At 74.4% G+C, this 55,720-nt stretch carries 56 protein-coding genes; 38 read left to right on the forward strand and 18 right to left on the reverse strand.

The annotated features are described in order from the left end of the window. Positions 1-50 precede the first annotated feature (50 nt). Positions 51-818: an FAD binding domain-containing protein gene (locus ACH499_RS07315; RefSeq protein WP_399014324.1), complete on the reverse strand. Its 768-nt coding sequence runs from the start codon at positions 816-818 to the stop codon at positions 51-53. 376 nt (positions 819-1,194) lie between these two features. On the opposite strand from ACH499_RS07315, the gene ACH499_RS07320 reads away from it, so the two are divergent. After that, positions 1,195-1,998 (forward strand): thioesterase family protein, encoded by an 804-nt coding sequence (locus tag ACH499_RS07320; RefSeq protein ID WP_356206350.1) that lies wholly within the window; start codon positions 1,195-1,197, stop codon positions 1,996-1,998. Between the two features lie 85 nt (positions 1,999-2,083). Next, positions 2,084-2,665, forward strand: a complete 582-nt coding sequence (locus tag ACH499_RS07325) for a DNA starvation/stationary phase protection protein (RefSeq protein WP_356206347.1) — start codon at positions 2,084-2,086, stop codon at positions 2,663-2,665. 114 nt (positions 2,666-2,779) lie between these two features. On the opposite strand, the gene ACH499_RS07330 is transcribed toward ACH499_RS07325, so the two are convergent. Then, positions 2,780-3,136, reverse strand: a complete 357-nt coding sequence (locus ACH499_RS07330; RefSeq protein WP_356206344.1) for a PRC-barrel domain-containing protein — start codon at positions 3,134-3,136, stop codon at positions 2,780-2,782. A 232-nt stretch (positions 3,137-3,368) separates the two neighbouring features. Between ACH499_RS07330 and ACH499_RS07335 the strand changes: the two genes are divergently transcribed. The 3 genes from ACH499_RS07335 to ACH499_RS07345 all read left to right on the forward strand — a co-directional run bounded on the left by ACH499_RS07335 (position 3,369) and on the right by ACH499_RS07345 (position 5,618). Continuing rightward, positions 3,369-3,719, forward strand: coding sequence for an STAS domain-containing protein (locus ACH499_RS07335; RefSeq protein ID WP_356206341.1), 351 nt, complete (start codon positions 3,369-3,371; stop codon positions 3,717-3,719). After that, entirely contained in the window at positions 3,716-4,654 is a 939-nt protein-coding gene (locus tag ACH499_RS07340) for an anti-sigma factor RsbA family regulatory protein (protein WP_356206338.1), read from the forward strand. Before ACH499_RS07335 ends, ACH499_RS07340 begins: the two co-directional genes overlap by 4 nt. Before the next feature lie 118 nt (positions 4,655-4,772). Then, entirely contained in the window at positions 4,773-5,618 is an 846-nt protein-coding gene (locus ACH499_RS07345) for an RNA polymerase sigma factor SigF (protein WP_399014220.1), read from the forward strand. 7 nt (positions 5,619-5,625) lie between these two features. Here ACH499_RS07345 and ACH499_RS07350 read toward each other — a convergent pair whose 3' ends face one another. Next, positions 5,626-6,696, reverse strand: a complete 1,071-nt coding sequence (locus ACH499_RS07350) for a Ku protein (RefSeq protein ID WP_399014221.1) — start codon at positions 6,694-6,696, stop codon at positions 5,626-5,628. 247 nt (positions 6,697-6,943) lie between these two features. On the opposite strand from ACH499_RS07350, the gene ACH499_RS07355 reads away from it, so the two are divergent. Beyond that, positions 6,944-8,065 carry a lipid II:glycine glycyltransferase FemX gene (locus tag ACH499_RS07355; protein WP_399014222.1) on the forward strand — a complete coding sequence of 374 codons (1,122 nt, stop codon included), beginning with the start codon at positions 6,944-6,946 and terminating at the stop codon, positions 8,063-8,065. A 20-nt stretch (positions 8,066-8,085) separates the two neighbouring features. On the opposite strand, the gene ACH499_RS07360 is transcribed toward ACH499_RS07355, so the two are convergent. Together ACH499_RS07360 and ACH499_RS07365 are read right to left on the reverse strand one after the other, a co-directional pair. Next, entirely contained in the window at positions 8,086-8,826 is a 741-nt protein-coding gene (locus ACH499_RS07360) for a class I SAM-dependent DNA methyltransferase (protein ID WP_399014224.1), read from the reverse strand. 19 nt (positions 8,827-8,845) lie between these two features. Next, the gene (locus ACH499_RS07365; RefSeq protein ID WP_399014225.1) at positions 8,846-10,297 is read right to left on the reverse strand and encodes a purine-cytosine permease family protein; all 1,452 of its coding nucleotides are present in this window, start codon (positions 10,295-10,297) and stop codon (positions 8,846-8,848) included. 68 nt (positions 10,298-10,365) lie between these two features. Between ACH499_RS07365 and ACH499_RS07370 the strand changes: the two genes are divergently transcribed. From ACH499_RS07370 to ACH499_RS07400, 7 genes are all read left to right on the forward strand, one after another. Next, positions 10,366-11,007: a TetR/AcrR family transcriptional regulator gene (locus ACH499_RS07370; protein WP_399014226.1), complete on the forward strand. Its 642-nt coding sequence runs from the start codon at positions 10,366-10,368 to the stop codon at positions 11,005-11,007. A 20-nt stretch (positions 11,008-11,027) separates the two neighbouring features. Then, positions 11,028-12,653, forward strand: a complete 1,626-nt coding sequence (locus ACH499_RS07375) for an amidohydrolase (RefSeq protein ID WP_356206317.1) — start codon at positions 11,028-11,030, stop codon at positions 12,651-12,653. A 78-nt stretch (positions 12,654-12,731) separates the two neighbouring features. Beyond that, positions 12,732-13,430, forward strand: coding sequence for a type 1 glutamine amidotransferase (locus ACH499_RS07380; protein ID WP_399014325.1), 699 nt, complete (start codon positions 12,732-12,734; stop codon positions 13,428-13,430). A 133-nt stretch (positions 13,431-13,563) separates the two neighbouring features. Further along, positions 13,564-14,166: a DUF488 family protein gene (locus ACH499_RS07385; protein ID WP_399014227.1), complete on the forward strand. Its 603-nt coding sequence runs from the start codon at positions 13,564-13,566 to the stop codon at positions 14,164-14,166. A 21-nt stretch (positions 14,167-14,187) separates the two neighbouring features. Next, the gene (locus ACH499_RS07390) at positions 14,188-15,126 is read left to right on the forward strand and encodes a hypothetical protein (RefSeq protein WP_399014228.1); all 939 of its coding nucleotides are present in this window, start codon (positions 14,188-14,190) and stop codon (positions 15,124-15,126) included. 346 nt (positions 15,127-15,472) lie between these two features. Further along, complete coding sequence (locus ACH499_RS07395; protein ID WP_399014229.1) at positions 15,473-16,330, forward strand: hypothetical protein; 858 nt, start codon at positions 15,473-15,475, stop codon at positions 16,328-16,330. A 64-nt stretch (positions 16,331-16,394) separates the two neighbouring features. After that, positions 16,395-17,258 carry a DMT family transporter gene (locus tag ACH499_RS07400; protein WP_356206310.1) on the forward strand — a complete coding sequence of 288 codons (864 nt, stop codon included), beginning with the start codon at positions 16,395-16,397 and terminating at the stop codon, positions 17,256-17,258. A gap of 33 nt (positions 17,259-17,291) precedes the next feature. On the opposite strand, the gene ACH499_RS07405 is transcribed toward ACH499_RS07400, so the two are convergent. Further along, positions 17,292-17,612, reverse strand: coding sequence for a hypothetical protein (locus ACH499_RS07405; protein WP_399014326.1), 321 nt, complete (start codon positions 17,610-17,612; stop codon positions 17,292-17,294). 257 nt (positions 17,613-17,869) lie between these two features. On the opposite strand from ACH499_RS07405, the gene ACH499_RS07410 reads away from it, so the two are divergent. Next, the gene (locus ACH499_RS07410) at positions 17,870-18,322 is read left to right on the forward strand and encodes a hypothetical protein (protein ID WP_399014230.1); all 453 of its coding nucleotides are present in this window, start codon (positions 17,870-17,872) and stop codon (positions 18,320-18,322) included. Between the two features lie 35 nt (positions 18,323-18,357). Here the strand turns inward: ACH499_RS07410 and ACH499_RS07415 are convergent, their stop codons facing one another. The 3 genes from ACH499_RS07415 to ACH499_RS07425 all read right to left on the reverse strand — a co-directional run bounded on the left by ACH499_RS07415 (position 18,358) and on the right by ACH499_RS07425 (position 24,050). Beyond that, the gene (locus ACH499_RS07415; protein ID WP_399014232.1) at positions 18,358-20,733 is read right to left on the reverse strand and encodes a glycoside hydrolase family 65 protein; all 2,376 of its coding nucleotides are present in this window, start codon (positions 20,731-20,733) and stop codon (positions 18,358-18,360) included. A gap of 32 nt (positions 20,734-20,765) precedes the next feature. Continuing rightward, a complete protein-coding gene (locus ACH499_RS07420; RefSeq protein ID WP_399014233.1) occupies positions 20,766-23,150 on the reverse strand; it encodes a phosphoketolase in 2,385 nt (794 codons plus the stop codon). 621 nt (positions 23,151-23,771) lie between these two features. Continuing rightward, entirely contained in the window at positions 23,772-24,050 is a 279-nt protein-coding gene (locus ACH499_RS07425) for a metal-sensitive transcriptional regulator (RefSeq protein WP_365599543.1), read from the reverse strand. A 94-nt stretch (positions 24,051-24,144) separates the two neighbouring features. Between ACH499_RS07425 and ACH499_RS07430 the strand changes: the two genes are divergently transcribed. Both ACH499_RS07430 and ACH499_RS07435 read left to right on the forward strand, forming a co-directional pair. Further along, entirely contained in the window at positions 24,145-24,792 is a 648-nt protein-coding gene (locus ACH499_RS07430; protein ID WP_356206294.1) for a helix-turn-helix domain-containing protein, read from the forward strand. A gap of 114 nt (positions 24,793-24,906) precedes the next feature. Next, positions 24,907-26,469, forward strand: a complete 1,563-nt coding sequence (locus tag ACH499_RS07435; protein ID WP_399014327.1) for an MDR family MFS transporter — start codon at positions 24,907-24,909, stop codon at positions 26,467-26,469. A gap of 82 nt (positions 26,470-26,551) precedes the next feature. Here ACH499_RS07435 and ACH499_RS07440 read toward each other — a convergent pair whose 3' ends face one another. After that, complete coding sequence (locus tag ACH499_RS07440; RefSeq protein WP_356206289.1) at positions 26,552-27,064, reverse strand: N-acetyltransferase; 513 nt, start codon at positions 27,062-27,064, stop codon at positions 26,552-26,554. A gap of 414 nt (positions 27,065-27,478) precedes the next feature. On the opposite strand from ACH499_RS07440, the gene abc-f reads away from it, so the two are divergent. Beyond that, on the forward strand, positions 27,479-29,113 hold the full coding sequence (abc-f, locus tag ACH499_RS07445; protein ID WP_399014234.1) for a ribosomal protection-like ABC-F family protein: 1,635 nt from the start codon (positions 27,479-27,481) through the stop codon (positions 29,111-29,113). A gap of 55 nt (positions 29,114-29,168) precedes the next feature. Beyond that, the gene (locus ACH499_RS07450; RefSeq protein ID WP_399014235.1) at positions 29,169-29,621 is read left to right on the forward strand and encodes a flavodoxin family protein; all 453 of its coding nucleotides are present in this window, start codon (positions 29,169-29,171) and stop codon (positions 29,619-29,621) included. 49 nt (positions 29,622-29,670) lie between these two features. Here the strand turns inward: ACH499_RS07450 and ACH499_RS07455 are convergent, their stop codons facing one another. The 3 genes from ACH499_RS07455 to ACH499_RS07465 all read right to left on the reverse strand — a co-directional run bounded on the left by ACH499_RS07455 (position 29,671) and on the right by ACH499_RS07465 (position 32,171). After that, positions 29,671-30,603, reverse strand: coding sequence for a M56 family metallopeptidase (locus ACH499_RS07455; protein WP_356206281.1), 933 nt, complete (start codon positions 30,601-30,603; stop codon positions 29,671-29,673). Positions 30,604-30,609: 6 nt separating this feature from the next. Then, positions 30,610-30,993: a BlaI/MecI/CopY family transcriptional regulator gene (locus tag ACH499_RS07460; RefSeq protein WP_399014236.1), complete on the reverse strand. Its 384-nt coding sequence runs from the start codon at positions 30,991-30,993 to the stop codon at positions 30,610-30,612. 164 nt (positions 30,994-31,157) lie between these two features. Then, entirely contained in the window at positions 31,158-32,171 is a 1,014-nt protein-coding gene (locus ACH499_RS07465; protein WP_356203506.1) for a zinc-binding dehydrogenase, read from the reverse strand. 113 nt (positions 32,172-32,284) lie between these two features. Between ACH499_RS07465 and ACH499_RS07470 the strand changes: the two genes are divergently transcribed. The 14 genes from ACH499_RS07470 to ACH499_RS07535 all read left to right on the forward strand — a co-directional run bounded on the left by ACH499_RS07470 (position 32,285) and on the right by ACH499_RS07535 (position 42,593). Next, positions 32,285-32,872 (forward strand): TetR/AcrR family transcriptional regulator C-terminal ligand-binding domain-containing protein, encoded by a 588-nt coding sequence (locus tag ACH499_RS07470; protein WP_399014237.1) that lies wholly within the window; start codon positions 32,285-32,287, stop codon positions 32,870-32,872. Between the two features lie 250 nt (positions 32,873-33,122). Continuing rightward, positions 33,123-33,575: a hypothetical protein gene (locus ACH499_RS07475; RefSeq protein ID WP_399014238.1), complete on the forward strand. Its 453-nt coding sequence runs from the start codon at positions 33,123-33,125 to the stop codon at positions 33,573-33,575. Between the two features lie 97 nt (positions 33,576-33,672). Continuing rightward, positions 33,673-34,326 carry a class I SAM-dependent methyltransferase gene (locus ACH499_RS07480; RefSeq protein WP_399014239.1) on the forward strand — a complete coding sequence of 218 codons (654 nt, stop codon included), beginning with the start codon at positions 33,673-33,675 and terminating at the stop codon, positions 34,324-34,326. Between the two features lie 110 nt (positions 34,327-34,436). Further along, positions 34,437-34,754: a gas vesicle protein gene (locus ACH499_RS07485; protein ID WP_356203513.1), complete on the forward strand. Its 318-nt coding sequence runs from the start codon at positions 34,437-34,439 to the stop codon at positions 34,752-34,754. A gap of 36 nt (positions 34,755-34,790) precedes the next feature. Continuing rightward, positions 34,791-35,309 carry a gas vesicle protein GvpJ gene (gene gvpJ, locus ACH499_RS07490; RefSeq protein WP_399014240.1) on the forward strand — a complete coding sequence of 173 codons (519 nt, stop codon included), beginning with the start codon at positions 34,791-34,793 and terminating at the stop codon, positions 35,307-35,309. A gap of 2 nt (positions 35,310-35,311) precedes the next feature. Further along, complete coding sequence (locus ACH499_RS07495) at positions 35,312-36,064, forward strand: GvpL/GvpF family gas vesicle protein (RefSeq protein WP_399014241.1); 753 nt, start codon at positions 35,312-35,314, stop codon at positions 36,062-36,064. A 4-nt stretch (positions 36,065-36,068) separates the two neighbouring features. Further along, positions 36,069-36,347: a gas vesicle protein GvpG gene (locus ACH499_RS07500; protein WP_399014242.1), complete on the forward strand. Its 279-nt coding sequence runs from the start codon at positions 36,069-36,071 to the stop codon at positions 36,345-36,347. Beyond that, complete coding sequence (locus ACH499_RS07505) at positions 36,344-36,910, forward strand: hypothetical protein (protein ID WP_399014243.1); 567 nt, start codon at positions 36,344-36,346, stop codon at positions 36,908-36,910. The genes ACH499_RS07500 and ACH499_RS07505 overlap by 4 nt, the downstream gene beginning before the upstream one ends. After that, a complete protein-coding gene (locus ACH499_RS07510) occupies positions 36,907-37,734 on the forward strand; it encodes an SRPBCC family protein (RefSeq protein ID WP_399014244.1) in 828 nt (275 codons plus the stop codon). Before ACH499_RS07505 ends, ACH499_RS07510 begins: the two co-directional genes overlap by 4 nt. 18 nt (positions 37,735-37,752) lie before the next feature. After that, positions 37,753-38,094 (forward strand): gas vesicle protein, encoded by a 342-nt coding sequence (locus ACH499_RS07515; protein ID WP_356203523.1) that lies wholly within the window; start codon positions 37,753-37,755, stop codon positions 38,092-38,094. Then, on the forward strand, positions 38,091-38,954 hold the full coding sequence (locus ACH499_RS07520; protein WP_399014245.1) for a GvpL/GvpF family gas vesicle protein: 864 nt from the start codon (positions 38,091-38,093) through the stop codon (positions 38,952-38,954). Before ACH499_RS07515 ends, ACH499_RS07520 begins: the two co-directional genes overlap by 4 nt. Next, positions 38,951-39,199, forward strand: a complete 249-nt coding sequence (locus ACH499_RS07525) for a gas vesicle protein (protein ID WP_356203526.1) — start codon at positions 38,951-38,953, stop codon at positions 39,197-39,199. Before ACH499_RS07520 ends, ACH499_RS07525 begins: the two co-directional genes overlap by 4 nt. After that, entirely contained in the window at positions 39,196-39,489 is a 294-nt protein-coding gene (locus ACH499_RS07530; RefSeq protein WP_356203528.1) for a gas vesicle protein K, read from the forward strand. The genes ACH499_RS07525 and ACH499_RS07530 overlap by 4 nt, the downstream gene beginning before the upstream one ends. Positions 39,490-40,313: 824 nt before the next feature. Continuing rightward, positions 40,314-42,593, forward strand: coding sequence for a catalase (locus tag ACH499_RS07535; RefSeq protein ID WP_399014247.1), 2,280 nt, complete (start codon positions 40,314-40,316; stop codon positions 42,591-42,593). Between the two features lie 55 nt (positions 42,594-42,648). Here ACH499_RS07535 and ACH499_RS07540 read toward each other — a convergent pair whose 3' ends face one another. Continuing rightward, positions 42,649-43,530: a YegS/Rv2252/BmrU family lipid kinase gene (locus ACH499_RS07540; protein WP_399014248.1), complete on the reverse strand. Its 882-nt coding sequence runs from the start codon at positions 43,528-43,530 to the stop codon at positions 42,649-42,651. A 131-nt stretch (positions 43,531-43,661) separates the two neighbouring features. After that, positions 43,662-45,260, reverse strand: coding sequence for an FAD-binding oxidoreductase (locus ACH499_RS07545; protein ID WP_399014249.1), 1,599 nt, complete (start codon positions 45,258-45,260; stop codon positions 43,662-43,664). Between the two features lie 71 nt (positions 45,261-45,331). Between ACH499_RS07545 and ACH499_RS07550 the strand changes: the two genes are divergently transcribed. Next, a complete protein-coding gene (locus ACH499_RS07550; RefSeq protein WP_356203534.1) occupies positions 45,332-45,949 on the forward strand; it encodes a helix-turn-helix domain-containing protein in 618 nt (205 codons plus the stop codon). Beyond that, positions 45,946-47,529 carry a glycerol-3-phosphate dehydrogenase/oxidase gene (locus ACH499_RS07555; RefSeq protein WP_399014251.1) on the forward strand — a complete coding sequence of 528 codons (1,584 nt, stop codon included), beginning with the start codon at positions 45,946-45,948 and terminating at the stop codon, positions 47,527-47,529. Before ACH499_RS07550 ends, ACH499_RS07555 begins: the two co-directional genes overlap by 4 nt. Before the next feature lie 82 nt (positions 47,530-47,611). On the opposite strand, the gene ACH499_RS07560 is transcribed toward ACH499_RS07555, so the two are convergent. Next, entirely contained in the window at positions 47,612-47,878 is a 267-nt protein-coding gene (locus ACH499_RS07560; RefSeq protein WP_356203538.1) for a hypothetical protein, read from the reverse strand. A gap of 162 nt (positions 47,879-48,040) precedes the next feature. On the opposite strand from ACH499_RS07560, the gene ACH499_RS07565 reads away from it, so the two are divergent. After that, complete coding sequence (locus ACH499_RS07565; RefSeq protein WP_399014252.1) at positions 48,041-48,406, forward strand: STAS domain-containing protein; 366 nt, start codon at positions 48,041-48,043, stop codon at positions 48,404-48,406. 33 nt (positions 48,407-48,439) lie between these two features. Here ACH499_RS07565 and ACH499_RS07570 read toward each other — a convergent pair whose 3' ends face one another. After that, positions 48,440-48,868: an ATP-binding protein gene (locus ACH499_RS07570; protein ID WP_356203542.1), complete on the reverse strand. Its 429-nt coding sequence runs from the start codon at positions 48,866-48,868 to the stop codon at positions 48,440-48,442. 316 nt (positions 48,869-49,184) lie between these two features. Here ACH499_RS07570 and ACH499_RS07575 point away from each other — a divergent pair, with 316 nt between their 5' ends. From ACH499_RS07575 to ACH499_RS07585, 3 genes are all read left to right on the forward strand, one after another. Then, positions 49,185-51,722, forward strand: coding sequence for a SpoIIE family protein phosphatase (locus ACH499_RS07575; RefSeq protein ID WP_399014254.1), 2,538 nt, complete (start codon positions 49,185-49,187; stop codon positions 51,720-51,722). An 88-nt stretch (positions 51,723-51,810) separates the two neighbouring features. Next, the gene (locus ACH499_RS07580; RefSeq protein ID WP_399014255.1) at positions 51,811-54,558 is read left to right on the forward strand and encodes a SpoIIE family protein phosphatase; all 2,748 of its coding nucleotides are present in this window, start codon (positions 51,811-51,813) and stop codon (positions 54,556-54,558) included. Between the two features lie 38 nt (positions 54,559-54,596). After that, entirely contained in the window at positions 54,597-55,430 is an 834-nt protein-coding gene (locus tag ACH499_RS07585) for a chitosanase (protein WP_399014256.1), read from the forward strand. A gap of 85 nt (positions 55,431-55,515) precedes the next feature. Here the strand turns inward: ACH499_RS07585 and ACH499_RS07590 are convergent, their stop codons facing one another. Then, the gene (locus tag ACH499_RS07590; protein WP_356203549.1) at positions 55,516-55,689 is read right to left on the reverse strand and encodes a CsbD family protein; all 174 of its coding nucleotides are present in this window, start codon (positions 55,687-55,689) and stop codon (positions 55,516-55,518) included. Positions 55,690-55,720 lie beyond the last annotated feature (31 nt).

Genomic DNA, 55,720 nt, shown 5'->3' on the forward strand with positions numbered 1-55,720 from the left:
TGCGTGTCCCCCTAATCTAGCCCCGGGGCCGGCCGGGGGTCCCCCCGTACCTACCCCCGTCTCCCCCCCGCGGGGCCGGGGGTGGCCCCGCGGGGGCCCCCCCCCCCCGGACGCTCCAGCGTTGCGGTGACCTCCCGGCCGACCACGTTCCGCGCCCCGGCGGGGAGGGAGCCGATGTCCGTGCGGCGCAGGGCGTCGAGGGCCCGGCCGGGGCCCTCGTGGCACGGGACGTTCCCGACGAGCACGTCGTAGCCGTCGCGGACGGCGACCCGCAGCCGCCGCCGTCCTGCCTCGTCGGCGTGGACGGCGGTCGCCACGACCAGGGGCGGAGGTCCGCCGGCCTCGGCGGGCTGCTTGCGGTAGCCGCTGGCCAGGGGGGTGGGCCAGCGCAGATCCAGCAGCAGATGGCGCTTGGCGAGGACTTCGGCGAGGTCGGTCTCGTAGGCGCGGTCCGGGCCCAGCACGGTGGCGCGGGCGTCCAGGACGAGGGCCGCGGGCAGCAGGCAGCGCAGACTGCTGCCGACGAGGTTGCCGCCGACGGTGGCCGTGCGGCGCACCGCGCCGGTCCCCACGGAGCCGGCCGCCCGGCGCAGCACCTCCGGCACGCGGTCGTCGACCTGGTGCAGCAGTACGGCGCCGCCGAGCACCCCGGGACCGATCGCGGTGGCCTGCGGGAGCCTGCGCAGTGACATGGCCTGCTCGGGGAAACCGTCCCGTTGCCACAGGGCCCACACGAGCGTGGCCCCGCCGACGGGCACCGCGCCCTCGGCCATGCACTCCTGTGCCTCGGTCACGGACGTGGGCTGACGCAACAGCACGGCGATCGACCTGCCTTCCCGGAAGCCGGCGGTCGCACCGCGCGCCCCCGCCGCGTGATCAGGGTCACGTCGCATTCTCCGCACCGCCGAGGGGGCGCGTACAGGGCTCACACACCCACGGGATGCGCCCTTCGCGCGACAGAGCGGTACGGGGGCGTCCCGGCCGGGCCGGGGCGCGCCGGTGGAAGCGCGGCGCCCCGGGTCCGCCGCCCCGCTCCCGTGGGCGCCCGCGCCGGGCGAGGGCACCCCCGGCCGGGCACGCGGCCCCTGCCAGTACCGTCTTGGGGCAGTGGAGCCGGCACCGGCCGCGGGCACCGCACCCGCCCCCCGCCGGCCCACCGGAACGCAGAACCGCAGCCCGGAAGGTGAGTACCCCTTGAGCACCGGCAGTTACTTCGAGCCCATAGACGAGTACCGCTACAAGCCCACCGATCACGCGAGCGGTGCCTGGAGCACCGACGAACAGCACTTCAGCCCGCTCGGCGGTCTCGTCGTCCACGCCGTCGAACGCCATCTGGCCGCCCGGCCCGGCACCGGTCTGCTCATGTCCCGGATCAGCTTCGACATCCTCGGGCGCCTCGCCCTGGACGAGTGCGAGATCCAGGTGGAGACCCTCCGGCCCGGCCGGACCATCGAACTCGTGGAGGCCGTCGTCCGCATCGCCGGCCGTCCCGTGGTGCGGGCCCGCGCCTGGCTCCTCGCCGCCGGTGACACCACCGCGGTCGCCGGCGGTGGCGCCGCGCCGCTGCCCGCACCGGAGACGGTGGCCTCCTGGCCGATGGACTCCCGCTGGCCCGGCGGCTACATCGCCTCCATCGACGTCCGGCCGCTCGCGCCGCCGCAGCCGGGCCGCACCACCGCCTGGATCTCCACCGGCCTCGACCTGGTCGCCGGCCAGGACGCGAGCCCGCTCGCCTCCTACGTGGCGCTCGTCGACACGGCCAACGGCATCGCCGCACGCGAGGCCCCGACGGCCTGGATGTTCCCCAACGTCGACCTCACCATCCACCTCCACCGCCGTCCGGAGGGCCGCTGGACCGGTCTCGACACCAGCGTCGTCTTCGGCCCCACCGGACAGGGCATCACCAGCACCGTCCTGCACGACGTCAACGGCCCCGTCGGGCACGCCCAGCAGATACTCACCGTCCGCCCCCAGCCGGGGGCCGCCGACGGAACGTGACCGGCGCACATGTCTGCCGGGACCGAAACGGGGCATTCGTGCACGTGCAACGCCGTACACGACACATCAGGAGCTGAAGCACGCCATGACGCACGACCTGACCCCGAAGTACACGGTCCCCGGCATCGAGCGCGAGGCCGCCGGACGGCTGATCGGTGTGCTGCGGATGCGCCTGCACGCCCTCAACGACCTGCACCTCACCCTCAAGCACGTGCACTGGAACGTGGTCGGTCCGCAGTTCATCGCCGTGCACGAGATGATCGACCCGCAGGTCGACCAGGTGCGGGAGATGGCGGACGACGTCGCCGAGCGCATCGCCGCCCTCGGCGGGGTGGCACAGGGCACGCCCGGCGCCCTGGTGGCCGAGCGCGCCTGGGACGACTACTCCATAGGCCGGGCCGACGCCATCGCCCATCTGGGCGCACTCGACGTGGTCTACACCGGTGTCATCGAGGGCGTGCGCGCCGCGGTGAAGGAGGCCGGTGAGATCGACCCCGCCACGGAGGACCTGCTGATCGGGCAGCTCCGCGACCTGGAGCAGTTCCAGTGGTTCGTCCGGGCCCACCTGGAGAGCGCCGGGGGCACCCTGGCCACGGGCGGCGCCGAGTCCGAGGCGGAGGGCGCCGAGCGGGGCTCGGAGCTCGCGCACGACCGCGGCGGCCGGTGACACGCGTGAAGGGCGCGGCCGCGTCGGGGTGACGCGGCCGCGCCCCTCGCCGTCTCAGCGGACGCCGCGGCCCCGGCGCACCGGGCGCATCCCGGCCGGCGGCGTCCGGCGGGCTCAGCGCCTGCCGAGCCGGCGTTCGCCGCGGCTGCCCGGCTCGTAGGGCAGGTCGTAGTGGGCGAACAGCTCGCCCTCGGCCTCGGCCGCCAGCTCGCCGTCCGGGTCGATGCCCGGAGCGCCCTTGACCAGCGCCTTGTCGTAGGTCACCTTCAGGTAGTCCGGCCCGACGGTGGCCTTCTCCAGGGGAACGAACACCAGCCGGCGACGGGTCGGGAGACCGATCGTGACCGCCCCGAACGAGGGCCGGTCGGTGACCGTGTCGACGTAGACGGACTCCAGACTTCCGATCTTGTGGCCATCGGGGTCGACGACGTCCTTGCCCCGCCAGTCCCGGATGTTCTCAGCCTCGAACATGACTCGCCTTCCCTTCCCGGAACACACTCCACTGACCGTGTTCCCCGCTTCGCGTCCCACTCGCACGGGGTGTCCCCGCACCGGCGCAACGGCGGCGCGGGCCCGGGCCTTGGGCACGACCGGTCCGGCGCGGGCGCCGGGGGCGTTAGGCTGCCTGGTCGGAGGAGACCTCCCGCCCCTGATGAGCGGGAGCGGTGACCAGGTCCCGGCGGCCGTGCGGAGGAGATCGAGTGTGGATGCGCATCCCGTGGGCCGTCCCACCGGACAGGGGTACGGGACCCTGCTGGAGGTGGGACCGTTGTCCGGTCGTCCCGGGATCCGCGCCCGCGGGGAGATCAACATGATCACCCGCCCGTCCTGGGAGGAAGCCCTCGCCGAGCTGTCCCGGCGGCACGCGGACGTGTCCTACCTGGAGCTGTCGGGGGTGCGGTTCGTCGACGTGGCCGGGGTCGCCGCCCTCGCGGTCACCGCCATGAACCTGCCGACGGGCCGGATGGTGGTGGAGCAGCCCCCGCCCCAACTGCCGCGGGTGCTGGAGATGTTCTGGCCGTCGCTGCACGGGATCGAGGTGACCTCCCGATGAGCACGGGGACCACGGACGAGGCGTTCGCGCATCCGGCGCTCTTCTACCGCTCGGAGCGCGAGTACACCGACCGCACGGTGTCGTTCGTACAGCAGGGACTGGCTGCGGGCGAACCGGTCGCGGTGGCCGTCCCGGCCGCCAATCTGGAGCTGATCAGGACGGGTCTGGGGGCACGGGCTGCGGACGTGCTCTTCCTGGACATGACACGGGCCGGCCGCAACCCGGGGCGGATCATCCCCGGGGTGCTCAGGGCGTTCGCCGACGAGCACGCGCGGGAACGGGTGCGCATCATCGGCGAGCCGATCTGGGCCGGGCGCAGTGCGACCGAGTACCCGGCGTGTGCCCAGCACGAGGCACTGATCAACGCGGCCTTCGAGGGCCGCGACGCGACGATCCTGTGCCCGTACGACGTGTCCCGGCTGCACGCGGACGTCCTGGCCGACGCGTGGCGCACCCATCCGACGGTCATCTCCGACGGCCGCGAGGAGGCCAGCGCCTCCTACGACTGGCCCTCGGTCGTCGCCCGCTACAACGAGCCGCTGAGCACCCCGCCGGACGCCGCCGTGCTCGCCTTCGGGCCCGGGGAGCTGCCCGAGGCGCGCCGGTTCGCCGTCGAGCGGGCCGCCTCGCTCGGGCTCGACGGGCACCGGTTGCAGGACGTGGAGCTGGCCGTGGCGGAGCTGACCACCAACAGCGTGGTGCACGGCGGTGGCCATGGAACGCTCGCGGTCTGGGCCGAGGCCGGGAGTTTGATGTGTGAGGTACGCGACACCGGGCGGCTCACCGATCCGCTCGCCGGCCGCCGGCCGCCCGAGCGGGGCCAGATCGGCGGACGCGGGCTGCTGCTCGTCCACTACGTCTCGGACCTGGTGCGCACCCACACCTCGGACGAGGGGACGACGGTGCGCTTCCAGCTCGGTCCGGCAGGCTCGTAGAAAAGTCGCGGAAAACCGCACAGGTCGCAGGTGTGTGCGGCGTGGACCCGGGTAGGCGCCTCGTCGTCGGCCGATGAAGAAACGTGACAGGGCCGACCGACAGGGAGGGCAGCGCATCATGGCGACGACGACCGTGCAGACCACCGAGCAGCACACCACCGGTGTTCCGCAGATCGCGGACCCGTCCGCGGTGGCGCCCAAGGACGCGCGGGAGTTGTCGAAGCTCTTCTTCGACCAGCTCACGGTCCTCGAGGAGGGCACTCCCGAGTACCAGTACGCGCGCAACACGCTCATCGAGATGAACATGTCCCTCGTCCGCTTCGCGGCCGGCCGGTTCCGCAGCCGGGGCCCGGAGGAGATGGAGGACATCGTCCAGGTCGGCATGATCGGCCTGATCAAGGCCATCGACCGGTTCGAGCTGAGCCGTGAGGTGGAGTTCACCTCGTTCGCCGTCCCGTACATCGTGGGCGAGATCAAGCGGTTCTTCCGGGACACGTCGTGGGCCGTGCACGTGCCCCGGCGGCTCCAGGAGGCGCGCGTGCAGCTCGCCCGCGCCACCGAGGAGCTGCGCAGCCGGCTGGGCCGCAACCCCACCACCAAGGAACTCTCCGAGCTGATGAGCCTGCCGGAGAACGAGGTCGTCGAGGCCCGCCTGGCGGCCAACGGCTACAACTCGTCGTCCCTGGACGCGGCCATCGGCTCCAGCGAGGACGGCGAGTCCGTCCTCGCCGACTTCATCGGCACCGACGACGCGGCCCTGGCCCTGGTCGACGACTTCCACGCCCTGGCCCCGATGATCGCGGAGCTGCCGGAGCGCGACCGGCAGATCATCCACTGGCGGTTCGTCGAGGAGCTCACCCAGAAGGAGATCGGCGAACGCCTCGGCGTCTCGCAGATGCATGTCTCCCGGCTGATCTCGCGCCTGCTGGGCCGCCTGCGGGAAGGCATGCTGACCACCGAGTGAGCGGGCGTCAGGCGGCGGGGGTCTTCTTCCTCCGCCCCCGTCCCGTGCCCGCGAGGGCGTCGACGAGTTCACTGCGGGTCATCTTCGAGCGTCCCGGCACGTCCTGCTCGGTGGCCCGCCGGTACAGCTCCGCCTTGCTCAGCTCCCGCAGCTCCGCCCGCTTCGACGGGGTCCTCCCCTTCGACGGGGCCTTCTCCTTCGGCCGGGTCTCGGCCGGGGGCTTCTTCCCGCGCGGCCTCGCTGCCTCTCCCCCGCCCCCGCTGTCCGTGCGGGTCGCGGCGGGCCGCCGACCCGCCTCGTCCTTCGCCCGGTCCAGGCTGCCCTGCAGCACCTCCATCAGGTCGACGACGTTGGTGGCCGCGGGCGGCTCCTCGGCGAGGGCTACCTCCTGGCCCTCGGCCTTGGCCCGCACCAGCTCGCGCACCTTCTCCTGGTAGGTGTCGTGGTAGCGGGCCGGCTCCCAGGGCCCGCTGAGCGCCTCGACGAGCTGGAGCGCCATGTCCAGTTCCTTGCCCCGGCCGGCGTGGCCCGTGGGCAGCTCGGGCAGCTCCTTGACGGGGTCGCGGACCTCGTCGGCCCAGTGCAGCGTCTGCAGCACCAGGACGTCGTTGTCCGCCCGCAGCGCGGTCAGGTACTGCTTGTTGCGCATCACGAAGGTGGCGATCCCCGCCTTGTCGGCCTCGGCCAGGGCGGAGCGCAGCAACTGGTAGACCCTGAGGTACTCCTTGCCGCGCGGGGCGACGTAGTAGGTGCGGTCGAAGTACACCGGCTCGATCTCGTCCAGTTCGACGAAGTCGGTGATGTCGACGGTCTGGGAACGGCCCGGCGCGATCTCGTCCAGCTCCCCGGGCTCCACGACGACGTACTCGCCCTCGCCCAGCTCGTACCCCTTGACGATGTCGCCGGTGCCCACCTCCTCGCCGGTGCGCTCGTTGACCCGCCGGTTGCGGATCCGGTCGGAGGTGCCGCGCTGGAGCTGGTGGAAGTGGACCGTGTGGTCCGAGGTCGCCGTGAACAGCCCGACGGGCACCGTGACCAGCCCGAACGTGATCACGCCTGTCCAGATTGCCCGTGCCATGGCCGTCCGCTCCGTCCGCCGCCGTGCCCGTGCCCTCCACGCTGACACTCCTTGCGCGGTGCCGCGCGCCGGGCGCGGCGGGGGCGGCGGGATGCCGGCACCCGTGCGGGCCGTGCGGGGTGCCCGAACAGCCGGTAGGCCGCGCGGATTCACCCGCGCCGGTATTCCCTGGTGGGGGACGGCAGTCCGCGCGCCGCGGCGCCCTGCCGTCGACCGTCGAACGACGCCGAACGAAGGGTCACCGTCCATGAGCCACCGTCTGAAGGCGATCACCCGCGAGGAGCATCTGCGCTTCGTCGCGTCCCGGCCGTCCGTGAGCCCGCTGCAGCTCCCCGCCTGGGGTGAGGTGAAGCCGGACTGGCAGGCCGAGAGCCTGGGCTGGTTCGACGACGGCGGCCGCCTGGTGGGCGTCGGACTCGTGCTGCTGCGGCCGCTGCCGAAGCTGCGCCGCTTCCTCGCCTACCTCCCCGAGGGGCCGGTCATCGACTGGGACGCGGCGGATCCGGACCGGTGGCTGGACCCGATGCTCGCGTATCTCAGGAAGCGCGGGGCCTTCTCGGTGAAGATGGGTCCGCCCGTGGTGGTGCGGCGCTGGAGCGCGGAGGCGGTCAAGGCGGGGATCTCCGATCCCCGGGTCCGGCGGCTGGAGGACGTGCCGCCCACGGCCGAGGAGCCGGGCGCCCGCGCCCTCGCCGAGCGGCTGCGCCGTTCGGGCTGGCGCCGCGCCGAGCCCGGCGGCGAGGACGGTTTCGCCGCCGGGCAGCCGCGCCACGTGTGTCAGCTGCCGCTCGCCGGGCGGTCGCTGGAGCAAGTCCAGAACGGCCTGGGCCAGCAGTGGCGCCGCAACATCAGGAAGGCCGAGAAGGCCGGCGTCAAGGTCGTCCAGGGCGACTACGAGGACCTCGGCGCTTTCCACGAGCTCTACACGGAGACCGCCGAGCGGGACCGGTTCGCGCCCCGCCCGCTGCCCTACTTCCAGCGCATGTGGACCGCGCTGACGGCCGAGGACCCGGACCGGATGCGGCTCTACCTCGCCCATCACGACGGCGAGGTGCTCGCCGCGGCGACGATGCTGACGGTCGGCGACCACGTCTGGTACTCGTACGGCGCCTCCACCGCCCGCAAGCGCGAGGTGCAGCCCAGCACCGCCCTCCAGTGGCGCATGATCCGCGATTCCCACGAGCGGGGCGCGCGGGTCTACGACTTCCGGGGCATCGGCGACACCCTGGACGAGGACGACCCCCTGCTCGGTCTGCTCCGGTTCAAGACCGGGGCGGGCGGCGAGGCCGTGGAGTACCTCGGCGAATGGGACCGCCCGCTGAACAGGGTGCTGCACAAGGCGCTTCAGCTCTATCTGTCCCGGCGCTGACGGAGCGGCGCCGTGCCGGGTCAGCCGACCGGCTTCTCCCAGACCGACACGTGCCGGCGGCTCTCGTGGGTGAAGGGCGTGCGGTCCCAGTCCTCCCACCGTTCGCGCAGCCGCATCCCGGCGAGCCTCGCCATCAGGTCGAGCTCGGAGGGCCACACGTACCGGAACGGGACGGACTCGTGCTCGGCACGGCCGTCGACGAGGGTGACGTAGTTCGAACTCATCGCCTGGGTGACGGTGTCGTACGTGTCGAACGCCCATCCCGTGGGGCCGATCCGGAACGGCACAGCGGTCTGGCCCGGTGGCAGCAGCCGCAGTTCGGGCACGCCCACCTCGACGACGAAGGTGCCCCCGGGCGCGAGGTGGTCGGCGGCGTTGCGGAAGCAGTCGACCTGGGCGTCCTGGGTGGTCAGGTTGTTGATGGTGTTGTAGACGAGGTAGACCAACGTGAACGTGCCCGGCACCCGGGTCGTCGCGAAGTCGCCGATGGTCACCCCTACGGCGTCTCCGCCCGGCTTGGCGCGCAGCCGGGCGGTCATGGCCCGGGACATGTCGATGCCGTGGACCGGGACGCCCCGGCGGGTGAGCGGCAGGGCGATCCGGCCGGTGCCGACGCCGAGTTCGAGTGCCCGTCCCCCGCCGGCCAGCCCGGCCAGCAGGTCGGCCGCGGGGTCCACCGCGTCCGGTCCGAACATGTCCGCCGACGCCTCGTCGTACCGCGCGGCGACGCTTTCACCGAAGAAGCCGTCATCGTCGTCCATGCCGGGACCGTAGCGCCGTTCAGGCCGCGGGCGCCTGTGATTTTCCGCCGCGGGTCAGCAGGGCGTACAGCAGCGCCGCGACGACGAGGCCGACGGGGAGGGCGAGGTCGATGCCGTCGAGGGCCGCGGCGATCGGGCCGGTGTAGAGGGTGTCGACGCACAGGGCGGACACGGCGACGCCGCCGAGGAGGGACAGGGTCCCGGCGGGACTGACGCCGGCGCGGTACCAGAAGGGGCTCCGGGGCGACTCGTCCATCAGGGCGGGTCCGTCGTAGCGGTTGCGGCGCAGCAGGATGTCCGTGGCGTAGACGGCCATGGCCGGGCCGAGGAGGACGACCGTGAGCTGGAGGACGTTGCTGACGGTGTCGAGGAAGTCGGAGACGAGGAGCCCGTAGAGGGTGAGGGAGACGGCGGCCGTGCCGTCGGCGAGGACGCTGCGGGTGCGGCGGATGCGGAGGCCGACGGCCTGCAGGGCGAGGCCCGCGCTGTAGGCGGTGAGTGCGTTGATGGCGATGGTGCCGAGGACGAGGGCGAGCAGGAAGACGGGTTCGAACCAGTCGGGCAGGACGGTGGCGAGCCCCGCCTGCGGGTCGGTCATGTCGACGGCGGTGGCGGCGAAGGCGCCGAGGGAGCAGACGACGATGCTGGCGAGGAAGCCGCCGAGCGTGGTCCAGCCGATGATGGCCCTCGCGGACGTGGTGCGCGGCAGATAGCGGGAGAAGTCGGCGCTGGTGGTGTAGGAGAGCGGCCCGGAGCCGACGAGGGTGATCCCGGCGAACACCACCGCCCACAGGTCGTGTCCGGTGAGCGGTTCGGCCGGTGCGTAGGAGAAGTCGGTCTTCCCGAACACGTAGCAGGCGACGACGGCGAACACGGCCGTGAGCACCAGGGTGATCGGGAGGTACAGCTTCATGATCATGGCATGGCCGTAGACGCCGATGGCCAGGGTGAGCGCGGCGACGACGATGACGACGGCGGTCTTGACGCCGGTGCCCGCGGTGACGCCCGTCTTCTCGACGAGGGCGAAGGCGGCGGTCGCGGCGGCCGACAGGTTGAGGGCGAAGTAGCAGACGGAGATCAGCCAGCCGACGATCGCGTTGTTCACGCGGTTGCCGCGCACCCCGTACATGGCCCGGGTGATGACCTCGCTCGGGGCGCCGGCGGCCGGGCCGGATATCGACAGCAGTCCGGTGAGCAGCCAGAAGAGATTGCCCACGACGATGACCGCGAGGGCCTGCCACAGGGTGAGGCCCATCAGGACCAGGGCGCCGCCGATCACCAGGCTGAGGTAGTTCACGTTGGCCGCGGCCCAGACCGGGAACAACTGCCGGGGGTGGCCGTGGCGTTCCGTGTCGGGGATGTGATCGATGCCGTGCGCCTCGACGCGGACGGCCCGCTCCGAAGGGGGCCGGTCCTCCTTCTGCCCTGGCACGGGGGTGCCCGACTGCTGCTCGGGAATCGTGGACGCCATGCGGCTCCTCCGGGTGCTGGTAACCCACCTGCTTGCTTGTTGGTCGCACACTCAATAGCATCGATTCCATGCCGTCAAGCGTTCCGAACAAGCGAATCCGCAAAACTCCAGCCGCCAGACGTGCGGAAATCGTTGCCGCTGCCGCAGGCGTCGCACTCACCGAAGGACTGGAGTGCATCACCCTGCGGCGGATCGCCGAGGAGCTCGACGTCCGCCCCGGACTGATCAGCCACTACTTCCCCGCGGTCGAGGACCTGGTCGCGGAGGCCTACGGCGACGCAGTCGGCGCCGAGCTGGACGAACTCCTCCCGGCCGACCGGGGCGGCGCGACGCCGACGCAGCATCTGGCGCGGTTCTTCACCCGGACCGGTGGAGCGGCGTTCGACGACATCAGCCGGCTGTGGCTCAACGCCCGGCACCTGAGCCGCTACCGCCCCACGCTGCGGGAGCGGGTCGCCGTCCAGGAGGCCGCCTGGCGCGACCGGCTCGAGGCGCTCGTCCGCGACGGCGTCGAGCTGGGCGAGTTCCGCACCGAGGACCCGATGGCGGCCGCCATCCAGATCCTGGTCGTCCTCGACGGCCTCGGCATGCTCGTCAACAGCGCCGACACCGGCGACGACCCGCCGGTCGTGCGGCGCATGCCCGTCACCACCGCGGAACGCGAACTCGGCCTGCCCGTCGGCACGCTGGCCCCCGCCGACGTCATCTGAACCGCCACCAAGGAGCCTTCGTGCGCACCTCTCTCATCCTGCTCTCGGCCCGTCTGCTGGACCCGGCCACGGGCGGGTTCCTGCCGCAGACCGCCCTGGCCGCCGCCGGCGGACGCATCACCGCCCTCGGTGACGAGCAGGAGATCCGCGCCCTCGCGGACCCGTCGGCCACCGTGATCGACCTCAAGGGCGCCGTGGTCACCCCCGGCCTGGTCGACGGGCACATCCACCCCGTCACCGGCGCCGAACTGACCCACGGCCTCGACCTGTCGGGCTGCACCGACGTGGAACAGGTGCGCGATGCGCTGGCCGGGGCGGTCCGCGACCTCCCCCGCGGCGCCTGGCTCCAGGGCTGGGGCCTGGACCCCAACGTCTTCGCCGGCGGCCCGGTCTCCACGGCGCCCTTCGACACCGTGCTCGACGGGGTGCCCGCCTTCCTGCTGCTCTTCGACGCGCACTCCGCGCTGGCGAGCCGGCGCGCGCTGGAACGGGCGGGGGTGGACGGGCCGCGCTCCTTCGCACAGGCCACCGCCGAGGTGGTGTGCGACGCCGACGGCCGGCCCACCGGGCTGCTGCTGGAGGACGCCGCGTGCGAACTCGTGGAGCGCGTACTGCCCCGGCCGACGCGTGCCGAGCGCCGCGAACGGCTCGCCGCCGCGCTGAGCGCCATGGCCGCCACCGGACTGACCGGCGGGCACGTCATGGACGCCAACGGCGACAGCCTCGCCTTCTACTCCGAGCTCGACGCGGCCGGGCGGCTCCCGGTGCGGCTGCGGGTGGCGCCCTGGTGCCAGCCCGGCACCGACGCCGACGGGGTGCGCGCGCTCATCGAGGGGCAGGGCACGGGCGGCAGGCTGTGGCGGACCGCGGGCGTCAAGATCTTCATGGACGGGACGGTGGACAACGGCACCGCCTGGCTGGAGCAGCCGGACTGCCACGGCGAGTCCCGGCACGCCTTCTGGCCGGACCCCGAGGAGTACACCCGCGTCGTCGGCGAGCTGCACCGGGCCGGTGTGCCGACGGCCACCCACGCCATCGGTGACGCGGCGGTGCGGCACGTCCTCGACGCCGTCGAGAAGGCCCGCGCGGGCGGCGGCAGCGGGGTGCGGCACCGGGTCGAGCACATCGAGACCGTGCCGGACGACACCGTGCGCCGGTTCGCCGAGCTGGACGTGGTCGCCTCCATGCAGCCCACCCACTGCTGCGACTTCACGCGGGCCGACCACACCGACAACTGGTCGGTCCGGCTGGGCGAGGAGCGGGCCTCGCGCGCCTGGCGCTGCCGCGACCTGTACGACGCGGGCGCCGTGGTGGTCCTGGGCTCCGACTGGCCCATCGCCCCCTACCCGCCGCTGGGCGTGATGGCGGGCGCCCGCCACCGCCGGCCCACCCGCGACCTGGACGCGGCGCCGCACCTCCCGGAGCAGGCGCTCACGGCACTGGAAGCGCTGCGGGGCATGACCGTCAACGCGGCCCACGCGGCGGGCGAGGAGCACGAGGCCGGCCGGATCGCCGTCGGCCACCGGGCCGACCTGACCGTGCTGGCCGAGGATCCACTGGCCGTCGCGGCCACCGAACTGGCGGACGTGCCGGTGCTGTTGACCGTCCTCGACGGCGCCCCGACGCATCGCGCCGCGAGCCTGTGACGCCAAGGCGGGGTTGCGGCCCGGCACGGCGGGGGCAAAGGGCTGTTGTCGGGTGAGGTGAGCGGAAGGCGGTGCGCGGTGGCGCGGGTGCTGATGGTGCAGAACGGGCGCGGCGGCGGACCCGGCCGGTTCGGTGACTGGCTGGCCGCGGAGGGGCTGACGCCGGAGGTGGTGCCCGCGTACACCGGGGCGCCGCTCCCCCGCCGCCTCGCGCACGACGCCCTCGTCGTGCTCGGCGGCGGGTACCTGCCCGACGACGACGAGCGCGCCCCCTGGCTGGCCCCCACCCGAGCGCTGGTCGCCGAGGCACTCGAACGGGACGTCCCGGTGTTCGGGATCTGCCTCGGCGGGCAGATGCTCGCCCATGTCGCGGGCGGCGCGGTCCGGGGGCGGTACGGGGAGCCGGAGTTCGGCAGCACACCCCTGACGGTGCGCCCCGAGGCCGGGGCCGACGCGCTGTTCGGCGGACTGCCGGAACGGGTGAGCGCGGTCGAGCACCATGTCGACGCCGTCACCGCCCTGCCGCCGGGGGCCGCGTGGCTGGTGGAGAGCGAGCGGTGCCCCTACCAGGCGTTCCGGGTCGGCGACCGGGCGTGGGGCGTGCAGTTCCACCCGGAGGCGGACGCGGAGCGGGTGCGGTCCTGGGACCCGGAGCGGATGCGCTCACTCGGGCTGGACCCGGCGGAGCTGAACCGCCGGGCGGAACGCGACGAGCCGGCGGCCACCACGGTCTGGCACGAGGTCGCCCGCCGCTTCGCTGCGGTCGCCGGGGCGTGAGCCGAGACCGCCGGCCCGACGACACGGCGGGGCCGGCCGTGGCCGGCACGCCGGGTGGTCGGGCCGGGTGGCTTCCGTGCGTGTCCTGCGTGCCCGGGTCGCGGGTCGGCCCGGGCGGTCGTAGACAGGAGGCATGAGCGCAGGCGGCGGGGGCACCCCCGACGACATGGCCCGGCCTCACCTCGTCACCTTCGGGCACGGCACCGCGGGCCGGACGGCACTGGCCGAGCTGCTGCGGGGCGCCGGCGTCGCCTCCGTGGTCGACGTCAGGACGGCACCCGGCAGCCGCCGCGACCCCGACCTGCTGCGGGAGCGGCTCGCGACGTGGCTGCCCGAGGAGGGCCTCGCCTACCGGTGGGAGCCGGGCCTCGGCGGATTCCGCACCCCGGCACCCGACTCGCCGGACGTCGTGTGGCGCAACACCTCGTTCCGCGGCTACGCCGGCCACACGCGCACACCGCAGTTCGTGGCCGCGATGGACGAGCTGCTGGAACAGGCGGGGCGCGCACGCACCGCGGTGATGTGCGGCGAAGCGGTGTGGTGGCGGTGCCACCGGCGTCTCATCGCCGACTTCGCCGTCCTGGCCCGCGACACCCCCGTCGGTCATCTGATGCACGACGGCCGCCTGACGCCCCACTCCCCCACCCCGGGCGCCCGGCTGCGGGCCGACGGGCTTCTCGTGTACGACGACGAGGACGCGGCGCGGCACGGCGCGCCGGGGCCGCGACGGTCGTAGCCGTGCTGGAGGCCGAGGAACATGCCACGCAAGGACGGACGCCGACGCGGCGCGGAACGGCAGGACGTGGAGGCGGTGCTCGACGAGCTCTACACGACGCCGCCGTCCGACTTCGTGTCCCTGCGTGAGGAGCGGGCCGCAGCGGCGAGGACGGACAAACGGGCGGAGGACGCCCGCCGCATCCGGGCCGCCCGCCGGCCCACTCGCGCGGCCTGGGCGGCGAACCTGCTGCTGCGGTCGCGGCCGCAGGAGAGCGACCGTTTCCTGGAACTGGGCCGGGCACTGCGCGAGGCGCACCGCTCCCTGGACGCGGACGGGCTCAGGGAGCTGTCCGCGCAGCGGCGGCGCATCGTCACCGTCCTGTCCCGGCAGGCCGCCCAGCTCGCCGGGGAGGCCGGGCACCCGCTGTCGGAACCGGCGCGGCGCGAGGTCGAGTCGACCCTGCGCGCGGTCCTCGCGGACCCGGATGCGGCCGGCCGCTGGGCTCGAGGACGCCTGGAGAGCGCACTCACCCCGCCGTCGGACTTCCCCGCCGAGGGCGCCCTTGCGAATGCCGCACCGGCATCGGAGCCGGCCCGTCGCACGACGGCACCCGGGCCCACCGGGAGACGGGCCAAGGACGAACTCGCCGAGCGGCGCCGCAAGCGGCAGCAGGAACTCGACCGGGCACGCGAGGAGGCCGAGGCGGCCGAACTCCGTGCCGGTGAGCGGCGTACGGCGCGGACCGGCACCGAGGAGGCCCTGCGGCGCGCACGGGCCGAGGAGGACCGGGCGCGGGAACAGGTGTCGGACCTCGAACACCGACTGCGGGAGGCCCGGGACGAGTTGGGCCGGGCGGAGCGCGAACTCCGGGAGGCCGGGGAACGGGACAGGGAGGCCGGCGACGCGCTGGCCCGGGCGGAGCGGGAGGCACGCGAGGCGGCCCGGCGCGTGCAACGCCTGGGCGGGCGGGGCGGATAGCGCCGGACCGGAGTGAACGTCCCCGGCGCGGAGGGGCACCGGGTGTCTGCCTGCCGAACACCCGCACGACACAACGGCGTCGGGTGAGGCCCGCGAGGATCACCCGCGCCGCGAGCGTCGGCGGCACGTACCACCACGAGGTCCGCACGTGGTATACCGGCCCGGCAGCAAACAGAGGAACAACGCACATCTTCCGTCCGTACCATCTGGTGTGTCGGCACACCCTGCGGCCGTACCGAGCGACGCGCCGCCGGGTGCCGACCGGACATGGCCCCCATGTCCCACGACCGATGTCCCGCAGTTCCTCCCGTGCCTTCACGGCCGCGAATCGAGGAGAGTCACCACCATGTCCGAGAGCACGACGCAGACCCCCACCGAACTGGCCTCGCAGTACAGCGTCCAGGTCACCAAAGACCTCGAGCGCAATGCCGAGGAGCAGGAACGCATCACCGGCGAGATCGCCGACCTGCAACGGCAGCTCGCCGCGCTCCAGCACGACCACGCCCTGCTGGTGACCATGCAGCAGGCGCTCGGCATCACCGCGGAAGCGGCCCCGTCGCCCGCCGGTTCCGAGGAGCCGGCCGCGTCCGCCGACGCCGGCACCGCGACCACCTCCGGCACCTCGACGGCGGACGCGCTGCCGGCGGACGGCTCCGTGCAGGTGCCCGCTCCCCGTGGCGGTGCCGCGACCGAGACGTCCGCCCCGGCCAAGCGGAGGCGCAGCCGGAAGACCGCTGCCTCCTCCCGGCGCGCCGCGGCCTCGAAGACGTCCTCCGGGGCGGCGGCGAAGGCACCCGCGAAGCCGGCGGCCAAGCAGGCGTCGAAGCCGGCGTCGAAACCGGCGGCCAAGCAGGCGTCGAAGCCGGCGTCCAAGGCTCCCGCGAAGACCACGGGGAAGACCGCCGGGAAGACCGCGGCGAAGAAGGCACCGGCCCAGCCCACCCTGGTCGAACTCGTCCGGGGCCACCTCGGGGAGCAGAAGGAGCCGCGCAGCGCCGCCGAGGTCGCCGCGGCGCTCGGCCAGGCCCACCCCGAGCGCCCCGTCAAGACCACGGTCGTGCGCACCACGCTCGAGGGCCTCGTCGCCAGGAACCAGGCCCAGCGCAGCAAGCAGGGCACCTCGGTCTACTACACCGCCTCCGAGGCGCCCGCGCAGCAGCCGGCCGCCGCCGCGCAGCCGACGTCCTCCGGCAGCGACGACTGACGGGACTGCCCCGGACCGGCCACCGCGGCGCGCGGCCCGGGCGGATGCGGGTGAGGATCGGTGGATGGGTGTTGTCCTGCCAGTGCTCTTCGCACTCGTCGCCGCGTTCAGCAACGCGCTGGCCACCGTGCTCCAGCGGCGGGCCGCGCTGAGCGTGCCCCAGTCGCAGGGGTTCCGTCCGGGCCTCGTCCTCGACCTGCTGCGCCGGCCGGTGTGGCTCTTCGGCATGCTCGCCGTCGTCGTCGCCGGTGTGGGTCAGGCGGCGGCCCTGGCGACCGGCCCGCTGTCACTCGTCCAGCCGCTGTTCGTGCTGGAGCTGCCGCTGGCGCTGCTGCTGGCCTCGCTGATGACCGGCAACCGGATGCCCGACGTCATGTGGCTCGCCGTGGGCGGCGTGGTCGTCGGGCTCGGTATCGCGCTTGCCTCGGCCGCACCGGCCGGCGGGGGCACCACCGTGTCCATGGACCGCTGGACCCCGGCGCTGGGGGCCTGTGCCGGACTGGCGATCGGGCTGGCCGCGGCCGGGCTGAGACGGCCCGTCGGCAAGGCGCGGGCCGGCTGCCTCGGCGCGGCCACCGCGGTCTGCTACGCCCTGACCGCCGGGCTGATGAAGGACTCGATGCGGGTCCTGGACACCGACGGCGTGGTCGGCTTCCTGACCGTGTGGCAGACGTACGCGTTCGCCGCGGCCGGTGTGGTCGCCGTGCTCCTGCTGGAGCACGCCATGCAGGGCGGCCCGCTGGTCGCCTCGCAGCCGGCCCTCACCCTCGGGGACGCGACGGTGAGCCTGCTGCTCGGGGTGGTCCTGTACCAGGAGCACGTGCGCACCGACTGGTGGGTGCTGCCGCAGCTCGTCGGCGTCGCCCTGGTCGTCGCCGGGGTGCTCACCCTCGCCCGGCGCGGGGCGGATCTGCGCACGGCGGGGTGATCCACCGGGGGCTGTTCCCGCCCGCCGCACCGGTCACCGCACCGGCCCGCAGCTCTGCTCCAGCCAGCGGTGCAGTGCCGCGTGCACGCTGCCGGGCAGCCTGCTGAGCTGGTCGATGGCGTCGCGGTCGCCGGGGCACGGGGCGATGCCCGCCGCGGTCAGCAGGGCGAGCAGGTCCAGGCGGCGCAGGTCGACGGGGTCGACGCGGCAGGGAACCCGCTCGGCGGGGCGGGGCGGCTGGAGCAGGAAGTCGCCCCCCGCCTCGGAGACGTACGGGGCGACCGTGCCGAACGCGAGTGTCGCGTCGTCGGAGTGCGTCGGGGCCGCGGCCGTCGGAGCAGTCGGGGCAGTCATCGTGTGCATACCGCTGTCCTTCACTTGAGGTGTCGCCTGAGGTGTCGCCGTTCTTGATGGCATGGGACATCCCGGCGGCGGCCCCGGTTCCGGACCGGTCCGCGGACCACACGGGAGATGCAATCGGCTTCTTGTCGCACGATCCGGTTCCGGGCCCGGCACTGCTCCGTACGAGTGGTGGCTTCCGGGACTCGGTCGTACCGTCGGTACCGGCAAGGAGAGCGGGGACCCGCTGACCGAGACCGCCGGGAGAAGACATGGGCAGACACCCGATGAGGGCAGCGGTCACACTCTGTGCCGCCGCCGCGCTCGCAGTACCCCTGGGCGCCGCCTCCGCCGCGCCGGCGGCGCAGCGGGCCGCGCAGCAGGTCAGCGATCCGGTGCTGGTCGACTGCTCGATGCGGGGCGAGGTGCGCCCGTCGGCGTTCGTGCTGGCCTGCGGCGACGGAAACAGCCGTCTGACCTCGCTGCACTGGACGCGCTGGGACGCGGGCGCCGCGGCCGGACGGGGCCTCAACGCGGTCAACGACTGCGTCCCCTACTGCGCGGCGGGCACGTTCCGCTCGTATCCGGTGACCGTGCGGCTGGACCGGCCCGAGGCCCGGGAGCGGGATTCCGGGCAGCAGCACTTCACGCGGATGACGCTGACCTACACCGATGGCAGGCCCGACGGGTTCCCGCGCGTGGTGACCTACCCGCTGTGGGGCTGAGGTGAGCCGGGGCGGCCGCGGCCGCCCCGTGCCGCTCAGTCCGGCAGGACGAGCCGGCAGGTGTCGCCCGGCTGGAGCCTGACGGCCCGGTCCGGCAGCCGTACGTCGATGGGGAGCAGGCCGGACGCGGGCACGGCGATCTCCAGCCGTCCGTGCTCCAGGCGGAACCGCACGCCCCAGTGGCCCTGGTAGCGGATGGAGAACCCGTACGACGACAGCTCGGGCAGCGGTACCGGGTCCAGCCAGAGCGCCCCGGCACGGGTCTCCAGTCCGGTCAGGCAGCGCTGCACCAGGTCGAGGGTGCCCGCCATGGCGCCGAGGTGGATGCCCTCGCCGGTGGTGCCGCCCTGGATGTCTGCGACGTCGCCCTTGAGCGCCTCCTGGCAGAAGGTCCACGCCTCGGCGCGGCGGGCGCGGGCCAGGATCCAGCCGTGGACGAGTCCGCTGAGGGTCGAGCCGTGGCTGGTGCGGGCCAGGTAGTGGTCGACGGTGCGCCGCCAGGTGTCGTCGTCGAGTCGGTGGCCCAGCCTCTCGAAGAGGCCGCGGAGCTCGGCCGGGGAGAAGAGGTAGCCGAGCATGAGGACGTCGGCCTGTTTGGACGCCCGGTAGTTGTTGACGCTGTCGCCCTCGGCCTCCAGGATCCGGTCCAGGCGCCGGATGTCGTCGTAGCGCGCGCGGTAGCCGTCCCAGTCGAGTTCGGCGAGGTCGCCGTAGCCCTCGAACTGGCTGACGACTCCCTCGTGGAAGGGCACGTGGAGAGTGCGGGAGACGGTGTCCCACCGGGCGAGTTCCTCGTCGTCCAGGCCGGTGCGTTCCAGGAGTTCGCGCCGGCGCGGTGCGGGCAGGCAGCGCAGTACGTACAGGGCGCGGGTGAGGACCCAGGCGGCGGTGACGTTGGTGTAGGTGTTGTCGTCGAGGCCCGGTTCGCCGGCGCCGGGATAGGCGTCGTGGTACTCGTCGGGGCCGACGACGCCCCGGATGCGGTGCCGCCCCAGGCCCGCGTCCCAGGTGGCGGTGTCCGCCCAGAAACGGGCGATCTGGAGCAGCAGCTCGGCGCCCACGGTGTGCAGGAACTCGGCGTCGCCGCTGGCCTCGCAGTACTGCCAGGCGTTGTAGGCGACGGCCGAGCCGACGTGCCACTGCAGGTGGGAGTGGTCGGGCAGCCAGCGGCCGGAGTGCGGGTTGAGGTGCAGTCGCTGGGTCTCCTCGCGGCCGTCGCTACCGCTCTGCCACGGGTAGAGGGCGCCGCGTCTGCCGATGGCGCGGGCCGCGGCGCGGGCGCGTTCGAGGCGGCGGTGCCGGTACTGCAGGACGGCCCGGGAGACCTCGGGGAAGTGGAGGTTGAGGTAGGGCAGGACGAACAGCTCGTCCCAGAAGACGTGCCCGCGGTACGCCTCCCCGTGCAGCCCGCGGGCCGGTACGCCCACGTCGAGGTCGGCGGTGTTCGGGGAGAGGGTCTGCAGGACGTGGAAGAGGTGCAGGCGCAGGATGGCGCCCGCCTCTCCGGGGACCTCCAGTGCGGCGCGGCGCCAGAGCCGTTCCCAGGCCGTGCGGTGGGTGGCCAGCAGCTCGTCGAAGCCCGGGGCGGCCGCCACCCGGTCCAGGGCGGCCCGCAGCGGGTCGCCGATCGCGGGGTCGTGCGAGGTGTGCAGGGCGACCGTCTTGTCGACGGTGGCGGTGCGCCCGGGCCGGAGCCGCAGGGTGGTGCGCTGGGTGACCCGCAGGTGTTCCCGGGCGGAGGTGACCGGTGCCGCGGCCGTGGTGCGGGCGGCCATGCCGATGCGGATGTCCGAGGTCCGGGTACGGCAGCGCAGCCACACCGTGCCGTCGCCCGCTTCACCGGTCTGCAGGTGGGTGAGGTGGCGGCCGTCGAGGTCGCGGTAGCGCGGCACGCCGGCGTTGGTGACGTCGCCGTCGAGGGACGCCTCCACGTCGAGGTCCGCGGCGGCGCCCTCGACGGTGAACTCGGTGCGCAGGGCGGCCAGATGGGGCTCGGCCATGTGCACCAGGCGCAGTTGGCGCACGGTCAGCGCGTGTCCGTCACCGAGCCCGTAGCGGGTGCGGCGCTCCAGTACCCCGGTGTCCAGGTGCACGGTCTGCCGGTGGTCCTTGACCGGCGCGTCGTCGGGGGTGAGCCAGGCGCCCGAGCCGGTCCTGAAGCGCAGGGGCAGCCAGTTGGGGAGGTTGACCATGTCCTCGTTCTCCACCTCGCGTCCGGCGACGGTGGAGGTGAGGCGGTTGTAGCAGCCGGCCGCGTAGGTGCCGGGGTAGTGGACGTCGTCCGCGACGCACTCGGGAAGCGCGCCGCGGGTGGCGAAGTACCCGTTGCCCAGGGTGCACAGGGATTCCCGCAGCCGTTCCCCGGCGGGGTCGTAGTGGTCGTAGTCCCAGGTCGAGGCGGTGGCGGTCACGGGTCTCCCTTCGGGGGCAGCTGCGGCGCGGGTCAGCCTTCCCAGGTCCAGTCGGCGACCTCGGGCAGGTCGACGCCGTGTTCCCGGATCCACTCGTGGTGGCGCAGCCGGGTGTCCTCCATGCGCTGGCGCACGGCCGCCGCGCGGACGGCGAGGCCGGGTACGCGGTCGATGACGTCCATGACCAGGCGGTAGCGGTCCATGTCGTTGCCGACGACCATGTCGAAGGGCGTGGTGGTGGTGCCGATCTCCTTGTAGCCGCGCACGTGCAGGTGGGCGTGGCCCGAGCGGCGGTAGGCGAGGCGGTGGATGAGCCAGGGGTAGCCGTGGTACGCGAAGATCACGGGCTTGTCGGCGGTGAACAGGCCGTCGTACTCGAAGTCGCTCATGCCGTGCGGGTGTTCCTCGCTGGGCAGCAGCCGGGCGATGTCGACGACGTTGACCACGCGCACCGCCAGTTCGGGCAGGTGGCGGCGGATGAGCTGGGCGGCGGCCAGGACCTCCTGGGTGGGCACGTCGCCGGCGCAGGCGAGGACCACGTCGGGTTCGCGGGTGCCGTCCTCGGTGCCGGCCCAGTCCCAGATGCCGGCGCCGCGCGCGCAGTGGACGCGGGCCTGGTCCATGGTGAGCCAGTCGAAGCAGGGCTGCTTGCCGGCGACGACGACGTTGACGTAGTCCTTGCTGCGCAGGGCGTGGTCGGCGACGGAGAGCAGGGTGTTGGCGTCCGGCGGCAGGTAGACCCGCACGGCCTCGGGGCTCTTGTTGAGGATGTGGTCGACGAAGCCGGGGTCCTGGTGGGAGAAGCCGTTGTGGTCCTGGCGCCACACGTGCGAGGTGAGCAGGTAGTTGAGGGAGGCGATGGGGGCGCGCCAGGGCAGGCGGCGGGTCACGCGCAGCCATTTGACGTGCTGGTTGACCATCGAGTCGACGATGTGGACGAACGCCTCGTAGCAGGAGAACAGTCCGTGCCGGCCGGTGAGGAGGTAGCCCTCCAGCCAGCCCTGGCAGGTGTGTTCGGAGAGGATCTCCATCACCCGGCCGTGCCGGTCGAGGTTCTCGTCGACGGCCAGGGTCTGTTCCTGCCAGGCCTTGCCGCTGGCGCCGTAGACGGCCTGGAGGCGGTTGGAGGCGGTCTCGTCCGGGCCGACGAGGCGGAAGTCGCGGCGGTCGGCGGTGGCCGCCATGACGTCCGCGAGCAGGTCGCCGAGGACGCGGGTCGGTTCGTGCATGCCCGAGCCGGGCCGCTCGACCTCGACGGCGTACTTCTCCAGGGGTGGCAGGGGCAGTTCGCGCAGCAGCAGTCCGCCGTTGGCGAAGGGGGTGGCGCCCAGGCGGCGCGGGCCCTCGGGGACGGCGGCGAGGACGGCGGGGCGGGGGGCGCCGCGTTCGTCGAACAGTTCCTCGGGCCGGTAGGAGCGCAGCCACTGCTCCAGTTGCCGCAGGTGCTCCGGGTTCGTGCGTACGGCGGCCAGCGGGACCTGGTGGGCCCGCCAGGTGTTCTCCACGGGCAGCCCGTCGACCTCGGCGGGGCCGGTCCAGCCCTTGGGGGTGCGCAGGACGATCATCGGCCAGCGGGGGCGGTCGCCGGCGCCGTCCTCGCGGGCGGCGCGCTGGATGGCGGCGATGCGGTCGAGGCAGGTGTCCATGGCGTGGGCCATGGCCCGGTGGACGGCGGCGGGTTCGTCGCCGGTGACGTGGACCGGGTCGTGGCCGTATCCGCGCAGGAGTTCGTCGAGTTCGGCCTCGGGGAGGCGGGCCAGGACGGTCGGGTTGGCGATCTTGTAGCCGTTGAGGTGGAGGATGGGCAGGACGGCGCCGTCGTTCACCGGGTCGAGGAACTTGTTGGAGTGCCAGGACGCCGCGAGCGGGCCCGTCTCCGCCTCGCCGTCGCCGATCACGCAGGCGACCAGGAGGCCGGGGTGGTCGAAGGCTGCGCCGTAGGCGTGCGAGAGCGAGTAGCCCAGCTCCCCGCCCTCGTGGATGGAGCCGGGGGTCTCGGGGGCGACGTGGCTCGGCACGCCGCCGGGGAACGAGAACTGCTTGAACAGGCGGGCCATGCCCTGCGCGTCCCGGGTGACGTCCGGGTAGGTCTCGCTGTACGAGCCCTCCAGCCAGGAGTTGGCGAGGACGGCGGGGCCGCCGTGGCCGGGCCCCCAGATGCACAGGGCGTCCAGGTCGCGGGCCTTGACGACCCGGTTGAGGTGGGTGTGGACGAGGTTGAGACCCGGTGAGGTGCCCCAGTGGCCGAGAAGCCGCGGCTTGACGTGCTCGGGGCGCAGCGGCTCGGTCAGCAACGGGTTCGCCATGAGGTAGATCTGGCCGACGGAGAGGTAGTTCGCGGCGCGCCAGTGGGCGTCCAGGGTGGCGAGCTCGTCGTCGGCGAGCCCGGGGGGCGCCTGCTGCGTGTCGTCGGACATCGGTCGTCCTTTCCGCGTCGGGACAGCGATCGGACCGTACGGGGGCGCGGGGCGGGCCCCTGTGTCCATCCCAACCCTGCGCGGACCGACCGGGTACCCACCAGGGCCGTTCGGGTCACGCCCGCAGCGGGAGGGGCGGGCCCGAGGCCGCGGGACGGACGGTGCTGGGGGTGGCCGCGAGCGACGGGGCGCCGGACCGGGGACCGAGGCGCCGGGCGCGGGCGCGAGACCGGGGACCGGGACGCCGGACGGCCGACGCGGCGGCGGGAACAGGGCTGTGGGGCCGCCGCCGGCGCGGCGCGGATCACCGGGGCGGGGACCCACGGCGGACGCGGCGCGGATCACCGGGGCGGTGGGAACGACAGGCGGCGGGGGCGACGGGCGGGCGCCGGTGGCAGTCACGGCGGTGACGGGCACGGACGCGGCCCGCCCCGCGTCCCGGGAAACGCCGGGGCGCCTCGTCTCGGCGCGGGACGCGGCACGGGGCGCGAGGCGTCCAGCGCCCCTCCCCCGTAGCGCCGCGGGTCAGGCAGCACGGCCGCCACCGGCGCCGACCCCGGTGCCGGCCGTGCTGACGCACCGTCTACCCCGACTTCGCGTCCGCACGCGGCGACGAAGCGATCAGGCCAGGGAAAGGAACAGCTTCTCCAGGCGGGCCCGCATCTGCGCGGAGTTGCGCACCTCGGGGTCGTCACTGGTCATGCACTGCTGGAGCCCCGTGGCGATGATCGAGAACCCGGCCCGGTCCAGGGCCCGGGAGACGGCGGCGAGCTGCGTGACGACGTCCTCGCAGTCGCGGCCCTCCTCGATCATCTTGATGACTCCGGCGAGCTGGCCCTGTGCACGCCGCAGCCGGTTGAGTGCCGACTTCAGCTCCTCGGCCGACAGGTCGAGTTCCACGCTTCCTCCTCCGCATACCCCTGCGGGTATGGTACCGCGCGCCCCCCGACGACCACGAAGGCCGAATTTTGCATGCCGTGCATCTTTGCATACCATGCAACTTATGTCGGAGAAGGGTGCCACCGGAGTCGGTCTGCGGGAGCGGAAGAAGCGGGCCACCCGCGCCGCCCTCACCGAGGCCGCGGTGCGGCTCGCCGCCGAGCACGGGGCGGACAAGGTCACGGTCGAGGCGATCAGCGCCGCGGCCGGCGTCTCCGTACGGACCTTCTTCAACTACTTCGACACACGCGACGACGCCTTCGTGGTCCTCGACGCGGAGGCGGGCGCGCGGATGCGCCGCGCGGTGCTCGACGCACCGGCCGCCCTCTCCCCGCTGGCGGCCCTGCGCGAGGCCCTGGCGGCGGAACTCGCCGAGGCCGAGCAGCAGCACGAGCTGTGGCGGCTGCACGCCGAGGTGCTGCACGCCTCACCGCACCTGCTGGCGCGCGGCGTCGGTGCGCACATGGCGGCCGAGGCGGACCTCGCCGAGGCCATCGCCGAACGCCTCCGCGGCGCCCGCGGCGACGAGGAGGGGCCCGTGGAGCCGGGCCTCTACCCGCGGCTGCTGGCCGCCGTGGCGACCGCCGCGGTGCGCATCAGCGTGGACCACTGGTCGGCGCGCCAGAAGGAGACCTCCTTCCTGGACGTGTTCCACGAGGCGTTCACGCTCCTCGCCGCCGGCCTCCCGGCGCCTGCCGCGTAACCGCCGCACGGACCGGCCGGCGCCACCCGCTCCCCCTTCACCCGTCGCACCTTCCTCACCGAAAGAGATTCCGTGACCCCACCCCAGGCGCCCGCCGACGCGCCTCCCACCTCCATGACCCACCAGCAGATCCTCCAGGCCATGTCCGGCCTGATGGCCGGCATGTTCGTGGCGATCCTGGCCGGCACCGTCGTCTCCAACGCGCTGCCGACGATCATCGCGGACCTGGGCGCCAGCCAGTCCTCGTACACCTGGGTCGTCACGTCGGAACTGCTGGCCATGACGGCGACGGTGCCTCTGTGGGGCAAGCTGTCCGACCTGTTCAACAAGAAGCTCCTGCTCCAGCTCTCCCTGGCCCTGTTCGTCGTGGGCTCGCTGCTGGCAGGCTTCTCCCAGGGCGTCGGCCTGCTGATCTTCAGCCGGGTCGTGCAGGGCATCGGCGCGGGCGGCCTGACGGCCCTCGCGCAGGTGGTGATGGCCTCCGTCATCCCGCCCCGCCAGCTCGGCAAGTACGCCGGCGTCTTCGGCGCCGTCTTCGCCGTCGGCACCGTGGCCGGTCCGCTGGTCGGCGGCCTGCTCGTGGACACCTCGTGGCTGGGCTGGCGCTGGTGCTTCTTCATCGGCGTCCCGTTCGCCCTGCTCGCCATCGCGCTGCTCCAGCGCACGCTGCGGCTGCCCACCACGCGCCGCGAGGTGCGGATCGACTGGCTCGGCGCCTTCCTGATCGTCGCCGGTGTCTGCGCGCTGCTCATCTGGGTGTCGCTGGCCGGCAACGAGTTCGCCTGGACGTCCTGGCAGACCGGCGTCCTCGTGGCCGGGGGCGTGCTGCTGCTGACCGCCGCCGTCCTCGTCGAGGCCCGCACTCCCGAGCCGGTCATCCCCCTCGGCATCTTCCGCAACCGCACGGTCACCCTGACCACGGTCGCCAGCCTCCTGGTCGGTGTCGCCATGTTCGGCGGGACCGTCTTCCTCTCGCAGTACTTCCAGGTCTCCCTCGGCAAGTCGCCGACCGTCGCGGGCCTGATGAGCCTGCCGATGATCCTCGGCCTGCTGGTGTCGTCCACCGTCGCCGGCCAGGTCATCAGCCGGACCGGCACGTGGAAGCGCTACCTGGTCGCGGGCGCCGTCGTCATGACCGTCGGCCTGGCGCTGCTGTCCACCATCGACGCGAAGACGCCCTTCTCCCTGCTCAGCCTCTACATGGCGGTGTTCGGCGTCGGCGTCGGCATGCTGATGCAGAACCTGGTGCTCGCCGCGCAGAACGACGTGCCCGCCGCCGACCTGGGCGCCGCGACCTCCGTGCTGTCCTTCTTCCGCAGCATGGGCGGCACCATCGGGGTCAGCGTCCTCGGCGCGATCCTCGCCAACCGGGTCGCCGACGAGATGGCCGAGGGGCTGCGCGACGCGGGCATCGCCACGTCGACCGGCGAGGGCTCGGGCGAGAGCAGTGTGCCGGACATGGCGACGCTGCCCGACCCGATCCGGTCGGTGGTCGAGCACGCCTACGGTGTCGCCACCGCGGACCTGTTCCTCATCGCCACGCCGTTCGCCCTGCTGGCGCTGATCGCGGTGGTGTTCCTGAAGGAGAAGCCGCTGAAGACCACCAGCGGCATGGAGCGCCTCGCCGAGGAGTCCGCCGCGGCCACCGGCAAGGGACCGGCGGCCCCGGTCGGCTGAGCCGGCGGCGGTCCGCGTCGCGACGGGGCGCCCCGGCCGTCACGGCCGGGGCGCCCCCTTTCGCGTCGCGGCGGACGCCCGGTCAGATACCGAACGGAGCCGCGTAGCGGACGGTGCCCGCGGGCAGCGGGTGGGCGGCGTCCAGGGTGAGGGCCATCAGGGCCTCGTCCGGGACGTCGATGGTCAGGCCGATGCCGTGGGCGGAGGCGCGGGAGAACCCGAAGCGCGGGTAGTACTCCGGGTGCCCGAGGACGACGACGTGGCGCTCGCCCAGGCCCTCGGCCGCGGCGAGGGCGGCCCGGACGGCCGCGCCGCCCGCACCGCTCCTCTGCCGCTCGGGCCGGACGGCGACGGGCGCCAGGCACAGTGCCGGGCTGTCGCCGATGTGGCAGCGGGTCAGCAGGGCGTGACCCACGGGACGGTCGTCGCCGTCCACCGCGACGAGGGACAGGCCCTCGATCCACGCCTCGCGGTCGGCGCGCAGCGCGTCGACGAGGGCGGCCTCCTCCGGGGTGGGGAAGGCGGCGCGGACGATGTCACGGATGGCGGGGATGTCGGCGCCGGTCTCGGCGCGCGTGATCCAGTTTCGGGACATTGCTGGATGAAGTCCGTTCGTGAAGATGCGTTCGTCTGGGGGCGAGGTCAGACCGTCGCCCGGGACGCGAGGGCGGACCGGGCGTCGCGAGCGACGGCATCGAGCGCGGTCATCAACCTCACCTCCCCGTGGTCCCCGGCCCCGTGGGGCCCGATCGAACGAACGGCAGCCAGTGTAGCGGCACGGCCGGCCGGTGCGGAAGGGGATGCTAGGCTTGCGAGGACATCGAACTTCATCGAGAGGTCCCGGACATGGTGGGTGACGACGACATCTGCGGGTGATACCCCGCACTGACGGCCGCCGGCCGGCGCACAACGAGCGCCGCCGCAGTGGCCTCCTCGTCGTTCCCTTTTCCACTTGTCTGCCCGGGCGCGGGTGCCGCCTTCCCCGCCCCTCTCCTCAGCGAGGTCGTCCATGTCCGACGCCGCCGTCGTCTGCTCGAACCTGTCCTTCTCCTGGCCCGACGACACCCCCGTGTTCACGGACCTGTCGTTCACCGTGGGCACGGGCCGCACCGGCCTGGTGGCCCCCAACGGCTCCGGCAAGAGCACCCTGCTCAAGCTGATCGCCGGTGAACTGCGGCCCACCGCCGGTTCCGTGTCCGCCACCGGTACCGTCGGCTATCTGCCGCAGACCCTTCCGCTGACCGCCGGTCTCACGGTGGCGGAGGTGCTGGGGGTCGCCGCCGTGATCCGCGCCATCGACGCCGTCGAGTCCGGGGACGTGACCGAGGAGCACTTCACGACCATCGGCGACGACTGGGACATCGAGGAGCGCACCCGCGCCCAGCTCGACCGCCTCGGCCTCGGCGGGCTCGCCCTGGACCGCAACCTCGGCACGCTCAGCGGCGGGCAGATCGTCTCCCTCGGGCTCGCCGCCCAACTGCTGAAGCGGCCCGACGTGCTGCTGCTCGACGAACCCACCAACAACCTCGACGTCGACGCCCGGCACCACCTCTACGACGTGCTGTCCGACTACAAGGGCTGCCTCCTGCTCGTCAGCCACGACCGCGCCCTGCTCGACCGCATGGAGCGCATCGCCGAACTCGACCGGGGTGAACTGCGCTTCTACGGCGGCGACTTCACCGCGTACGAGGAGGCGGTGCGGGCCGAGCAGGAGGTCGCCGAGAAGAACGTGCGCAACGCCGAGCAGGAACTGAAGCGGGAGAAGCGGGAGATGCAGCAGGCCCGCGAACGCGCCGAGCGCCGCGCGAGCAACGCCGCACGCAACCTGAAGAACGCCGGTCTGCCGCGGATCTTCGCGGGCAACATGAAGCGCGGCGCGCAGGAGTCCGCGGGCCGGGCGGGTCAGACGCACGCCAACCGGGTCGGCGAGGCGAAGGCCCGGCTGGACGAGGCGGGACGGACGCTGCGCGACGAACAGCGCATCGTCCTCGATTTGCCGGACACCGACGTGCCCGCCGGGCGCACCCTGTTCCTCGGGGAGCGGCTGCGCGTCCGGCTCGGCGACCGGGAGGTGTTCGCCGGCGAGGGCGTCGACCTGACCGTCCGCGGCCCGGAGCGCATCGCGCTGACCGGGCCCAACGGCGCCGGCAAGAGCACGCTGCTGCGCCTGCTGAGCGGCGACCTGGAACCCGCCCGGGGCACGCTGAGGCGGGCCGACGGGCGTGTCGCCCACCTCTCGCAGCGGCTCGACCTGCTGGACGCGGACCGTACGGTCGCCGAGAACTTCGCGGCGTACGCGCCCGAGCGGCCGGAGGCCGAGCGGATGAACCTGCTCGCCCGGTTCCTCTTCCGGGGCGCCCGCGCCCATCTGCCCGTCGGCGTGCTGTCGGGCGGCGAGCGGCTGCGGGCCACCCTGGCGTGCGTGCTGTGCGCCGAACCGGCCCCGCACCTGCTGCTGCTCGACGAGCCGACGAACAACCTGGACCTGGTCAGCGTGGGCCAGTTGGAGAGCGCGCTGAACTCGTACCGGGGTGCCTTCGTGGTGGTCAGCCACGACGAGCGGTTCCTGAAGGAGATCGGGGTCGACCGGTGGCTTCGGCTGGCGGACGGGACGCTGAAGGAGACGGCGGCCCCCGAGGAGTGACGGGCCGCCCGGCCGGTGTTGCGGGCCGGGGGGACGGAACGGCAGGCTTCGGGGTGTGCCCACTTTGCTGATCGTGCATCACACCCCGTCGCCCAACTGCCGGGCGATGCTGGAAGCCGTCCTGTCCGGCGCGAGCGCTCCGGAGATCGAGGGGGTCCGGGTCGTCCGGCGGGCGGCGCTCGCCGCGACGGCCGTCGACGTGCTGGAGGCGGACGGATACCTGCTGGGCACCCCGGCCAACCTGGGCTACATGTCCGGCGCCCTGAAGCACTTCTTCGACCAGGTCTACTACCCGTGCCTGGACGACACGCAGGGCCGGCCGTTCGGTTGCTTCGTGCACGGCGGCAGCGACACCACCGGCGCGGTGCGCGGCATCGAGTCCGTGACGACCGGGCTCGGCTGGCAGCGCGCCGCACCCGCGGTGACCGTGGCCGGTGAGCCCGCCAAGGCCGACCTTGAGGCCTGCTGGGAGCTGGGGGCCACGCTCGCCGCCGGGCTGATGGACTGACCCGGCGCGGGACGCCGACGGGAGGCCGGGGCTCCCCGTCGGCGCGCGGTCACAGCGGCGTCGCGGCGCGGAGGATGAGGAACATCGTCACGGCGGCGTTCGCGGACGACATCGCCGACACGGCGGTCCCGGCGGCCGCGCCCCACACCGCCAGGCCCACCGAGGTGAAGACCGAGGGCCAGGTGCGTGTCGTGGGAGCCGGGCCGAGGAGGGCCGCCACCCGGCGCGGCACCGGCCCCGGCGCGGCGAAACCGGCGAGCGTGGCCACCGGCGTGCCCCGTGAGACGAGGGCCGCCTTGCCGATCGCGGTCGCCACCGCGCGGCGGTCGCCGACCGTCCGTGCCGCCTCCTCGTCGGCCCAGCGCTCAGCTGTGTAGGCCACGGCCGTCCGCAGGGGGCGCAGGAAGGGGTTGGCCAGGGCGGCGAGTCGTACGGCGAGCAGGAACCGGTGGTGGCGGGCGGCGAGATGAGCCCGCTCGTGGGCGAACAGCGCCCGCCTCTCGTCCGGTTCGAGGCAGTCCAGCAGGGCCGTGGTCACCACCACCCGGTCCCGGCGCCCGCCGGGCAGCGCGTAGGCGTAGGGCACCTCGTCCGGCAGGACGGCCACGGAGGAGCCGGGGAGTCCGGCCAGCGCCCGGTGGGCCCGGCGGCGTACCCGGCCGTGGCGCCACAGGGCCCGTGCCGAGGCCGCGACCACCGCGCCGAGCGCGGGGATCGCCGCCTTGCCGACCACCTCGTCGTAGGGCACCGCCGCCCGCACCTCCGGGTCCGACCAGCCGTCGGGCAGCGGGTTGCCCGGCAGTTGCGCGGTGCCGACCACCATCACCAGGGCGAGGCACACCGTGCTGCACAGGGCCATCACCGCGGCCACGCCTGTGAGCAGCCTGGTCGCTGTCCGCGGATGCAGGTGCTGTTCGGCCAGGCGCGCGATCGGCCACGCCGTCAGCGGCAGGACCAGCGGAAGAAAGACGAAGACCCCCATGAGGCGTCAGTCTTCCCCCCTGGCGCGTGCCTGAGTCAGCAGGTCGCGCAGCAGGCGTTCGTCGGCGGGGTCCAGGCCGGTCACGAAGCTCGCGAGGACCGCCTCGCGGTCGCTCTCGGCGTCCAGCACCCCGCGCATCCGGCGCGCCGCCAGGCCCGCCCGGTCCGCGGGCGTCCACGCGAAGGAACGCCCCGCCCGTTCCCGGCTCACCTCGCCCTTGTCCAGCAGCCGGGTCAGGATCGTCACCACCGTGGTGTACGCGAGGTCCTCGCCCAGGCGCTCCTGCACCCAGCCGGCCGTCGCCGGGCCGCCCGCCTCACGCAGCGCTGCCAGCACCAGCGCCTCCAGCTCGCCCTGCCCCCGCCGCCGGGGACGCCGGTGATCCGCCACGCCCGCACTCCCCTTCGCCGCCGTCCGCTTCCCGGGGCGCCATCGTATAGACGCTGCGGACACCGCCCTGCCACCGGACCAGCCGCTTCCCCGACGGGCCGCCCGTCGTGCGGGACGGGCACGACGCCCGGGCGACGGGTGGGCCGTCGGCGTGGACCCCGGCGTCACGGGCGCAGGATCAGCCGGATCGGGTTGCCCTCCTTCTTCTCCAGCCGTGCGACCGCCTCGGCGGCCTCGGCGAGCGGCAGCACCCCGCTGATCGACTCGGAGAAGTCCAGCCGTCCGCCCTGGATCAGCCCGAGGATCTGGGGCAGCGCCACCGGCATGTCGGAGCCGTAGTGGCCGAGGATCCGCTGCTGGAGGTAGCTGAAGCGGGTGCCGTCGGCGACGCCGAGCGGCTTGTCGGTCAGCCCCACCAGTACCAGCCGGCCCTTGGGCGCGAGGACGGACAGCGCCTGCTCGCGCACGGCCGGGACGCCCGCGAAGTCGAAGGCGGCGGCGAGCCCCGCACCGCCGGTCACCGCCCCGACGGCCTCGCGCAGGCCCGGGTCGGCGGAGTCCAGGGCGAGGTCGGCCCCGGCGGCCCGGGCCCGCTCGCGCGCCACCGGATTGGGGTCGACGGCGACGATCGGGCAGGCGCCCACGGCACGCAGCAGCCGCACCGCGTGCACCCCGAGCCCGCCGACGCCCCACACGCCGACCGCCTCGGCGGGGCGCACGGCGGCGGTCTCGGTGATCGCGCCCCACGGCGTGGACACCGCGTCCGGGATGATCGCGCCCTGGTCGAAGGGGATGGCGTCGGGCAGCGGGGTGAGGGCGTGGGCCGCGGACAGGGCGTACTCGGCCCAGCCGCCGTCGTAGTCGACGCCCCGCGTGAAGGTGACGCCGTCGCGGACCTCGCCGGCGTGCAGGACGACGCGCTGTCCGGCGGACCAGGCGGTGACGCCCTCGCCCACCTCCGCGACCGTGCCGGAGACCTCGTGGCCGAGGGTGACGGTGTCGCCCGCGAGGAACAGCGGGGTGAGCGTGCCGTCGATGAGGTGAACGTCGGACAGGCACACTCCGGCCGCCTCGACCTTGACCAGGACCTCGCCCGGACCGGGCTGCGGCCGGGGGACCTCCTCCAGCCGGAGGGTGCGGCTCGGGACGTGCAGGCGGGCGGCGAGCATCTGCGCCATGACGGGACCTCCTCGGTGCGGTGACGACCCCGGACGGGCCCCATCGGTCCATCGCAGGTCGACTTGCGTTAACCGTACACCCAACGCAGGACCTCTTGCTTTAGGCTGGTGCGATGACCACTCCCGATCCCGCCGCCCCGCCCCTGCGCCGCCGGGGGGAGAGGATGCGGCGGGCCGTGCTCGCCGCCGCCCTGGACCTGCTCGCGAGCCAGGGCCTGGCCGGGGCGACCGTCGGCGCCGTGGCCCGCGCGGCCGGCGTGCACGAGACGTCGGTCTACCGGCGGTGGGGCACCCGCGAGAACCTGATCCTGGACGCCCTGACCACCGAGCTGGACTCCGCGCTGCCGGTCCCGGACACCGGGCGGGTGCGGGACGACCTGCTGGGCTACTTCTCGGCGCTGGCGCGGCTGCTCTCCACCGCCCAGGGCCGTGCCCTGCTGCGGCTCAGCGTCGAGCACGACGACACGCTCGACGACCGCCGGGGGGCTTACTGGAGCGACCGGCTGGACCGTGCCGCGGTGATGGTCCGGCGCGGTGCCGAGCGGCGCGAACTCGCGGCGGACACCGACCCCGGACTGCTGATCGAGGCCGTGAGCGGGCCGCTGTTCACGCGGGTGCTGCTCAGCGGTGCCCCCCTCGACGAGACGCTGGTGCGGGGGCTGGTGGACCTGGTACTGGAGGGCGCACGGACCCGCCCCTGAGCGCGCCCGCCCGTGACGGACGTGCCGCCGCCCGCCCCGACGACGCCGGCGGGAGACGGGCGCGGTCGACACCTCCCCAGCTCTCCCTTCCGCGCGAGCAGTTGCTGTCGCCGCCGCAGGGAACGGGCGCGGGGGCCGGGGCGGGGCGCGGTGGGGGCCGGGGCGGCTCTGTTAGGCGGCCGCGAGAGGGGAACCCGGATCGGGTCGTGACCGTCGTGGGCCGTCGCGCCCGTACCGAGGGAGTTCCGGGATGCAGTCACTGACGAAGGGCCTGATCGCCGGTGCGGCCGGGACCGTCGCCCTGAACCTCACCACCTACGGCGACATGCTGCTGCGCGGCCGCGGGTCCAGCGACATGCCGGCCGAGGTCGCGGACCGGGTCGCCGACCGGGTCGGGCTGGTGCTCGGCGACGAGGAGACGAAACCCCACCGCGAACAGGCCTTCGGTGCTCTGCTCGGCTACGCCACCGGCCTCGGGGTCGGCGCGGTCTACGGGATGCTGCGGGGCCGGCGCGGTCCCCTGCCGGACTGGGTGGCCGGGCCGCTGCTGGGCGCCGCCGCCATGGTCGGCAGCGACGTTCCGGCCGCCGCGCTCGGGGTGACCGACCTGAGCCAGTGGGACGGGACGTCCTGGGTGTCGGACATCGTCCCCCACGTCGTGTACGGCTTCACCACGGCCTCCGTGTACCAGGCGCTGCACTGACATCCGACGCTCCGGCCGGCCGGAGCGCCCCCTTGTCGGCCGCCCGTTCCCGGTGGAAGGATGCCCCGGCACCGGCTCACCCACCGGAGGGACCGCCGTGACCGACGAGCAGCAACGGCCGCGCGCCGCCGCCGTGTTCGACGCCCTGGGCGCCGACTACGAGAAGGCGTTCGCGGGCTCCGCGGCGCACCGCCGCTCCCTCGAACGGCTGCTGGGACGACTGGCGCCGGGAAGCCGGGTGCTGGACGTGGGCAGCGGCACCGGGCGGCCCACGGCCGAGACCCTCGCCGCCGCCGGCCACCGGGTGGTGGGTGTCGACGTCTCCCCCGTCATGGTGGACCTCGCGGCCCGGCAGGTGCCGGCCGTCTCCTTCCGGTGCGCCGACATCCGTGACGTACCGCTCGAGGACGGTTCGTTCGACGCGGTGTGCGTGTACTTCTCGCTGCTCCAGCTCGACCGGCGGGAGCAGGCGGACGTCGTCGGGCGCCTCGTGCGGGCGCTGGCCCCGGGCGGCCATCTGGTACTGGCCACCGTGCCGTTGGACGTGGAGGGCGTCGACGCCATCTTCATGGGGCAGCCCGTTCGGGTGACCAGCTTCGCCGCGCCGGACCTCGTCGCCGTGGCCGAGGCCGCGGGTCTGGAGGTCGTCGAGCGGGAGGAACTGCTGTTCACCCCGGCCCACCCGGAGGCGGTCCCCGAGCCGCACCTCTTCCTGCACTGCCGCCGCCGGGACACCGCCGCCGGCGCCTGAGTCCCGCCGTCCCCGCGCCCGCCGCCCCCACCCGGCGCCGGGCGCCCGGGTGTGCCCGTATGGGGTAACTGCGGACGCGCCTCGCCCCGCTCGCGGTCACAGTGGGGGGCATGACAGAACCTGGCGAGCGACGGCGCGGCACGACGTCCACCACCACGCGTGAGCGTGCCGTGCGGGGCGCCCGGGACGCCGCCCAGCGCGCCGTGGACGCCCTGTCCGAGCTGATCCGGCACCGGATGGAGGGGGTCTCCTCGGTGTGCCGGAGCGAGGACGACGGCTGGATCGTCGGCGTGGACGTGCTGGAGGTGTCGCGCATCCCGGACACCACCAGCCTGCTCGCCACCTACGAGGTCGAGCTGGACGCGGCGGGCGACCTGCTGCAGTACCGCCGGGTCGCCCGCTACCGGCGCGGTGCCCAGGACCAGTGACCGGGCCGTGAGGCCCACCCCCGGAAGGACCACCGCATGATCACCTACGACGACGAGGTCGTCTGCGCGCCCCGTGCCGGAACGCTCTACGACGTGCTGGAACTCATCCTCGACCGCGGCATGGTGATCGACGTCTTCGTGCGCGTCTCCCTCGTCGGCATCGAGATCCTGAAGGTGGACGCCCGCATCGTCGTGGCGAGCGTCGACACGTACCTGCGGTTCGCCGAGGCGTGCAACCGCCTGGACCTGGAGCACGACGTGCGCTCCAAGACCGTCCCCGAGCTGTTCGGCGGACCGGTCGCCAAGACCGTGGGCCGGGCGGCCGCCAAGCGCGGCACGCGCTCCCTGACGGACAAGGTGCGGGACATCCTCACACCCGAGGAACCGGAGGAGGCGGAGGAGGAGGGGCCCCTGCCCCGCCGCGGCGCCGGCCCGGCCCGCGAGCGCGAGGAGCGGGCGCGTCGGCCCCGGAGCGGGCCGCCCGCCCGCCGCGGCGATGACGACGGCCGGCCGCGCAGCCGCCCCCGCCGGCGCCCGGCGACGGAGGAGGAGTGACCGTGCCCGCCACCGCGACCCCCCAGGCCGTGGACACGCTGTACGTGTACGGCATCACCCCCGCCGGGGTGCGCGCCCCCCGCTCCCCCGGCGTCGGCGGCGCACCCGTACGGCTGCTCACCGAGTCCGGGCTGTGCGCGGCCGTCTCCGAGGCGCCCGGGCGACTGCGGCCCCGCCGACGTGATGTGACGGCACACCAGGCGGTCCTGGACGAACTGGCGGCGCAGGGCCCGCTGCTGCCCATGCGGTTCGCGGTGCTCAGCCCAGGCCCGGACGCCCTGACCGCTCAACTGCGCACCGAGGCCGACCACTTGTTCCGCCAGCTCGACGGGGTCCAAGGGTGCGTGGAATTCAACGTCAAGGGGGTGACCGTCCCCGGTTACTTCGCCGAACTGGTGCGCCGGGACGAGAGGCTCCGGGCGCTCGCCCTGCGCACGCGGCGGCGGCCGGACTACGAGGCCAACGTCCGGCTCGGCGAGGCGCTGGCGCGGGGCGTGCGGCGCGAGGCGCGGCGCGCGGCCGAGGAGGTCCTCGGGCGTCTGTCCCCGCTCGCGGTGCGCACCGTACTGGGCCCGGCCGACGACGAGCAGGTGCTGAGCGCGTCGTTCCTGCTGCGCTCGGCCGACGAGCGGCGGTTCCGGCGGGCCGTGGACGCGGGCGCCCGCGCGTGGGGCGACCGGCTGGCGCTCAGTGTGACCGGCCCCCTGCCCTGCTACAGCTTCGTCGAGCCGCGCCCCGCGCCGGCCGGGCGGTGACGCGGTGGGCATCGTGAGCGGTCTCCTGCTGCTGCCCCTGGCCCCGGTGCGGGGAACGGCGTGGATCGCCGACCACCTGCTCCACGAGGCCCGGCGCCAGCTCCACGACCCGCGCGCCGTCCACGCGCGACTGGCCGCGCTCAACCGGGCCCTGGACGAGGGCGCCATCGACGAGGCCGCCTTCGAGCGGGAGGAGGAGCGTCTGCTCGCCCTCCTCGAACGCCCGGCCCGGGCCACCGGCCGCAGGAGAACGACGGATCCACTCCAGAAAGGGCACGCATGAGCGACAACAAGGCGGCCATGGCGGCGGCCATCGCGGGCGGCTATCTCCTCGGCCGCACACGGAAGGGCAAACTGGCCTTCGCGGTCGGCTCGTACCTGGCCGGCCGGCGCATCGGGCTCTCCCCCGCCCAGGTGCTGTCCCAGGGGCTGGGCAGGCTTCAGCTCACCCCGCAGTTCCAGGAGCTGTCGGACCAGGTGCGCGGTGAACTGCTGGCCGCAGGACGCACGGCCGTCACCGCCGCCGCCAACCGCAGGCTCACCGGCCTCGCGGACGCGCTCCGCGACCGCACCGACGCCCTCGCCGGCCCCGCCCCGCGGACCGCCGGTTCCCGGGGCCGGGAGGAGGAGTACGACGACGCGCCGGACGAGGACGAGTACTTCGACGAGGAGGAGAACGAGGAGGACCGCGAGCCCGCCCCACCGCGCAAGACCGCGAAGAAGGCACCCCCGCGCGAGGCCGCGGCCGGCGTCCGGCACCCGGCGAAGAAGACCGCCGCCAAGAAGGCGGCCGCCGCGAAGAAGGCCGCCCCGGCGAGGGCCCCGCACCGAGGCGGCCGAGGATGAGCCCCGCCGGGAAGGGAGACGGCGCGGCGTCCCCCGTGGGTGACGTGAAGGACGCCCTCGGCGGCTACCTCTCCGCCGCGGGCCACAGCCTCGCCGGCAGGGCGGGGGAACGGATCGGCGGACTGACCAAGCGGCTGACCGACTCCGCGGGCGGGGGCTCGGGCGAGGACGGCAAGGGCAAGGGCAAGGGCGGGTCGCGGGCCGGCAGCGTCAAGGCGACGAACATCGTCGAGACCGTCGACATCGGCGTCCCCCTGCGCACCGTCTACGACCACTGGACCCAGCTCCAGGACTTCAGCACCTTCACCAAGGGCGTCCGCAGCGTCAGCACCCAGGACGAGGTCACCTCCGACTGGAACGTCAAGGTGGGCCCGTCCAGCCGCAGTTGGAAGGCGACGGTGCAGGAGCAGGTCCCCGACGAGCGGATCGTGTGGACCTCCGAGGGCGCCAAGGGCAGTACACGGGGCGTGGTCTCCTTCCACGAGCTGGCGCCCCGGCTGACCCGAGTCGTCGTGGTCGTCGAGTACTACCCGTCGGGCTTCTTCGAGAAGACCGGCAACCTCTGGCGGGCCCAGGGGCGCCGGCTGCGCCTGGACCTGAAGCACTTCGCGCGGCACGTGACCCTTCTCGGCGACGAGGAGGTGGAGGGCTGGCGCGGCGAGATCCGCGACGGCGAGGTCGTCCGCACCCACGAGGAGGCCCTGGAGGAGGAGGAAACCGAGGGAGCCGAGGACACGGGGGACGAGGACGAGGACCAGTACGACGAGGACGAGGACGAGGACGAAGACCATGAGGACGACGCACGCGCCCGTTCGCGCCGCTGACGCCCCGGGGAGCGCGCGGTGACGGACCTGGAGCACCGGTATCCGGGCGCGGAGACGCAGCCGTACGCCCCCACCACCGGCAATCTGGCGGACCTGCTCGAACGGGTCCTCGACAAGGGCATCGTCATCGCCGGGGACATCAAGATCGACCTGCTCGACATCGAGCTGCTCACCATCCGGCTGCGGCTGTTCATCGCCTCGGTGGAGACCGCGAAGAAGGCGGGCATCGACTGGTGGGAGACCGACCCCGCCCTGTCGACGCGGGCCATGCGGGACGCGCTCGCCGAGGAGAACGAGCGGTTGCGGGCCCGGCTGGAGGCCCTGGAGGAGGCGGCGGAACCGGCGGGAGCCGCCCCGTGAGCGCGCCCGCCGCCGGACCGGCGGCCCCCGGCCTGGTCTGCGCGTTCGCCGTCACCGACACCCCCGTGGACGAGCCCGCGCTCGCCGCGGCGACCGGTCACGAGGAGGGCGGCCCGCTGCGGGTGCTGCGCGTGGACGGTCTGTTCCTCGTCGTGCAGGACGTTCCTGCGGCGCTGTTCGACGAGGGCGCGCTCGCGGAGCGCCTGGGCCGGCCCGAGGACCTGGAGCGGTGCGCGCGTGCCCACCACCGGGGCGTGGAGGCCGCGTCCGGCCGGGGCCCCGTCGTCCCGCTGCCGTTGGCGACGCTCTACCGCGGCGAGGAGAGGGCGCGGGAGGCCGTCTCCTGTCGCCGCCCGGTGCTGGAGGCGCTGCTCGACCGGCTGCGGGACCGCACGGAGTGGGCGGTGAAGGTCCACGCCGCCGAGCCCGCCGCGGATGCCGGCCCCGCCGGGACACCGGAGGGTGGCGGTGGCGGACGGGCCTACCTCAGCCGGGCCAGCGCGCGGCGGCGTGACCGGCAGGACGCGCGGGCACGGGCGGCGTCCGAGGCCGAGGCGGTCGACGCCGAGTTGCGGAGGTACGCCGTCGCGGCGACGCGGCACCGCCCGCAGGACGAGAGGCTCACGGGCCTGCGCGCCCCGCAGCTCCTGAACGCCGCCTACCTGGTGGAGGACGCGCGGCGCGAGGAGTTCACCGCCGCCCTGGCCCGGATCGACGCCGACGGCCCGCGTCGGGACGTACGGGTCACCGCGTCGGGTCCGTGGATCCCGTACTCCTTCGCCCGCTGGGACGAGGAGCCGGCACCCGACCGGCCGGCGCGCGCGGACGCGGCGTCCGGCGGGCGGGAGGTCCCCGCATGACCGCGGCGGACCTCCGTACGCCGGGCCCCGCGCCCGTGCCCTGGAACGGCCCCGAGCGCTGCGCGCCGGTCGGGGTGCCCCTGGTCGATCTGCTGGACCGGGTGCTGGCGACCGGGGTCGTCGTCAGCGGGGACCTGGTCCTGGCCATCGCCGACGTGCCGCTGGTGCGGATCTCGCTGCACGCCCTGCTGTCGTCGGTGAACGAACGCGTGCCCGCCCCCTGGCCGGACAGCGGGCCGCTGTGAGCGCGCCGCACGACCGGACGGTCGATCTGGACCCCGAGCGGGTCACCAACGACCTGGCTGCCCTGGTGCTGACGGTGGTCGAGCTGTTGCGGCAGCTCATGGAACGCCAGGCGGTGCGCCGCTTCGACGAGGGCACACTCAGCGAGGAGCAGGAGGACCGGCTCGGCACGGCGCTCATGCTGCTCGACCGGCGCATGGACGACCTGTGCGCGCAGCACGGGCTGAGCCGGAGGGACCTCAACCTCGATCTGGGCCCGCTCGGCCCGCTGCTGGCGGACCCGGAACCGTAGCGCCGGGCACCTCGACGCATCCCCCACCGGGACGAGCGATCCGGACTCGCGCGCGGTGCGGCCGCGCGCCTTCGCCCAGCTCGGCATGTTCCTGCCGCACGCCGTGCCCGGCGTGACCGCGGCCCTGATCCCGACCTGCCCCGCTGCCCGCGCCGGACGACCTGTACACGCCGCGCGCCCGGTCGCTGCTCGCCGACGACGGCCCGCTGACCACCGGCTGGAGCTGCCCGCCGCTGGACGCCGCGGTGCCGCGGGCGGCGCCCCGGCTGCGGGCCGGCATGCGCACAGCGGGACCCGTGCGGGGGCATGTCACCGGCTCCGGCTGGGAGCGCGGCCTCGAGGTCTCCTCGGCGGCGAAGGTGACGCCGGTGCCCGTTCCGGCGAGCGACTGCGCGCCCACCCGGAGGGCCTCACGCTCGCCCGTGTGCACGCCTCCGGTGGCGCGCCGCACCGGGGGTGGTGACGCTGGTACGGCCCCGGCGAGAAGGAGCCCCCATGCACAGGTCGTGGTGCGCCGTGCGCGTGGCCCTTGCGCGGGCCGCGCCGGTGGCGGCCGTCGGCGCACCCGCGGGGCGGGTTCCTTCACGACGCGCTGCCGGGACGGGACGCACGGCGGGGAGACCGTCACCGTACGGACCCCTGCCCCGTTCGCGGACACCGGCCGGCAGCCCGCCGTCCGGCCGTCTCCTGTCCGCGGACCGCCGCGCATCGCCCATGCCTTGAGCCCCGGTGTCTGGGTACGCGGTCACGGCCCACCACGGCAGTCGGTACTCGAACACGACCGGTCGCGTGTCAGCGGCGCGCCCAGAACGGAGAGAAGGCTGATGAGCGAGGCCAACCCCCTCAAGCGGGTAGCCCACAAGGTCACCGAGAGCCTGCAGGGAGAGGGCGGCGGGCCGGCGGACGGGGTCCCCGGCAAGCCCGGGCCCGAGTCGCCCCCGGTCGCCGAACCCACCGAGCCCAGGGAGCCGCTCCCGCCGAAGCCGGACCAGAGCGGCCCGGACACGGTGTCGCCGACCGGCCAGCCCACCGGCGCCGACCAGGCCCGGGTCGCCCAGTCCGGGGCGTATCTGACGAACGCGCAGGGCACCCGGCTGTACGACACGGACCACTCGCTGAAGGCCGGGCCGCGCGGGCCCGTGCTGCTGCAGGACCATCACCTGCGCGAGAAGGTCATGCACTTCGACCACGAGCGCATCCCGGAGCGCGTGGTGCACGCCCGTGGCGCGGGCGCGCACGGCGTGTTCCAGAGCTACGGCACGGCGGCCTCGGTGACCAAGGCGGGGTTCCTCGCGGCGGACGTGGAGACGCCGGTGTTCACCCGGTTCTCGACGGTGGTCGGCTCACGCGGCTCCGCGGACACCGTGCGGGACACGCGCGGTTTCGCCACGAAGTTCTACACCAGCGAGGGCGTCTTCGACCTGGTCGGCAACAACATCCCGGTCTTCTTCATCCAGGACGCCATCAAGTTCCCAGACGTCGTCCACGCCGCCAAGCCGCACCCCGACCGGGAGATCCCGCAGGCGCAGAGCGCGCACGACACGTTCTGGGACTTCGTCTCCCTGCACACCGAGGCGACGCACCACACCATCTTCTTCATGGGCGACCGCGGCATCCCGCGCTCGTACCGGATGATGGAGGGCTTCGGCGTGCACACCTTCCGGCTCGTCAACGCGGCCGGTGAGACCACGCTCGTGAAGTTCCACTGGAAGCCCAAGCTGGGCGTGCACTCGCTGGTGTGGGACGAGGCGCAGATCATCAACGGCGTCGACCCGGACTTCCACCGCCGGGACCTCGCCGACGCGATCGAGGCGGGCGCGTACCCGCAGTGGGAGCTGGGCATCCAGACGTTCCCGGACACCCCGGAGCAGACCTTCGAGGGCATCGACCTGCTGGACCCGACGAACCTCGTGCCGGAGGAGCTGGCGCCGGTGCAGCCGGTCGGCCTGCTGACGCTGAACCGCAATCCGTCCAACTTCTTCGCGGAGACGGAGCAGGTCGCCTTCCACGTCGGCCATCTGGTGCCGGGCATCGACATCACCGACGACCCGCTGCTCGCCGGACGGCTGTTCTCCTACCTGGACACGCAGATCACCCGGCTGGGCGGTCCCAACTTCCCGCAGCTCCCCGTCAACCGGCCGCACGCGCCGGTCAACGACATGCTGCGGGACGGGATGCACCAGACGGCGGTGCACCGGGGTGCCGCCCCCTACCGGCCCAACTCCCTGGACGGCGGCTGCCCGTTCACCGCCGGCGCGGACATGGGCGCGTACGTCGAGGCGCCGGTCAGGATCCCGGAGGCGTCGAAGGTGCGGGAGGCGCCGGAGACCTTCGCGGACCACTTCAGCCAGCCGCGCCGGTTCTGGCTGAGCATGAGCCCGGTGGAGCGCGAGCACATCATCGGCGCGTACACCTTCGAACTGGGCAAGTGCTACGAGCAGTCCGTCCGGGAGCGGACGCTCGAGGTGCTGGCCAACATCGATCCCGAGCTGTGCGCGGGCGTCGCCGAGGGCCTCGGCCTGCCCGCTCCCAAGCCCACCGTGCCCCTGGCCGACGTCGAGCCGAGCCCGGCGCTGTCCCAGGTCGGCAAGACGTGGCCGGTCGAGGGCCGTGTCGTCGGCATCGTGACCAGCGGGGCCGATCTGGAGGGGGTGACGGCCGTCCGGGAGGCGGTCCTGAACGCCGGGATGGTGCCGCTCGTGGTGGCGCCGACCGGCGGCGTCCTCGGCTCCGGCGACGGGGCGGTGACCGTCCAGCGCAGCTACGTCACCGCGCGGTCGGTGGAGTTCGACGCCGTCCTGCTGGCGGGGGCGCCCGCGATGGGCGGCGACGCGTACACGCCGCGGGACTACAAGGCGGCGCCGGCGCCCACGGGGCCGGGGACGATCGACCCGCGGGTGAGCCTGATGGTGTCGGAGGCGTTCCGGCACGGCAAGGCGATCGGTGTCTGGGCGGGCGGCGAGGCCGCGCTCGACGCGTCGGGGGTTCCCTCCGACGCCCCCGGCGTGGTCGTCGCCGACTCGGGCACCGCGGCGCTGGAGCGGGTGACGCGGCTGCTGGGCTCGCACCGGGTGTGGGAACGCTTCACCACGCCGCGGGGCTGATCCGCACGGCCGCGGGGCCGGTCGCCGAATGCCGGCGGCCGGCCCCGCGGCGCGTTCAGCACAGGACGTCCAGCGCCCCGGGAAGCACCCTGGCGGTGACGGGGAGGGCGGCCTCCACCTCGCCGTCGGCGCCGTAGGGGACGGCCCGGTCGGCCTCGACGCGGACCTCCTTGCCGCGCAGGACGTGCACCTGGGGGCGGTTGACGTGGGCGCCGGAGGCGAGTTCGTTCATCAGGGCGAAGAACAGCCGGCGCGGCGCGTGGTGGATCATCACGACCTCCAGCAGGCCGTCGTCCACCTCGGCGGCGGGGGCGATGAGGCGGTTGGAGCCGTAGTAGCCGGAGTTGGCGGCGACCACGGTGTAGCCGGTGAAGGCGCGCTCCTGTCCGTCGACGGTGACCCGGTAGCGGGTGGGCCGCCAGGTGGTGATCGCGCGCAGGGCGCCCGCGTAGTAGGAGGCGGTGCCGCGCAGCAGGCGCGCGTGGTTGGCGTGGCGGTTGGCGAGCGCGTCGACCCCGGCGTAGACGCTGCCGAGCACGACGGTGCGGTCGTGGACGGCGGAGGTGACCTCGATGGTGTCGACGGGGCGCGGCTCGCCGTGCAGCAGGAGTTCGGCGAGGCGTTGGGGCTCGGTGGGCAGGCGCAGCGCGCGGGCGAAGTCGTTGCCGCGGCCGGCCGGGACCAGGCCGAGTACCGTGCCGGTGCCGCTGAGGGCGCCGCCGATGCCGCCGGCCATGCCGTCCCCGCCGACGGCGAGCACCACCCGGCCCCGCCGCCCGGCCTCGCGGGCGAGTTCGCGGGCGTGGGCGAGGCTGCGGCTGTACTCGGTCTCCAGTGGGGCGCCCGCCTCCCGCAGCAGCCGGGCCACCCCGAGCAGCGCGGCGGCCGAGGTGGCGCCGCCCGCGGTGGGGTTGACGACGGCGGTGAACTGTCGCATCGATGTGCCTCCGGGCTGACGGGTGGTGCCGGACGGTTGTCCCACGGGGCGTGTCCCACGGGCGGGGCGGGACCGGCCGGCGGTCGGGCCCGGTCGGCGGGCCCGATGGACGAGGGCTCGGTCGGCGGGCCTCAGTCGGCGGGCAGGAGGACGCCCGGGTTGAGCAGTCCGTCCGGGTCCAGGCGCCGCTTGACCGCGCGCAGGGCCTCGACGCCGAGGGGGCCCGCCTCGCGGACGTACCAGTCGCGGTGGTCGGTGCCGACGGCGTGGTGGTGGGTGATGGTGCCGCCCGCGGCGAGGATCGCCTCGTTGGCGGCGTGCTTGGCGCGGTTCCAGTGGGCCACGGCGTCCTCGCCCTGTGCGGAGACGACGGTGAAGTACAGGGAGGCGCCGTTCTCGTAGACGTGGGAGATGTGGCACATCACCAGGGGCGGGGTGCCGGCCTCGGTGAGCGTCCCGGTGAGCGCGTCGCGGACGGCGGCGTACAGCCCCGGGATCCCGGACCAGTACGTGGCGGTCTCCAGGGTCTCGGCGAACGCCCCGGCGTCCAGCAGGGAGTCGCGCAGGTACGGCGCCGAGTAGCGGCCGTGGGCCCAGCGTTCCCCGGGCTCCTCGCCTGCGAAGGCGCCACCGCACTCCTTCAGGACGGCCGCCGCGCCCGCGCGTCGGTGCGCCGTGTCCTCCTCGGTGCCCTCGAAGCCGACGACCGCGAGGCAGCCGGCGGGCCCCTCGGCGAGGGAGGCGCCGAGGGCGTCGGGCTGGGCGAGGCCGATCAGTGTCTCGGTCTCGTCGGACAGCCGCAGCACCGTGGGACGCGGGCCGTCCTGCGCGAGGCGGCGCAGCGCGGCGCTGCCCTCGTCGAAGGAGGCGAAGCGCCAGCCCTCGTAGCGGCGGACGCCCGGCACGGGCCGCACGCGCACGGTCACGGAGGTGATGACGCCGAAGGCGCCCTCCGAGCCGAGCACGAGCTGGCGCAGGTCGGGGCCGGCCGCCGAGCGCGGGGCGCGGCCCGTGTCGAGGGTGCCCTCGGGGGTGGCGAGGGTCAGGCCCAGCACCATCTCGTCGAAGCGGCCGTACCCGGCGGAGGCCTGGCCGCTGGAGCGGGTCGCGGCGAAGCCGCCGACGGTGGCCCACTCGTACGACTGCGGGAAGTGGCCGAGCGTGTAGCCGCGTGCGGCGAGGAGCGCCTCGGCCTCGGGGGCGCGCAGGCCGGGCTGGAGGGTGGCGGTGCGGGAGACCTCGTCGAGGTCGAGCAGGCGGTTCATGTGCCGCAGGTCGAGGGCGACGAAGGTGCCCGGCCGGTCGGGCGCGAGACCTCCGACGACGGAGGTGCCGCCGCCGAACGGGACGACGGCCAGGCCGTGTCGGGCGCAGGCCCGCAGTACGGCGAGCACCTGGTCGTGGCTGTCGGGCAGGACGACGGCCGCGGGGGTGTCGCGGGTGTCGCCGGCGCGTATGCGCAGCAGGTCTGGGGTGGACTTGCCGCGGGTGTGCCGGACGCGGGCCTCGGCGTCCGTGCGCACGCGGTCGGCGCGGTCGCCGACGGCGGCGAGCAGCGCGTGACGGGCCGGGTCGTCCAGGGCGCCGGCGGGGACGTCGATCTCGTCCAGGCGTACGGGCGGGGTGCCGCCCGGCCGGACGCCGAGCAGATCGCGCAGCAGTCCGGCCACGGTTTCGGGCAGCGGCGTCGCCCTGGCCGGGTCGCCCCAGCCGTTCCACAGCATGTCCATCGCCTGTCGTCCTCACCGGTCGTCGCGGGGGATGCCGCCCGTGCGGCCTCGCTGGCGTTACACTGTTACACATGACGCCCAATCGTCACAACCACTCGAGCCGGCCGAACCCCTCGGACAACGACACGGTGCTCGACGCCGTGCGGGACTGCGTCCTGGCCGTCGGAGTCCGCCGGACGACCATGACCGACGTGGCCCGCCGCGCCGGCGTCTCCCGGATGACGCTCTACCGCCGCTGGCCCGACGTGCGGTCCCTGGTCGGCGATCTGATGACCCGTGAGTGGATCGCCGTCGCCACCGGGGCCATGCCCGAGCCCCGGCCGGGCGCGGGCACCCGGCCGCGCGTCGTCGACGGGCTCGTCTCGGGCGTGGAGGCGTTCCGCTCCCATCCGCTCTTCCGCAAGATCGTCGACGTCGACCCCGAGCTGCTGCTCCCCTACGTCCTGGACCGGCGCGGGGCGAGCCAGGAGGCCCTGCTGGAGCTGCTGGCCGCCGCGCTGCGGGAGGGGCACGCCGACGGGTCGGTGCGCGTGGCGCCGGCCGAACGGCAGGCGCGGTCCGTGCTGCTGGTGGTGCAGTCCTTCGCGCTGTCACTGCGGACCATGACCGACGAGGACGACCCCGACCTGACCGCCGCGGCCCTCCTCGCGGAGCTGCGGACCATCCTCGAGAGGACCCTCACCCCATGAGCCCCACCAGCAGCCCCGCCGCCCGGGCCTCCCTCAGTGCCGCCCGGCGCTCACGGGAACTGACCGAGACCGTGGGCGGCCCCGTCGTCGACGTCCTGGTCGTCGGACTCGGCGCGACCGGCGCCGGCGCGGCCCTGGACGCCGCGGCGCGCGGGCTTCAGGTCGTCGCCGTGGACGCCCACGACCTGGCCTTCGGCACCTCCCGGTGGAGCTCCAAGCTCGTGCACGGCGGGCTGCGCTACCTCGCCTCCGCCCAGTTGGACGTGGCCCACGAGAGCGCGGTGGAACGCGGGGTGCTGATGGAGCGCACGGCACCCCACCTGGTGCGCGCGCAGCCGTTCGTGCTGCCGCTGACACCGCTGGTCTCCCGCGGCCGGGCCGCGCTGGCCTGGGCCGGCTTCCGCGCGGGCGACACCCTGCGGCTGGCGGCGCGCACGGCCCGGGCCACGCTGCCCGCGCCGCGCCGGCTGTCCGCGGTGGAGACGCGGCACCTGGCGCCGTCGCTGCGCTCGACCGGGCTGCGCGGCGGCCTGCTGTCCTGGGACGGGCGGCTCACCGACGACGCCCGGCTGGTGACCGCCCTCGCCCGGACCGCCGCCGCGCACGGCGCCCGGATCCTGACCCGCGTGCGGGCGCTGGAGCTCACCGCGTCCGGCGCCCGCGTGCGCGACGAGGTCACCGGCGAGACGGGCGAGATCCGCGCCCGCGCGGTGATCAACGCCGCCGGGGTGTGGGCCGGCGGCCTCGTGGACGGCATCCGCGTGCGGCCCTCCCGCGGCACCCACCTCGTCCTGCGCTCCGAACACCTCGGCCCGCTCCCCGCGGGACTGCACGTCCCGGTCCCCGGCGAGACCAACCGTTTCGTCCTCGTCCTGCCCCAGGGCGACGGCCGGGTCTACGTCGGGCTGACCGACGAGCCCGTGGACGGCGCGATCCCCGACGTCCCCGAGGTCCCGGAGACCGACATCGGCTTCCTGCTGGACGTGCTCGGCTCCGTCCTGGACGTGCCCGTCCACCGCGAGGACGTGGTGGGCGCCTTCGCGGGCCTGCGTCCCCTGCTGGACACCACGCCGCAAGGCCGGCCGGGCACCGGGGCGAGGACCGCGGACATCTCCCGCCGTCACGCCGTGCTCACCTCGTCGCAGGGCGTGGTCACCGTGGTCGGCGGCAAGCTCACCACGTACCGGCGCATGGCCGAGGACGCCGTGGACGCCGCCGTCGCCGCCCGCCGTCTGGCCGCCGGACCGTCCCCCACCGCCGCGCTGCCCCTGGTCGGCGCCGCCGAGCCGCGCGCCCTCGCCGCGCTGCGCGCACCGCGCCGCCTGGTGGCGCGCTACGGCACGGAGGCACCGGCCGTCCGGGCGCTCGCCGCCCGGGACCCCCGGCTCGCCGGGCCCGTACTGCCGGGCCACCCCGTCACCGGCGCGGAGCTGGTCTGGGCGCTGCGCCACGAGGGCGCCCTGGACGAGGCCGATCTCCTCGACCGCCGCACCCGTATCGGCCTGGTCCCCGCGGACCGGGCGGCGGCACTGGAGGCCGTGCGCAACCTCGTCGGGGAGGTCGCCGCGGGGCGGGAGTGAGGCCACGGCACGGTGAGGCCCGGAGTGCCGGGGCAGGGCGAGGGGCCCGGGCCGACCGGCGCCGGGCCCCTCGGATCCTCGGTCATCCGTCCTGGACGGCCTTGCGGACCTTCGCCTCGATCGTCTGCCGGGGCTGACCCTCCTCCTTGACGTAGTCGGTCATCGCCGTCTGCGCGTCCCGGTCCAGGTCGCGCCAGGCCCGTACGGCGGTCTCGTACGTGCTGGACTGCCGCCGGGTCCACCTTTGCTGCGTCGGAGGCCCGTACGAGTCGCGCAGCTCCTCGACCCGGTGGTGTGCCTGGTCCGCCGCGCGGCGCTTCTGCACGAGCTCTTCGAATGTGTGATCCACCACTCCTCGAAGGTAAACAGAGGACGGCCGTCCCGCGCGCCGAGCCGCCCGAGGCCCCCCGCGGGCCCCTGCCCGTCGGGGCGAGTGCTCCCCACCGGCCGCGAAGGGCTTTAACATCTACCCACCGACGACGGCCGGGCATATGCGAGAAGTGAGGGAAGCGTGGCGGACATCGAGGGAGCGGCAGTACCGGAGCGGCTGCTGATCACCCGTACCACCACGGGCGGCGGCGTCTGCGTCGTCACCCTCGCGGGAGAGGTCGATCTCGACGGCAGCGGCCAGCTCGGCGACGTCCTGCTGTCCAGCGTGCGGACGGCACCGGGCACGGTGGTCGACCTCTCCGAGGTGGGCTTCCTGGACTCCAGCGGCATCAACGTGCTCATCTCCGCCCACCGGGCCGCCGAGTCGCGCGGCGTCTCCCTCCGGCTCGCCGCGCCCCGCCAGGCCGTGCTGCGCGTGCTCCAGCTCGTGGGCGTCGACACGCTCATCCCCTGCCACCCGACCGTCGAAGAGGCCCTGGGCGCCTAGGACCCGTCCGGGCCGGGCCGCGGAGCCCGGCGGCTACCTCAGCGGCAGGCGCGCGGAGACGGTCTTGCCGTCGGCGTGCGGCCTGGTGATGACCTCGTCGCACAGCCGCGTCACGATCTCCAGTCCGTGCCGGCCGACGCGCAGCGGATCGCGCGGCAGGAAGGTCGGGAAACCCTCGCCCGTGTCCGACACGGCGATCTCCACACCGTCGTCCACCAGGGTCAGCGCCAGCCGGCAGGGGCCCGGCGCGTGCCGGAACGCGTTCGTCACCAGCTCACCGGCGACCAGCCGGGCGGAGTCCGGGAAGGTGCCGGCCGTCTCCACCCCGGCCTCGCCGAGCCGGGCCACGAAGCCCCGTACGACGTCCCGTGCGGCCGGGATCATCGCCGATCCGCCCCGGAACTCCGCCACGGTGGACACGGCGGGGGCCGCGGCGGTGCCGGTCCTGTGCGCCGGGGTCATACAGAGCCTCACCGTCCGGTCCTGGGCCGAGATCAGGGGGGCGGACCCCCGGTGTCTCACCATACGCATCGATGCCTCTCCGCCACTTCCTTTGCCCCGAATTCGCCCGGACACGCCATGTTCCGGACGCTCCTTGCGCCACGGAGCGACGGGAACGGTGCCGTAGCGATCGCGCCGGGACCGCCGGGACACGGGCGGACACCGGGGCACCCGGCGGACCCTCTCACCCGTGCGGCCGGAACGGATGCGCGCCCGGTGCCCGTGGGCGCATTCTTGCTGTGCCGCCCCTGTGGCGGCGCACGGACGAGGTGGGGCCATGAGGACAGGCGCCGAGGACGGCACGGACCGGACACGCGGGCGGTTCGTGCCGCTGCTGGTCGACGCCTGCGCCGAGGCGATCGACGCGGGCAGCGGCCGCGCGGGCGGGGTCTACCTGCGCTCCGGCACGCCCGGGCTGCTGCGCCTCGCCGTCCTCGCCGGACTTCCCGGGCCGCTGTTCCGGCCCTGGTGGCGGGTGCACGCCGACAGCCCCTTCCCCGCGGCCGACGCCTACCGGCAGGGGGTGCGGGTGATACTGGCCAACGCCACCGAGGCGATGCGCCGCTACCCGCAGTTCGCGGCCGGCCTGCCGTTCCCCTTCGGGTCCCTGTACGTGCCCGTCACCGGCCCGGACCGGACGTACGGCGTCCTGACCGTCCTGCGTGCCGCCGCCTCGGACGCCGCGGAGATGCTGGACGGCCTGGACCGGCTGGAGCGGGCGGCGCGGGATCTCGGCGCCGCCCTGGAACGCCTCGAACGGGACGGCGGCGCGGCGCCGCTCCTGTGGGACGGCGAGCCGCTGTGCGTCCGGCCTCCCGCGTCCCGGCGGCACCCGCAGCACGCCGGAAGCTTCTCCTGGGACCCGGTCACCGGCGCCGTCACAGCCGACGAGCCGCTCACCGGCCTGCTCGGCGGGCCGGACGGTGCGGACCGCCCCCCGACGGCCCTCGGGGCCCTGCTGCGCGAGCTGGCCCCCGACGACGGGCACCGCGTCGCCGCGGCGCTGCGGCAGACCGCCACGGGCCGGCCTCCCCCGCTGCCCCTGTACGTACGGTCCGCGGACGGCGCGCTGCGCCTGGTCGAGCTGTGGGCGCCGCGCGGTGAGCCGCCGGGAAGCGGCCCGGTGCGTGGTGTCGTCCGCGACCCGGCCGCCGGCCCGGTGGCCGACGCCGCGGCCGATCTGCTGCCGGACGGCGTCTTCTGCGTCGACCGGCTCGGCACGGTCGTCTACGCCAATCCGCGCGCCGCGCACCTGCTGGGGCGGCCCCGCTCGAAGCTCCTCGGCCACTCCCTGTGGGAGGCCGTGCCCTGGCTGGACCATGCCGCGTACGAGGACCATCTGCGCAGCGCGCTGCTGTCCGCGGAGCCGGTCCGCTTCCTCGTCCGGCGTCCGCCCGACGACAGCCGCTCGGCCGCGCCCGCGCCCTACGAGGGCGACTGGCTCGCCGTCTCCGTCCACCCGGGGCACGACATCCTCACCGGCACGCTGCGTCCCGCCAACCGGGTCGCCGAGGCCCCCGGCGGGCCCGAACCGACCCACCCCGAGGCCGGGGGCTCCGCACCGGCCGCCGCCTCCACGGCACCGCTGTACCGTCCGATCGTGCTGGCCGTGGCCCTGACGGAGGCGGTCACGGCCCGGCAGGTGTCGGCCGTGGTCGTGCGCGAGCTGCTGCCCGCGTTCGGAGGACGGCGGCTCGCCATCTACCTGCTCCAGGACCGGCGTCTGCACCTCGCCTGGGAGACGGGCTTCCCGCCCGGCTTCCTCAGGCCCTTCGAGGGCGTCGGCCTCGACGCCCGGCTGCCCGGCGTGGAGACGCTCACCAGCGGGCGGCCGCTCTTCTTCGACTCGATGCAGGCGCTGGCCGCCGCCTACCCGGGCATCCCCCTGGACGCCACGGAGGGCGCCCGCGCGTTCCTGCCGCTGATCGCCTCCGGCCGCCCGGTCGGCTCCTGCATCCTCGGCTTCGACCGCTCACGCGGCTTCGGCACCGAGGAGCGCACGGTGCTCACCGCCCTCGCCGGGCTGATCGCGCACGCCATGGAGAAGGCCCGGCGCTACGAGTCCGAGACCGCGCTCGCCCGCGGGCTCCAGCGGGCGCTGCTGCCCCGGAACCTGCCGGCGCACCCGCTGCTGGAGACCGCCGGACGCTATCTGCCCGGCACCCAGGGCATGGACGTGGGCGGCGACTGGTACGACGTCGTGGCCTCGGGCGACGGGATGGCGCTGGTCATCGGGGACGTGCAGGGGCACGGGGTGCAGGCGGCGGCCACCATGGGGCAGCTCCGCAGCGCGGCGCGGGCCTTCGCCCTCGGCGACCGGCCGCCCGACGAGGTGATGAGCGGGGCCAACCACCTGCTGATCGACCTGGACCCCGGTCTGTTCGCGAGCTGCTGCTACATCCGCCTGGACCCGGCCACCGGGCGGGCCTGCGCCGCCCGTGCCGGTCATCCGCCGCCGATCCTGCGGCACCCGGACGGAGGCACCCGGGTCCTGGACCTGCCCGGCGGGGTGGTGCTCGGCGTCGACCCGCGGGCACGCTATCCGCTGACCGAGTTCCGGCTCGACGCCGGTACCGTCCTCGCCCTCTACACCGACGGGCTGGTGGAGCGGCCCGGCACCGACATCGACGAGGGCATCACCGCCCTGCGGGTGGCCCTGGCCGAGGCGGGCGAGACGGTGGAGCGGCCCGGGAGCCGGGGCCTCGCGGACATCGCCGACCGGCTGACGGTGGCGGCGCGGCGGGCCACCGACCGCCCCGACGACATCGCCCTGCTGCTCGCCACCCGCCGTCCCGGCGCCGGGAGTGCCCCGTGAGGGCGGCACCCGCTCCGGTCACCGCGGACACCGCCGGCCCGGCGGGCGCCTCTCGCCTCCTGCGGCCCGGCAGTGTAGACATGGGCACATGGTCCGACTGATGGGTCGATCGGGAGAGCGGTCACCCCGTCGTCCCAGCGGTTCGCTCGCCCGGCAGCGAGACGCGGACCGGTCGCGGCAGGCGGCGGGCGAGGGGCGGCGGAACCCGGTCACCGCGCTGCGCTCCGCACTGTCCGGGCGCAGCGTCGCCGGGCAGGTCTTCCTGCTGAACGTGGTCATCGTGCTGCTGCTCGTGGTAGTGGCGGCGGTCTCGCTGGTGCTCCAGGTGCGGCGCGACAGCACGGTCGAGGCCCGCAACCGGTCCCTCGCCGTGGCCTCGACGTTCGCGAACTCGCCCGGTGTCGTCGCGGCGCTGCGCAGTCCCGACCCCACGGCGGTGCTCCAGCCACGGGCCGAGGCGACGCGCAAGGCGACGGGCGTGGACTTCGTCGTCGTATTGAACACCGACGGCATCCGGTACACGCACCCCAAGCCCGACCGCATCGGCAACAAGTTCGTGGGCAGCATCGCCCCCGCGCTCGCCGGGCGAACGGTGACCGAGGAGATCAACGGCACCATCGGCCGGCTGGTCCAGGCCGTCGTGCCGGTCGAGGAGCCGGACGGCACGGTCGTCGGCGTGGTCTCGGCCGGCATCACGACGGAGAACGTGGGCGGCGTGGCCGACCGGCAGTTGCCGCTGGTGCTGATCACCGCGGGCATCGGGCTCACCCTGGCGACGGCGGGCACGGCGCTGGTCAGCCGGCGGCTGCTGCGGCAGACCCACGGCCTGGGCCCGCACGAGATGACCCGGATGTACGAGCACCACGACGCGGTCCTGCACTCCGTGCGCGAGGGAGTGCTCATCATCGGCGGAGAGGGCAGGCTGCTGCTCGCCAACGACGAGGCGCACCGCCTGCTCGACCTGCCCGGGGACGCCGAGGGGCGGCACGTCCTCGACCTCGGTCTGCCCGAGGACACGGCACGGCTGCTGGACTCCGGGCGGGTCGCCACCGACGAGGTGCACCGGGTCAAGGACCGGCTGCTGGCGGTCAACCTGCGGCCCACGGACGAGCGGGGCGGCCCGCCCGGCAGCGTCGCCACCCTGCGCGACTCCACGGAGCTGCGGGCCCTGTCCGGCCGCGCCGAGGCGGCCCGGGAGCGGCTGGACATGCTGTACGACGCCGGTGTGGGCATCGGCACCAGCCTGGACGTGGGCCGGACCGCCGAGGAACTGGCGGAGCTGGCCGCGCCCCGGTTCGCGGACTACGTCACCGTCGACCTGTTCGACTCGGTGCTCAGCGGCGGGGTGCCGGAGGGGTCGTCGCTGCGCCGCGCCGCGCTCAGCGGCCTGGACGGGGAGGCGCCGCTGTATCCGGTGGGCCGGCAGATCCGCTTCACGGCGACCTCACCGCAGGCGCGCACCCTGGAGACCGGCCGGCCGGTACTGGAGGCGGACCTCGGACAGGCCCGTGAGTGGCAGGCGCAGAACCCCGAGCAGTCCGCGCGGGTGATGGAGCACGGCATCCACTCGCTGATCACCGTGCCGCTGCGGGCGAGCGACCTGGTGCTCGGAGTGGTCAGCTTCTGGCGGCGCCGGCGGCCGGAGTCGTTCGACGAGGACGAGCTGGCCCTCGCCGAGGAGCTGGTCGCGCGTGCCGCGGTCTCCATCGACAACGCGCGCCGCTACACGCGCGAGCACGGCATGGCGGTCACGCTCCAGCGCAGTCTGCTGCCGCGCCGGATGCCCGACCAGAACGCCCTGGACGTGGCCTACCGCTATCTGCCGGCGCAGGCCGGGGTGGGCGGGGACTGGTTCGACGTGCTGCCGCTGTCCGGGGCCCGGGTGGCGCTGGTCGTGGGCGACGTGGTCGGCCACGGCCTGCACGCCGCGGCCACCATGGGCCGGCTGCGTACGGCGGTGCACAACTTCTCCGCGCTGGACCTTCCCCCGGAGGAGCTGCTGACGCTGCTGGACGAGCTGGTCGCCCGTATCGACCAGGACGAGGCCGCCGACGACTCCAGTGCCCCGGTGACCGGCGCGACCTGCCTCTACGCGATCTACGACCCGGTGTCCGGAAGCTGTGTCATGGCCCGGGCCGGTCATCCGCCGCCCGCGGTGGTCGGTCCGGACGGCGGCGTGGAGTTCCCCGAGGTGCCCGCCGGCCCCCCGCTGGGCCTGGGAGGGCTGCCGTTCGAGACGGCCGAGCTGCACCTGGCCGAGGGCAGCCGGCTCGTGCTGTACACCGACGGGCTCGTGGAGGACCGGGAGCACGACATCGACGTGGGTCTGGATCAGTTGCGCGCGGCGCTGGAGGCGTCCGGTCCCTCGCCGGAGGAGACGTGCCGCACGGTCCTGGACGCCCGGCTGCCGGACCGGCCGGGCGACGACATCGCCCTGCTCGTGGCCCGGACGCGCAGGCTCGGCCCCGACCGGGTCGCCCAGTGGCAGGTGCCCAAGGACCCGGCCGCGGTCGGCGAGGTGCGCGCCGGGGTCACCCGGCGGCTCGCGGAGTGGGGCCTGGACGAACTGGCGTTCACGACGGAGCTGATCCTGAGCGAGCTGGTCACCAACGCGATCCGGTACGGCGGTGAGACCGTCCACGTCCGGGTGCTGCGCGACCGCAGCCTGATCTGCGAGGTGTTCGACAGCAGCAGCACCTCGCCGCATCTGCGCTACGCGGCGATGACGGACGAGGGCGGGCGCGGGCTGTTCCTCGTGGCGCAGATCGCCGAGCGCTGGGGCACCCGCTACACCCCGGACGGCAAGGTCATCTGGGCGGAGCAGCCGGTGCCCTGAGGGCCGGCGCCGCCCGTCGGCACGAACCAGGAGTATCCGTGAACGAAGCGTCCCCCGAGCCGGCGCGCCCCGAGGGGCCGCTGCGGCGCGCCCTGCTCGCCCTCACCTGTGCCGCGGCCGCGGCCGTCCCCGCGCTGCGGCCGGTCCGCGCGGCGGCGGGTCCCGCCACGGGGCTCGACGACCCGGCGAAGAAGGAGATCGCCATGCGGCTGGTGTCGAGCGCCGAGAACTCCTCGCTCGACTGGCGGGCGCAGTACGGGTACATCGAGGACATCGGCGACGGCCGCGGCTACACGGCGGGCATCATCGGTTTCTGCTCGGGCACCGGCGACATGCTCGCCCTGGTGGAGCTGTACACCGGCCGCCGTCCGGGCAACGCGCTCGCGCACCGTCTGCCGGCGCTGCGCGCGGTGAACGGCTCCGACTCGCACGAGGGGCTGGATCCCGGCTTCCCCGAGGACTGGCGCCAGGCGGCCCGGGACGCGGAGTTCCGCCGGGCGCAGGACGACGAGCGCGACCGCGTGTACTTCGGTCCGGCCGTTGAGCGGGGCCGGGCGGACGGGACCGGCACGCTCGGCCAGTTCATCTACTACGACGCGATGGTCATGCACGGCGAGGGCGGCCCGGCCGGTTTCCGCAGCATCCGCGAGCGGGCCCTCGCCGTGGCCCGGCCGCCGGTGCGGGGCGGGGACGAGACGGCGTGGCTGCACGCCTTCCTCGACGCGCGGGTGTGGGCGATGCGACAGGAGGAGGCGCACGGCGACACCAGCCGCGTCGACACGGCGCAGCGCGTCTTCCTGCGTCAGGGCAATCTCGACCTCGACCCGCCGCTGGAGTGGCGGGTGTACGGGGACGCCTACCTCATCGACTGACCCGGCGGGCACGGCGAACGGGCCGCGGAACCGGCCGTTCGCCGGGTTCCGCGGCCCGCGGGGTGCCGCCTCGTCGGTACGGGAGTCAGTGCTTGAAGGTGTCCTTGCCCTTCTCCTTGGCCTGACGGGCGTCGCCCTTCGACTTCTCGGCGCGGCCCTCGGCCGTCATCCTCTCGTTGCCGACGGCCCGGCCGGCCGCTTCCTTGGCCTTCCCCTTGGCCTGTTCCATCTTGGCCTTGGACTTCTCGTTGCCGGCCACGTCTGCTCACCTCACGGCGTCGGGTTGCGAT

Origin of the sequence: Streptomyces sp. NPDC018947 (assembly GCF_044390505.1) — a bacterium.
Taxonomy (GTDB): domain Bacteria; phylum Actinomycetota; class Actinomycetes; order Streptomycetales; family Streptomycetaceae; genus Streptomyces.

Coding starts and splice junctions, on each gene's coding strand:
- ACH499_RS07325 (WP_356206347.1), top strand. CDS start 2,084: ATGACGCACGACCTGACCCCGAAGTACACGGTCCCCGGCATCGAGCGC.
- ACH499_RS07330 (WP_356206344.1), bottom strand. CDS start 3,136: ATGTTCGAGGCTGAGAACATCCGGGACTGGCGGGGCAAGGACGTCGTC.
- ACH499_RS07340 (WP_356206338.1), top strand. CDS start 3,716: ATGAGCACGGGGACCACGGACGAGGCGTTCGCGCATCCGGCGCTCTTC.
- ACH499_RS07345 (WP_399014220.1), top strand. CDS start 4,773: ATGGCGACGACGACCGTGCAGACCACCGAGCAGCACACCACCGGTGTT.
- ACH499_RS07350 (WP_399014221.1), bottom strand. CDS start 6,696: ATGGCACGGGCAATCTGGACAGGCGTGATCACGTTCGGGCTGGTCACG.
- ACH499_RS07355 (WP_399014222.1), top strand. CDS start 6,944: ATGAGCCACCGTCTGAAGGCGATCACCCGCGAGGAGCATCTGCGCTTC.
- ACH499_RS07360 (WP_399014224.1), bottom strand. CDS start 8,826: ATGGACGACGATGACGGCTTCTTCGGTGAAAGCGTCGCCGCGCGGTAC.
- ACH499_RS07365 (WP_399014225.1), bottom strand. CDS start 10,297: ATGGCGTCCACGATTCCCGAGCAGCAGTCGGGCACCCCCGTGCCAGGG.
- ACH499_RS07370 (WP_399014226.1), top strand. CDS start 10,366: ATGCCGTCAAGCGTTCCGAACAAGCGAATCCGCAAAACTCCAGCCGCC.
- ACH499_RS07385 (WP_399014227.1), top strand. CDS start 13,564: ATGAGCGCAGGCGGCGGGGGCACCCCCGACGACATGGCCCGGCCTCAC.
- ACH499_RS07390 (WP_399014228.1), top strand. CDS start 14,188: ATGCCACGCAAGGACGGACGCCGACGCGGCGCGGAACGGCAGGACGTG.
- ACH499_RS07395 (WP_399014229.1), top strand. CDS start 15,473: ATGTCCGAGAGCACGACGCAGACCCCCACCGAACTGGCCTCGCAGTAC.
- ACH499_RS07400 (WP_356206310.1), top strand. CDS start 16,395: ATGGGTGTTGTCCTGCCAGTGCTCTTCGCACTCGTCGCCGCGTTCAGC.
- ACH499_RS07405 (WP_399014326.1), bottom strand. CDS start 17,612: ATGACTGCCCCGACTGCTCCGACGGCCGCGGCCCCGACGCACTCCGAC.
- ACH499_RS07410 (WP_399014230.1), top strand. CDS start 17,870: ATGGGCAGACACCCGATGAGGGCAGCGGTCACACTCTGTGCCGCCGCC.
- ACH499_RS07420 (WP_399014233.1), bottom strand. CDS start 23,150: ATGTCCGACGACACGCAGCAGGCGCCCCCCGGGCTCGCCGACGACGAG.
- ACH499_RS07430 (WP_356206294.1), top strand. CDS start 24,145: ATGCAACTTATGTCGGAGAAGGGTGCCACCGGAGTCGGTCTGCGGGAG.
- ACH499_RS07435 (WP_399014327.1), top strand. CDS start 24,907: ATGACCCACCAGCAGATCCTCCAGGCCATGTCCGGCCTGATGGCCGGC.
- ACH499_RS07440 (WP_356206289.1), bottom strand. CDS start 27,064: ATGTCCCGAAACTGGATCACGCGCGCCGAGACCGGCGCCGACATCCCC.
- abc-f (WP_399014234.1), top strand. CDS start 27,479: ATGTCCGACGCCGCCGTCGTCTGCTCGAACCTGTCCTTCTCCTGGCCC.
- ACH499_RS07455 (WP_356206281.1), bottom strand. CDS start 30,603: ATGGGGGTCTTCGTCTTTCTTCCGCTGGTCCTGCCGCTGACGGCGTGG.
- ACH499_RS07465 (WP_356203506.1), bottom strand. CDS start 32,171: ATGGCGCAGATGCTCGCCGCCCGCCTGCACGTCCCGAGCCGCACCCTC.
- ACH499_RS07470 (WP_399014237.1), top strand. CDS start 32,285: ATGACCACTCCCGATCCCGCCGCCCCGCCCCTGCGCCGCCGGGGGGAG.
- ACH499_RS07475 (WP_399014238.1), top strand. CDS start 33,123: ATGCAGTCACTGACGAAGGGCCTGATCGCCGGTGCGGCCGGGACCGTC.
- ACH499_RS07485 (WP_356203513.1), top strand. CDS start 34,437: ATGACAGAACCTGGCGAGCGACGGCGCGGCACGACGTCCACCACCACG.
- gvpJ (WP_399014240.1), top strand. CDS start 34,791: ATGATCACCTACGACGACGAGGTCGTCTGCGCGCCCCGTGCCGGAACG.
- ACH499_RS07505 (WP_399014243.1), top strand. CDS start 36,344: ATGAGCGACAACAAGGCGGCCATGGCGGCGGCCATCGCGGGCGGCTAT.
- ACH499_RS07510 (WP_399014244.1), top strand. CDS start 36,907: ATGAGCCCCGCCGGGAAGGGAGACGGCGCGGCGTCCCCCGTGGGTGAC.
- ACH499_RS07525 (WP_356203526.1), top strand. CDS start 38,951: ATGACCGCGGCGGACCTCCGTACGCCGGGCCCCGCGCCCGTGCCCTGG.
- ACH499_RS07535 (WP_399014247.1), top strand. CDS start 40,314: ATGAGCGAGGCCAACCCCCTCAAGCGGGTAGCCCACAAGGTCACCGAG.
- ACH499_RS07540 (WP_399014248.1), bottom strand. CDS start 43,530: ATGCGACAGTTCACCGCCGTCGTCAACCCCACCGCGGGCGGCGCCACC.
- ACH499_RS07545 (WP_399014249.1), bottom strand. CDS start 45,260: ATGGACATGCTGTGGAACGGCTGGGGCGACCCGGCCAGGGCGACGCCG.
- ACH499_RS07550 (WP_356203534.1), top strand. CDS start 45,332: ATGACGCCCAATCGTCACAACCACTCGAGCCGGCCGAACCCCTCGGAC.
- ACH499_RS07555 (WP_399014251.1), top strand. CDS start 45,946: ATGAGCCCCACCAGCAGCCCCGCCGCCCGGGCCTCCCTCAGTGCCGCC.
- ACH499_RS07570 (WP_356203542.1), bottom strand. CDS start 48,868: ATGACCCCGGCGCACAGGACCGGCACCGCCGCGGCCCCCGCCGTGTCC.
- ACH499_RS07575 (WP_399014254.1), top strand. CDS start 49,185: ATGAGGACAGGCGCCGAGGACGGCACGGACCGGACACGCGGGCGGTTC.
- ACH499_RS07580 (WP_399014255.1), top strand. CDS start 51,811: ATGGTCCGACTGATGGGTCGATCGGGAGAGCGGTCACCCCGTCGTCCC.